The sequence below is a fragment of the Novosphingobium mangrovisedimenti genome (genome assembly GCF_025153475.1).
Lineage (GTDB): Bacteria > Pseudomonadota > Alphaproteobacteria > Sphingomonadales > Sphingomonadaceae > Novosphingobium > Novosphingobium mangrovi_A.
In genome coordinates this window covers 1-55,736 of sequence record NZ_JANZXA010000010.1, presented here as the reverse complement: position 1 = coordinate 55,736, position 55,736 = coordinate 1, and the positions used below count along the sequence as shown (strand labels likewise).

The window sequence follows — 55,736 nt, the reverse complement described above, 5'->3', positions numbered from 1 at the left end:
CGCTTTGCGGCCTGCCCGAGACCGGCATCAAGGCGACCGGCTCGCTCGAGGAGATCGTCGCGCTCGATGCCGATTGCGTGCTCTACATGCAGCAGGGAACCGACTACGAGGCGCTCTGCGCGCTGCTGGCCTCGGGCAAGAACGTGGTCACCACGCGCGGCGATTTCCACTACCCGCCGATGATGGACGCGGCCAACCGCGCGCGGATCGAGGAAGCCTGCGCCAGGGGCGGCAGTTCGATCTATTCAACCGGTTCGAGCCCGGGCTTCGTGACCGAGGCGCTGGCGATACCGCTGCTGTCGCTCCAGCGCGAGCACGGCCTGCTGACGATCGACGAATATGCCGATGTCTCCAGCCGCAACTCGCCCGAGATGCTGTTCCACATCATGGGCTTTGCGGCACCGATGGCCCCCTTCGACCAGCGCCGCGCGGAGCATCTCAAGGGCGACTTCGGCAGTTCGCTGTCGCAGGTGGCGCAGGCCATCGGCCTTGAGACCGACGAGATCGAGGCGATCGGCGAACTTTCGCCGACCCGGCAGGACCTGCAGATCGCCGCGGGCACGGTGCCGGCAGGGACGGTGGGCGCGATGCGCACGACGATCACCTGCAAGCACCAGGGGCGCCCGGTCCTGCGGTTCCGGGCCAACTGGTATGTCACCACCGACATCGAGGACGATTGGGACCTGCGCGAATCCGGCTGGCGGATCGTGACAGAGGGCGACACGCCGGTGAAGGTCGACATTACCTTCCCGGTTTCCGAGGAAGACTACGCCGCCTACACGCCCGGCCTGACGGCGCATCGCCCGATCAATGCGATCCCGGCGGTCTGTGCCGCGCAACCCGGTATCCGCACCACGGTCGATCTGCCGCAGATCATTCCGCTCTATTCCTGAAGGCCGCCATCCCTGCATGGCTGCCGTTCCGGGTGGGGGCGATGCCCCGGGCTTGTCCAGACCTTCCCCACATCCGGATCACCGGCCTGCGAGGCCGCGTTCTGGCCGACGCCCTCCGGCCGACGCCCTCCGGCCGGAACGCGATGCCCATTTCGTCGCCGGATTCAGGCGATAGCATTTCGGAATCCTTGCAGAATCGAACCTGCCAGCGGGCAAGCCTGTCGTCGCGCTTTCCTTCCTGATGCCGCCGTGGAAGCCCGAATCTGGGGTGCTGCAGGCTTAATCTGAGGTCTGTGTGAAAGTGAGCGTAGACAGCGGACGCATAGAGTATTACGATGCTGTCATTGAGTATTACTGAGGTAGGTATCCACGTATTACGAGGGCAGGCGATATGGATGGAGTACGTGTAGGAAAAAGGGTGATAGGTGCTGATTCACCGGTCACCATCGGATGGGAGAACCTGCCCAAGGTGGAAGGTGGTCCCGTCAAGCAGTTCGTCTTCACGTATTTTCAGCCTGCAGTGCTCTTCGCGCTGATCGCCTTCTGGATGTATGCCCCGGATTCCATCGCCAAGGCATCCACGGCCGTCGGTATCGGCGTTGGCTTCAAGGTGCTGCTGCTGGGGCTCGAGTGGGTGAACCCGCGCTATTCGAGCTGGCGCCTTACCTGGAAGGAACTGGTTACCGACCTTTTCTACGTCGGGATCAGCTACACGCTGGTCAAGTATGCCGGAAAGCACATCGGCAGCGATGCCATCGTGGGCGCGGTGCAGCACCTTCTCGATTGGGAAAAGTTCAAGTGGTTCATCGACATGCCGCTGCTTTTCCAGGCTTTCCTGATCTCGTTCATCTTCGATTTCGGTCAGTACTGGATGCATCGTGGAATGCATAACTGGTACCCGCTCTGGCTCACCCATTCGGTTCACCACTTCATTACCCAGCTGAACATCAACAAGGGGGCGGTGGGCAATCCGGTCGAACTTTTCCTGATCGGCCTCGGCCTCGGCGGCTTCTTCGACTTCCTGCCGCGTGCCGCTCTTCTGGCCGGTGCGATCGGTCTGGCGGTCGGGACCTACCAGCACATCAATGTCCGCTTCAACACGCCGCGCTGGTGGCGGTTCCTGTTCAACACGACCGAGCACCACAGCCTGCACCATTCGCAGGACTACGAGGCCTCCCGCAGCAATTATGCGGGCACCTATATTTTCATTGACCGCATCTTCGGCACTTGCGTCGACGGAGAGGCCGAACTGCTCGGGATGGAAGGCGGACGCCGGATGTCGATTCGCGAACAGATGACCTATCCCTTCACCGAAGCGTACAAGACGACGAAGGCCGTGATCCAGCGCCGCCTGCACCCGGTCGCCGTACCCGCAGAATAGCGATCGCCTTGCTTCGATCTGGGCTTCGATCTGGACCTTCCTTCTTCGCCACGACCGTCGTTTGCCACGGCGGCTCGCGGCGGAGGGGACTGTTCCGCCGTGTCCTGAGAATTTTCCGGAGAAATTCTACGTGAATTTGCCTTTCATCGACCGAATCTGGAGTGTCCGCGGCTCTCTGACACTGGATCCTTTCCAGTCTCCGGCCGAAGCATTCGGCAAGCTCGACGGCCTGTTCCGGGCAGAGGGAACGAGCCACAAGGTCGAGGGCGATACACTGACGTTCAGCAAGAAGGATCCCCTTGCCCAGGACAAGATGGCGACTTTCAATGGCGGGATGCTGCGCGTTGTCGAGGGAGGGGAGGGCCCCGAACTCGTCTATGACCTGCGCAGCAGCGCGCTTCTGTTCTGTTTCGTATTGCCATTCTTCTTTTTGGGCATCGCCTGGCTGATCAAGGATTCGCGCACGCCTGCCTACGTCTTTGCCGGCCTCTTCACGGTGCTTTATGTCGTGGGACGAATTCTCGAGCCACGGTTGATCAAGTCCGTGTTCCGCAAGCGGCTGTCGGGCGAAACCCTGCCCGAAGGCGAGGTGCCACTGGCGCAATAGAAACATTGCCGGTCGTGCCCTTGGGGCCGCTCAGTGCGAAATTGGCAGGTTTAATCGCAGCCTTGCCAGCTCTGGCCCTGATTCCAGAAGACCATCCTTCCGGACAGCACGTTGCGGGCAATGGCGCCGGAATCATGTGCGGCCTGGGTGCCGCTTGGTGTGCCGAGAGGCGAACTGAAATGGCGGACAGGGTGGGATTCGAACCCACGGTGAGCTTGCACCCACGGCGGTTTTCAAGACCGCTGCCTTAAACCACTCGGCCACCTGTCCGCTGGTTTTCGCGCATAGCCCAATGCGGCGGCGGCGCAAGGGGGTGTTGCGCGATGGAAGGCATTCTGTGTGCGTCGGCTGTCCACCGCCGCGCTCATGGGGTGGTTTGCAAGCCGCGCGCTTTGTGCGAAATTCGCTGACGATGATTTCTGCTTCGAATTTCAAGAATCTGCGCATCGCGCTCATTGCCGCCTGTCTTGCCTTCGTGCCGACGCCCTCGATGCAGGCGGAGGCCCAGCAGGAAAGCTTTCCCGCCTATCTGCAGCTCGTGGCCGCCCATGCACGCGCAGAGGGCGTGAGCGAAGGCACGATTGCCGGGGTCCTCAGCGGGCTGACGCCCAACCAGCGGGTGATCGATCTCGACACGGCGCAGCCCGGCAGGCAGGCCGGGCCACCGCCGATGGCGCCTTATATCGCGCGGCATGTGGGCAGTTCGATCATCAGCCGGGGCCGCGCGCGTTATGCGGCGCTTTCCTCGATCCTGCCGGACATCGAACGCCGCTACGGCGTGCCGGCCCCGGTTCTCTTCGCGATCTGGGGGCATGAAACCAATTTCGGTGGGTACACCGGAGATTTCGATCTGGCCCGGTCTCTGGCCACGCTCGCGTGGGAAGGGCGCCGGCGCGAGCTGTTCGAGGGTGAACTGATCGCGCTGATGAAGATGGTCGATCGCGGTGTGCCGCGCGACGAGCTCAAGGGAAGCTGGGCCGGCGCTTTCGGGTATCCGCAGTTCCTGCCCAGCGTCTATCTGCGCCTCGCCGTCGACGGGAACAGCGACGGCAAGGTCGACATCTTCACCGCACCGGACGCCATCGCCTCGATCGCGAACTATTTTCGCGATGCCGGGTGGCGGCAGGGCCAGCCGTGGGGGGTGAGGGCCGCCGTGCCGTCCTCCTTCGATGTCGATGCCTATGCGACCAAGCTTTCGGCGCCGAGTTGCGGGCGCGTTCATGCACGCCACTCCCAGTGGAAGACGGTAGCCGAATGGCGCGCTCTTGGCGTTTCGGCGCTGGAACCGATCGGCAGTGACGTGCTCGTATCGCTGTTCCAGCCGGACGGGCCGGGCACGCCAGCCTATCTGTTAACCGGGAATTATCGGGTCATCCTCCAGTACAACTGCTCGAACTACTACGCATTGTCCGTGGGATTGCTTGCCGATGAGATTGCCCGTTAACCGCGTTCTGCCGCTTGCGACGCTGATCCTGCTGGGCACCGCCGGTGCCGCCATCGGCAAGGGCCGTCCCGAAACGCCGGTACAGCCGGTCACAGGTCCTGCCGCCGACTACCCGGTCGTGGTGGGCAAGCCCTTTACCATCGGCGATACGGTGTGGACGCCCACCGACCAGCTCAACTACGACGCGGTGGGGTACGCAGGCGTGGGCGATGCCGGCCTCGCCGGCGTTACCGGTGCGCACAAGACGCTGCCCCTGCCATGCTATGTGGAGGTGACCGCGCTCGATACCGGCAGGACCATTCTGGTGCGCCTTGAACGGCGCGGGCCGATGGTCAACGACGTGCTGGTCGAACTTTCGCCGATGGCGGCAACGCAGCTCGGCCTGGCACCGGGGAGCCATTCTCCGGTGCGGGTGCGGCGGGTCAATCCGCCCGAACAGGAAAGGGCGATGCTGCGCGTCGGTGGCCGCGCGCCGGAACGCATGGAGACGCCGCAAGGCCTGCTGCGAGTCCTGCGGCGCAAGCTCGCCGAACAGTCACCCCTGATGCCGCCGCCCTCGAAGCCCCCGGAAATGCCGACGATGCTTCCGGCTGCGGCAAAACCGGCACCGAAACCCGCCTTTATACCAGCCGAGCCGAAGCCGGCGTTGCCTGCCAGGGCCGCCACGCCCGCTGCACCGGAGACGCCGAAACCTGCACCGGCCGCCAAGCCGGCGCAAAAGGGCTCGCTGGTCGTGCAAGTGGCCGCATTCTCGGTGGAAGCGAATGCGCGCAAGGTGGCAAGGCAGCTTGGCGGCGACGTCAGCCGGGCGGGCAAGTTCTGGCGCGTTCGGCTCGGCCCGTTCACAAACCGTGCACAAGCCGGCCCGGCGCTGGAGAAGGCCCGGCACGCAGGCTATAGCGACGCGCGAATCCAGTCTGCGGACTAGCCGGAAGGACCGGTCCCGCATGCGTAAGGCGCCCATCGCGGCGTGCGGGAGAAGTCGGGTCTTGAAGTTCATAGCAAAGCTTGCCCTGGCGCTTGCGCTTCCGGCGAGCGCCGCCCATGCCGCGCTTCCAGCTCCGCCAGCGGAGCTGGAGACTATTCCCGTTTACATGCTCGTCGATCTGGGCTCGGGACAGGTGTTGGCGCAGCGCCACCCGAACACGCCCTTCCTGCCCGCCTCGGTCACCAAGGTCATGACGGCCTACGTCGCGTTCGAGGAAATCGGGGCCGGCCGGCTGCCGCTCGACCGAGTCTTCGTCGAACGGCCGGAGACCGAGAAGGAATGGTGGGCCAAGGGCAGCAACATGTACCTGACCACGCAGGACCGGCCGACCACGCGCGACCTGCTTCACGGCATCATGACGGCATCGGGCAACGACGCGGCGATCGTGCTGGCGCAGGGCTATGCCGGCAGCGTTCCCCAATGGACCGCGAAGATGAACGACGCGGCACGGCGCCTCGGCATGACGCGCAGCCACTATCACACGCCCAATGGCTGGATGGACGAGGGGCACACCTATGTCACCGCCAGCGATCTGGTCAGGCTCTCGGATGCGATGATTACGCGCTACCCCGATCTCTACCGCGAGTTTTCCGGCCGCAAGCGCTGGTACTGGCAAGGGGCGAAGGGCGAGGTCGCGATGCGCAGCCATGATCCGACCGTGGGCGTCGTGCCCGGCGCGGACGGGATCAAGACCGGTTACACGCGCGAAGCGGGCTACAACTTTCTCGGTAGCGCCGAGCGCGGCGGGCGACGGCTGGTGATGGTGCTGGCAGGTTCGCCCAAGGCCTCGGTACGCGATGCGGCGGCGCAGGCCTTTCTCGAATGGGGCTTTTCCGCGTGGCGGGCACGTCACCTGTTCGACAAGGGGCAGCCCGTCGTGCAGGCGCAGGTGCAGGGCGGTGCCAGTCTCGAAGTGCCGCTCGTGGCCGATCGCGGGGTTTATGCCACGCTTCCCACGGGCAGCCAGCGGGCGATTTCGCTATCCGTCCGGTATCGCGGGCCGCTGGTCGCGCCAGTGCGCAAGGGCGACAAGGTCGGTGAGCTGGAAATCCGGGTGCAGGGCATGAGCCCGGGCCACGTCCCGCTCTATGCCGGACGCGATGTCGGCAAGGCGGGCCTGCTGGACAGGCTGCGGAACGGGCTTATCAACCTGTTCTCATGACGAAGGGACGATTCATCGCGCTCGAAGGCGGGGAAGGGGCGGGCAAGTCGACGCAGGCCCGGCTCCTCGCTGACGTCCTGCGCGCACGCGGGATCGACGTCGTCGTCACGCGCGAGCCGGGCGGGACGCCTGGTGCCGAGGCGATCCGCAAGCTGTTGCTGGAAGGCGCTCCCGGCGATGAGGGAGCCGGATGGAACCCCCGGGCCGAGGCCCTGCTGTTCGCCGCCGCGCGCTCTGATCATGTCGAACAGCTCATCAGGCCCGCCATCGCGCGCGGCGCGTGGGTCGTATGCGACAGGTTCCTCGATTCGAGCCGCGCCTATCAGGGTGGCGGCGGCGGGTTGTCCGATGCGGATATCACCGCGCTTCATGCCATCGGCAGCGAGGGGCTGCTGCCCGACCTGACGCTGCTGATCGAGGTCAGTCCGGAGATTGCGGCTGCCCGCCTGGCATTGCGCGATACCGACGGGACCGATCGCATAGGCGGACGGGATACCGCCTACCATGCACGCGTGGCGCAGGCCTTTTCCGCCTTTGCCGAGCGCGAGCCCGGGCGCTTCGCGCGGATCGACGGGAACGGCACGCCGCAGGAAACGCAGGCGCGCGTACAGGCCGCGCTGGCGCCGTTGCTGGGAACGGCATGAAGACCGGAAAGCCCTTCATCGGTCAGGAAGCCGCCTGGCGGGAATGGCTCGCTGCGATCGAATCCGAGCGGATGCACCACGCCTGGCTTCTGGCCGGCGCCAAGGGGCTGGGCAAGCAGGCTTTCGCCCGCGCCGCGGCCGCTGAACTGGTCCGCGAACCGGGTGCCCGGCTGCCCGACGCGGAAGCGCATCCGGACATCCACATCCTGGAACATCTTCCCGCCAACGACGACGAGGCGAAGAAGAAGGCCGAGGGCAAGCCCTACCAGACCAAGCGCAACATCACGATTGACCAGGTCCGGCAGATGCAGCACCGGCTGACGACGCGCCCGACCATGGGCAACCGCCGTGCGATCATCATCAATCCGGCGGACGATCTGGAAAAGAACGCGGTCAACGCCCTGCTCAAGAGCCTCGAGGAACCGCCCACGGGGACGTACTTCCTGCTGGTTACGCATCAGCCCGGACGGTTGCTGCCGACAATCCGATCTCGCTGCCGTGTGCTGCGCTTCGCCTCGCTGATGCCGGATGAACTCGACGCGGTGATCCGGCGCGACGTGCCGCAGGCCGGCGCCGAAGCGCGGGCGGCGGCGATCGCGGCCTCGGGCGGTTCGCCGGGCGTGGCGCTCAATTTCGTCGAGCAGGATCTTGGCGGCATCCATCAGCTGATGTTGCGCATTCTTCGTGAAGGCGATGCGGACTTTCACTTGCGCGGCGCGCTGGCGGAGGAAATGGGCGCCCGCCCGACGCGCGAACGCCAGCTTGCCGCGCTGGAGTTGGCACGCAGTGTCATGGTGGCCGAACTCGCCAGCGCGGGGCGGGCCCGGCAGCTCCGGATTATCGAGGCTCACGGCACGTTGACGGGCCTCAGCAACCAGGCGCCCACCTACAATTTCGACGCCGGGCTCCTCATAATGGAAATTGGCGGGTTGCTGGCCTCGGCTGCGATGCCTAGAGAAGCCGCTCGCTAGACACACCGGAAGAGAAAGCGCGACGCCGTATGGGCGAGCCCTATTACATTACCACCGCCATCAGCTACCCCAATGGCAGGCCGCACATCGGCCATGCCTACGAGGCCATTGCCGCCGATGTCATCGCCCGCCACCGCAAGGCGGAAGGCTATGACGTGCGGTTCCAGACCGGCACAGACGAGCACGGCCTGAAAATGGCCCAGAAGGCACGCGACCTGGGCATGACGCCGGCCGAGCTTGCCACGGAAATGTCGGGATATTTCCGTGACATGTGCGATGGACTGAACGTCGAGTATGACGTTTTTATCCGCACCACCGAACCGCGCCATCACGCGTCCACGCAGGAGCTGTGGCGCCGGATGGAAGCCAGCGGCGATCTCTACCTCGACCGCTACGAGGGCTGGTATTCGGTGCGCGACGAAGCGTACTACGACGAAAGCGAGCTGGTCGCGGGCGAGGGGGGCGAGAAGCTCTCCCCGCAGGGTACGCCGGTCGAATGGACGGTCGAGGAATCGTGGTTCTTCCGCCTGTCCAAATATCAGGACCGGCTGCTGGAGCTATACAGGTCCACCGATTTCATCCGTCCCGAAAGCCGCCTCAACGAAGTCACGCGCTTCGTCGAAGGGGGGCTGCGCGACCTTTCGGTCTCGCGCACCAGCTTCGACTGGGGCATCAAGGTACCGGGCAGCGAGAACCACGTGATGTACGTGTGGGTCGATGCGCTCACCAACTACATCACGGGTCTGGGTTTCCCGGACGAAACCGGCGATTATGCCAGGTATTGGCCGGCAGACCTGCATCTGATCGGCAAGGACATCGTTCGCTTCCACACGGTCTACTGGCCGGCGTTCCTGATGAGCGCCGGGCTGGACGTGCCCAAGCAGGTATTCGGCCATGGCTTCGTCCTCAACCGGGGCCAGAAGGAATCGAAATCGCTCGGCAACGTGACCGATCCGATCGGTCTCGCCGAAACCTATGGTGTCGACACGATCCGCTACTTCCTGATGCGCGAAGTCGCCTTCGGGCAGGACGGCAGCTGGTCACACGAAGCCATCGTGATGCGCGCCAATGCCGAACTGGCCAACAGCTTCGGCAACCTGGCGCAGCGCACCTTGTCCATGATTTTCAAGAACATGGACGGCGAACTTAACGCGGGACTGGTCGCGAACGAGGCCGATGTCGTGCTTTCGGACGCGGTCGCGCTCGGCATTACCGGCTTGCGCCGCGCCTTCATGGACCTCGATTTTTCCAATGGTCTCGAAGCGTGGATGCGTGCGGTCTTCGCCTGCAACCAGTACGTCGACGAGCAGGCACCGTGGACACTGCGCAAGACCGATCCCGAGCGCATGGAAGCCGTGCTGATGACCTTGCTGCGCTGCGTGCGCAGCCTTGCCATCGCGGTGCGGCCAGTCGTGCCCGCGGCAATCGACAAGCTGCTCGACCAGATGGGCGTCGCGGCCGATGCTCGCGATTACACCGCACTGGGCCAGGCCGACTGGCTCGAGACGCTGGCGGCCTCCGGGTTCAAGCTCGAAAAGCCCGTCGGCGTGTTCCCGCGCCTGGAACTGCCCGCGGACGAGCCGGCCTGATGCTGATCGATTCCCACTGCCATCTCGAATACGAGGGCCTCGTCGAGGACCAGCAGGGCGTGCTGGCCCGCGCCAGAGAGGCGGGAATCGGCGGTTTCCTCAATATTTCGACGCGTCAGCGCGAGTGGGACAAGGTGGTCGGCACCGCCGCGCGCGAAGCCGACGTCTGGGCCTCGGTGGGCATCCATCCGCATGAGGCGGACCAGCATGCCGATCTGGGCGAGGGCGCTCTGCTCGAAGCAGCAGCGCATCCCAAGGTCATCGGGATCGGAGAAACCGGGCTCGACTACTATTACGACAAGTCCGACCGCGCGGTGCAGCAGGCGCTGTTTCGCACGCACATTGCCGTTTCGCGCGAGACGGGGCTGCCGCTCATCGTCCATACGCGCGATGCGGAAGCGGATACGGCGCGGATTCTGGAAGAGGAAATGGAGAAGGGGGCCTTTCCCGCCCTCATCCACTGTTTCACGGCCAGCGCCGAATTCGGGCGCAAGATGCTCGATCTGGGGCTTACGATCTCGCTTTCGGGCATCGTCACGTTCAAGAACGCCAGGGATGTGCAGGCCGTTGCCGCCGCGCTTCCGGCGGATCGGTTACTTGTCGAAACCGACTCGCCGTTTCTCGCGCCCGTGCCTCATCGCGGGCGCAAGTGCGAACCGGCCTACACGGCGGATACCGCGCGCTTCGTGGCGCAGTTGCGTGGTGAAACGCCCGAACAGCTCGCCGAGGCGACGACGCGCAACTTCTTCGCGCTGTTTCGGAAGGCAGCCGCGTGAAGCTGACGATTCTCGGCAGCGGCACGTCGACCGGTGTGCCGCGACTGGGCGGCGAACACGGGTGCGACTGGGGGCTGTGCGATCCCGACGAGCCGAAGAACCGCCGTACCCGCGTCGCGATCCTGCTCGAAAGCACGGCCGGCAGGCGCATTCTCGTGGATACGCCCACGGATCTGCGCGCGCAGTTTCTGGCCAACGACATCCATAGCATCGATGCGATATTCTGGACGCACGATCACGCCGACCATTGCCACGGCATCGATGACCTCAGGCCGCTGCGCTACGGGCGCGCGGGCCCCATTCCGGGTTATGCGGCCTCCGAGACCGTGCGCCGCATGCGCCAGCGCTTCGGCTACGTCTTCGCGGGGCAGCATGGCTATCCCACGCTCGTCTCGCTCGACAATCTCGACACCTTGCGGATTTGCGAGGGCTTCGGCGTCGGTCATGTGCAGATGCCGCATGGCCCGGCGCAGTCGACAGGGTTCAGGTTCGAATGCGACGGCAAGACCGTCTGCTATGCGACCGATTTCAGCGAGATCACGCGCGAGATGATCGACCTCTATTACGGGTGCGACGTGCTCGTCGTCGATTGCCTGCGCCGCGAACCGCATCCCACGCATGCGCATCTTGCCATGTCGCTCGAACTGGCCGAAGCCGTGCGCGCACGCTCGGTCGTGCTGACGCATCTGGACAAGAGCATGGACTACGCAACGTTGAGCGGCGAGATTCCCGAGTACGCGCGGGTCGCTTACGACGGCATGGTGATCGAGCCATGAGCCAGACGGCCATGATCGTCTCGATCATCACGCTGATCGGATGGCTGATACTGGTCACGCGCAATCCGGAAATTCGCAATCTCGGCGCGGCCCGCGCGGCCAGGCTCGCGCTGATCTGGGCGACGATCATCATCGGGCTGGTCGTGTTGATCCAGGTTACCGGATTTCGCATCGAACAATAGCGGCAGAGGCTGTCACGCCCCCCTTTCGAGCCATCTCACATTTAACATAATATATATTATCATTCTATTTCCAGGATCGACAGGGAGGGCCCCTCAAGGCGCCCTCCGTCCGGAAATATCTGAATTTCAGCGCACGCGCTTTACGAACAGCCCGCTCTCGCGCTTCTCGGTCGCGAAGTTCGGCAGGCTCTGCACGAGTTCCGACAAACGCGAAAAGCCATAGCTTCGTGCATCGAAGCTTGAACGGTTGGCTACGCGCTGGCCGATTTCGGACAGGCTGGCGAAGCCGTCGTCGTCGCGCTTGCTCGCGCGCCAGGCATCGCCCAGCAGCTTGACCAGTTCCTCGTCGACGGCGGGCTTCGCCGGAACCTTGCCTTTCGCTTCCTCTTCTTCCTCGGCGGCCATCGCGTCGAGATCGATGAAGCGGGTGCAGGCTTCCCGGAAGGCCTCGGGCGTGCGGCTTGAGCCAAAGCCATAGACGGGCGTGCCGTTCTGGCGGATGCGCATGGTCAGCGGCATGAAGTCGCTGTCGCTCGACATGATCCCGAAGCCGTCGACACGCCCGCCATACAGCAGGTCCATGGCATCGATCGTCATCTTCATGTCGGTGGCGTTCTTGCCCTTGGTGAGATCGAACTGCTGCTGCGGCTCCAGCGCGTGGCGGTGGACCAGCGTCGCCCAGCCCTTGAGCGCGGGCTTGCTCCAGTTGCCGTAGATCCGCCGGACGTTGACCGTTCCCAGATCGCCAAGGATCGTCAGCGCCGCGTCGAGCGTCGCGGGCGACGCATTGTCGGCGTCGATAAGGAGCGCGATATTGCGCGACTGGTGGGATCTGGGGGTGGCCATCGTCACGTCCTTTGTTGTGCGTGCCGTTCGGAACGCGCGTCAGCGGCTGACCTGCTTACGATCAGCGCGAATAGCAATAGCAGCACCAGTGGCGTCACCGGAATCGATGCCTTGAGCGCCAGTGGCCGGGCGAAGACGGGAACGACGAAGGCCAGCAGGAGCCCCAGCTTCTCCCAGTCGCGAAAGCCCGTGCGAAGCCCCTCTCCCGCGAGATAGAGCAACGGAAACGCGATGAGGACGAGGTCGTAATCGAGCACGAACGGCGTCACCAGCGGCGCGCCCGCCAGCACCGTGGCGCCCAGCCCCGCCGACCATGCACCGAGCCGGCACAGGTAGGCGATGGCCAGAACCACCGTGAGCGCGACGGCGACCTGCAGGCCGTATGCCACGGCAGCCGGGGCCCCCAGCAGCCGGGCGGCGGCGAACGTGCTCACCATCTTGCCGAAAGGTACGGCTCCTGCCTCCATCGCCGCCTGGGCGCGGCCGCTTGCCGCCAGCCACTCGGCCCAGATACCGGGCTCGAACGCCAGCGCCGCAAGGCCTGCGAGAGCGAGCGCGGTAATCGCCGCCGAAGCGATCACTTTCCACTCGTGCGTCAGCAACAACGCCAACGGCACCAGCGGACCGAACTGGGGTTTGATCGTGGCGAGGCCGAACAGCACGCCCGCCAGGACCGGTCGGCTCGGTACGAGCCACGCCCCCAGCCCCAGAAGTCCCGCGACGAGGAACGACGTCTGACCGTGCGTCATGACGATCGGCATCGCCGGAAAGGCCAGTACCAGCAACCACAAGGGAACCGCAGGCACGGCCTGACGCCACCATTGCCGCACAGTGAGGACATAGAAGGCGCCGGTGGCAAGGAGCCACGCCGCCAGCGCGGGAAAATAGCCGGTCAGCCCCAGCGGCCAGCACAGCGGCAGAAACGATGGCGGATAGAAGAAGGCTGTGTAGCTGTCGCCCGATGCAAAGAACTCGCGCTGGGCCGCTATGTGCGCGGCAGTGTCGTAGACGGCGCCGCCGTGGTGCAGCATGCGGCCGCTGGTCCAGAAGCTGATGAAATCGCTGCCCAGCAGAAACCCGTTGCGGTCGATGCCTCCCTGCGAGGTCGCCACCAGAAGCACCAGCATGGCCACATTGAGCAAGGCCAGAAGCCGCAGGTACCCGAAGGCCCGCGCCCTGCCCAGCCAGTCCATCGTCTTCAGGAAGTCCCCCATGATCGCATGGTTCTGCAACGCCATGGCGGGGTTGTCCATGGCCCAGCCCGTCCGCGCTCGAACGTCTTGCCTTGCTGCGTCGCACAACATAGGGCTTAATCGTAAAGATCAAAGCGGACAGGATGGATCAATGCAGCGTTTCGAAGGCACCAGCAACTACGTCGCCACCGAGGACCTCAAGGTCGCGGTCAATGCGGCCGTGCTCCTGCGCCGTCCGCTGCTGGTCAAGGGCGAGCCGGGCACCGGCAAGACGGTGCTGGCCGAGGAAATCGCCAAGGCCGTCGGCGCGCCGCTGATCACCTGGAACGTCAAGTCCACCACCAAGGCGCACCAGGGCCTTTACGAATACGACGCTGTGGCCCGTCTGCGCGACGGCCAGCTCGGCGACGAGCGCGTGCATGACATTGCGAACTACATCCGCAAGGGCAAGCTGTGGGAGGCCTTCACCGCGCCCAGGCTGCCGGTGCTGCTGATCGACGAGATCGACAAGGCCGACATCGAGTTTCCCAACGACCTTCTCGCCGAACTCGATCGCATGGCCTTCGACGTCTATGAAACCGGCGAACACATCGCCGCGCTCGAGCGCCCGATCGTCGTCATCACTTCGAACAACGAGAAGGACCTGCCCGACGCGTTCCTGCGCCGCTGCTTCTTCCACTACATCAAGTTCCCCGACCGCGAGACGATGGAAGCGATCATCGACGTGCACTTCCCCGGCATCCAGAAGACGCTGGTGACCCGGGCGATGGAGATCTTCTACGAGCTGCGCGACGTACCGGGGCTCAAGAAGAAGCCTTCCACCAGCGAGCTGCTAGACTGGCTCAAGCTCCTGCTCAACGAGGACATGCCGCTCGAAGTCCTGCAGAACCAGGACCCGAACAAGGCAATCCCGCCGCTGCATGGCGCGCTGCTCAAGAACGAGCAGGACGTCATGCTGTTCGAACGCCTCGCCTTCATGGCACGCCGGGGGAACTGAGATGACTGCTTCTTACAAGGGTTCGTGCAACTGCGGTGCGGTGACCGCCACTTTCGAGGGCGAACCCGCCTGGGCACGCCAGTGCTGGTGCCGTCAGTGCCAGAAGGCCGCGGCAGGCGGCGCGACGAACAACGCCCTGTTTTCCATCGAGGGGATGGTCCTGAACGGCGAAGTGTCGTGGAGCGGCTACACGGCCGATAGCGGTAATACGGTCGAGCAGGGTTTCTGCCCCCAATGCGGCACCCCCATCTTCGGGCGCAATTCGGCCCGCAAAGGTTCGTGGGTGGTCCGTCTCGGTTTTCTCGACGGCGATCACGGGATCAGGCCGACCACGGCGATCTGGCTGGACGAGGCCCCGGAATGGGCCGTAATCGATCCCGAACTGGAGCAGTTCCGGCGGCAGACACCGCCACCGCCCGCGAGCTGAGGGTTGGAGCCTGTCTCCGGCTTGCCGCCGGTTTCCCATACGCGTTTTGTCGCGTTCCGCCGGCGTCTGGAGGCTTTCGAGCCTCGCACGGGCTGGCGGGCATGGCTCTACGAGTTTCTGCTGTTCGGTTTCAAGCAAGGCTGGGCCTGCCTGTTCGGCGCGCTGCTGCTGGGCCTGCTGCTCGGCACGCACTTGTTCTATCCGCAACACGCCGTGCTGGCGCGGTACGATTTCCTGACGCTGAGCGCGCTTGCAATCCAGATCGCCATGCTCGCGCTGCGGCTCGAGACGCTGGAGGAGGCCAAGGTGATCCTTGCCTTCCACGTGGTCGGCACGGTGATGGAGCTGTTCAAGACGGCGCACGGATCCTGGGAATATCCCGAGGCAAGCCTGCTGCGGGTCGGCGGTGTACCTCTGTTTTCCGGGTTCATGTACGCGGCGGTCGGCAGCTATATCGCGCGTATCTGGCGCATTTTCGATTTCCGGTTCAGCCGTTACCCGCGCCCGCTGGCCACCTGGCTGCTGGCTGCCGCGATCTACGTGAACTTCTTCGCCCATCACTGGTTGCCCGACGTGCGGATCGCCCTGTTCGCCGCCATCGCCTTGCTCTTCGCCCGCACCCGCATCTGGTTCCGTGTATGGCGGAAGGACCGCTGGATGCCGCTGCTGCTGGGCTGGTTTCTGGTCGCGCTGTTCATCTGGTTCGCGGAGAACATCTCGACCTTCTCGCACGCGTGGATCTATCCTGACCAGCGCCATGGCTGGGCCCTCGTCCACCCCGGCAAGCTGGGGGCATGGTACCTGCTCATGTTCATCTCGTTCGTGCTCGTCGCGGCAGTGCATCGCCCGCGACAACGGGCCGATACCGGGCTGGCGTTTCCTACAAGGGCATGAATGGGATATGCTTCGTGCGATGACCTGCCCTCCCCCTTCCCTCCTGCGTCTGCCGGCGCGCCGTTCCCGCGCACTGGAAAGTCACACGACAATTCCCGGGGAAGTGCTCCGTCCCGTCTGGTCCGGCTCTGGACACGACACACATTCCGGCGGTTCCGTGTCATCCGGATCGTCACATCTTTCGCTTGAGCAAGGCCTGCGATCATGCTGCTGAACTTCGTCGACGAACTGCGCGCCGCGGGTATTCCGGCCTCGCTCAAGGAGCACCTCGTGCTGCTCGAAGCGCTCGACAAGGATGTGATCGAGCAGACGCCCGAAGCGTTCTACTACCTTTCCCGTGCGACCTTCGTGAAGGATGAAGGGCTGCTCGACCGCTTCGATCAGGTGTTCCAGAAGGTATTCAAGGGCATCCTCACCGACTACGGCCAGCACCCGGTCGAGATTCCCGAGGAGTGGCTGAAAAAGCTCGCTGAACGCTATTTCTCCGAAGAGGAGATGGAGAAGATCAAGTCCCTCGGCTCGTGGGACGAGATCATGGATACGCTCAAGAAGCGGCTCGAAGAGCAGCAGAAGCGTCACCAGGGCGGCAACAAGTGGATCGGCACCAACGGCACCTCGCCCTTCGGCCATTCGGGCTACAATCCCGAAGGCGTCCGCATCGGCGGCGAAGGCAAGCACGGCCGTGCGATCAAGGTCTGGGAAAAGCGCGAGTTCGCCAATCTCGACAATTCCAGGGAACTGGGCACGCGCAACATCAAGGTCGCGCTGCGCCGCCTGCGCCGCTTCGCGCGCGAGGGTGCGGCCGAGGAACTGGACCTTGAGGAAACCATCCGCGGTACCGCCAAGCAGGGCTGGCTCGACGTGGTCATGCGGCCCGAGCGGCACAATGCGGTCAAAGTCCTGCTGTTCCTCGACGTCGGCGGCTCGATGGACCCGTTCATCAAGCTGGTGGAAGACCTGTTCAGCGCGGCCACGGCCGAATTCAAGAACATGGAGTTCTTCTACTTCCACAACTGCCTCTACGAGGGCGTATGGAAGGACAACCGCCGCCGCTGGTCGCAGCGCACGCCAACCTGGGACATCCTCCACAAGTTCGGCCACGACTACAAGGTGATCTTCGTCGGCGACGCCGCGATGAGCCCCTACGAGGTGAGCCACCCGGGCGGCTCGGTCGAGCACATGAACGAAGAGGCCGGCGCGGTCTGGCTCCAGCGCGTGACGCAGACCTATCCGGCCACTGTCTGGCTCAACCCGTCGCCCGAGCGGCAGTGGCAATATTCGGGCTCAACCCGCATGATCCGCGAGCTGATGGGCGGCGCGATGTTCCCGCTGACGCTTGACGGGCTGGACGCGGCGATGAAGGAACTGACCCGCAAGAAGGCATGATCGGGCCGCCCTGAAGCCGGTCCGGCCCGATCGCGCGGGTCAGGTTGCCGGCGGTACGTCGATGTGTTCGTGCACCGTTACCCAGCTTCCGTCGGCCTTTTTCCTGAACACTTCAGTATAGCGCATGTCGGCCTCTTTTTCCTTGCCGGCGCTGCTGGTGAGATGGACCTTGCCCGACGCAATGAACAGGTCGGGGCCTAGGATCTGGATTTTCGGATCGGGCATTTCCACGTGGTCGAACTTCATGTCGACGAAGCGGGCATTGGCGACATGCATCGAGACCTTGCCATCGATGACGTCCGGGCCGAAGGCGTCATAGGCGATGACGTCGTCATCGTACCACTTGTCGATCATGGGCAGATCCATCGACTGCGCCGCCTGGGCAAAGTCGGCCAGAACGCTCTGTGCTTCGGCCTTGGTCACGGGCTCGGCGGTTTCGGTCGCGGTCTTCTGGCTGCAGCCGGCCAGACCGGCACCTCCCAGTGTCAGACCGGCAAGGCACAGGGCAAACGGTACTTTTCGCATGACATCCCCTCTTCGTTGAACGGCGCCTTTGCGGCGCTCGCAGGTCGGGAGGGTAGGCCTGTCAGCCCTGATGGCAAGCGGGTTAACCTTTGTAGATCAACAGGTCGGCAACGGTGTCCCGCCACGCCGCCTCGTCGTGCCGGGCCATGGTATCGAGATCGCCGGGCAGCGCCGCCCGGTCATCAACCCATTCGCGCAAGGCGGGGCCGCCGTTGATGACGTCGATCGCAAGGCGGTCGAGTTCGTATTCGTAGGGGAAATCGCGCCAGATCGGGTAGTCGGGATAAAGGTTGCGGATCGCCTTGAACGCCAGTGCCTGCAGCCGCCAGGGCCGAAACGCGGCGTGATCGTAGAACGGACCCTCGGCGTGGATCATCAGTGCGTTGCACAGCGTCTTCTGTTGCTTGTGAAACGTCGGTTCGAACCAGCATTCGCGCAGGGCGCAGCCGGCGAGCCAGTCCGGCGCGAGGCGCTCCATCTCCGCCAGCACGCGCTTCGCATCGACATCGGGCGCGCCGAAGAGCACTTCGAGTGGTCGCGTCGTGCCGCGTCCTTCCGAAAGCGTGGTACCTTCCAGCATGACCGTGCCGGCATAGGCGCGCGCCATGTTGAGACTGGCCGCATTCGGGCTGGGATTGATCCAAATCCGGCTTTCCGGCCATCCGAAACCCGGCGCGCTGTCCGGTTGCCAGCCTTCCATCGCGATCACCCGGTAGTCCACGTCGAGCCCGTAATGACGCACGAACCAGAGCCCCATCTCGCCGAGCGTCAGCCCGTGGCGCATTGGCATCGGCCCGGCGCCGACGAAACTTTCCTGTCCAGGAAGCAGCGCGGTGCCTTCGACCGGGCGTCCCGCCGGATTGGGACGATCTAGCACCCAGACGCTCTTGCCCTGCCCTGCCGCGGCTTCGAGCAGATAGAGCAGCGTGGTCACGAAGGTGTAGATGCGGCAGCCCAGATCCTGCAGGTCGAACAGGAACACGTCCGCGGTATCCATCATCGCCGCTGTCGGGCGCCGCACTTCCCCGTAGAGACTGAAGACGGGAATTCCGTAGACCGGATCGGTCTCGTCCGCCGTCTCGACCATGTTGTCCTGCTTGTCGCCCTTGAGCCCGTGCTGCGGGCCGAAAGCGGACGTCACGTCGACACCCGCCGCGATCAGCGCGTCGAGCGAGTGGACGAGTTCCTCGGTAACAGAGGCTGGATGCGCGATGAGAGCGACACGCTTGCCTTCAAGAGGCTTGCGCAGGGCGGGGTCCGCCAGGAGGCGGTCGATACCGAATTTCATGGGGCTCCGGGTGCCGCAACCTCTTCCAGGAAGCAAGCCGGATCGTGGAAATCGGGGGCATCGCCGGTGTGGGAAAGCGCCCAATAGCTCTTCACGCCGCCCTCTTCCTCGATCACGGCGGCAATACCGCATTTCCAGGGCGTCTGCGGCAATCCGGCGGCGGGAATGGCGGCATCGAAGATCGCCATGTCGGTGCCGAGACGCATGGTGCATTCCGGCTCGCGTGGCATCGGCCGTTCGTGCATGCCTTCGCGGCGAGCCGAAAAATCGTAGACGTTCCAGCGTTCGGACGGAGAGAGATTGATCTCGGTATAGGCCGGACTGCCGGGTTGGTGCAGGAAGAGTTCGAAGCAGGTCGTCTGCCACAGCCCCTCGGCACGCCCCTTCCCCGCGAAGGACGGTACGACCAGCTTGCCCGAGCCCATGATCTTCCAGCGTGCCCGCAGCCAGTTGGCGTCGAAGCCGATGATCCGGAATTCCATGGTGCGGACGAGTGCGGGCGGATGAGCGGGGTGACTGGTCAGTTCGGCCATGACCTGACGCTATATGCCCGGCGATGGTACCGGCAATGCGGATTCGTCCGGATGCCATGCGCGAAGCGACCAATGGTTGATGGCCGTTGCGTGGCGGACACAGCTCTGGCTTTGTTTCGCGCCCGCAGCGTGCTAGGCGCGCCGCTCCCGACCAAGCCGAAAAAGATCCATGACCTACACTTCATCCCTGCTCCGCCTGCTCGACGAACGCGGCTACATCCACCAGATGACCGATGCCGAGGGCCTCGATGCCCTTGCTGCCAAGCAGATCGTGCCGGGATATGTGGGCTTCGACGCGACTGCGCCTTCGCTGCATGTGGGCAATCTCGTCTCGATCATGCTCCTGCGCCGCCTGCAGCAGGCCGGGCACAAGCCCGTCGTCCTGATGGGCGGCGGCACGACGCGCATCGGCGACCCGACCGGCAAGGACGAGGTCCGCAAGATGCTGACGGACGAAGCGATCGAGTCCAACATTGCCTCGATCCGCACCGCCTTCGAACGCTTCCTGACGTTCGGCGATGGCCCGACCGACGCGGTAATGGTCAACAATCACGACTGGCTGGGCAAGCTCGGCTACATCGAGATGCTGCAGAAGGTCGGCACGCACTTCACGGTCAACCGCATGCTGAGCTTCGACTCGGTCAAGCTGCGGCTCGAGCGCGAGCAGCCGATGACCTTCCTCGAATTCAACTACATGATCCTGCAGGGCTACGATTTCCGCCACTTGTGCGACACGCGCGGCGTGCGCCTGCAGATGGGCGGCTCGGACCAGTGGGGCAACATCGTCAACGGCGTCGAACTGACCCGGCGCATGGATGCCACCGAGGTCTTCGGGCTGACCACGCCGCTGATCACCAAGGCGGATGGCACCAAGATGGGCAAGTCGGTCTCAGGCGCGGTCTGGCTCAACGAGACATCGCTGCCCTCGTATGACTACTGGCAGTTCTGGCGCAATTGCGACGACCGCGACGTAGGCCGTTTCATGCGCCTGTTCACCGACCTGCCGCTCGACGAGATCGCCCGGCTCGAGGCCCTCGAAGGCGGTGAGATCAACGACGCCAAGGTCATTCTGGCCAACGAAGCGACCAGCCTGTGCCGGGGGGCGGAGGCGGCTGCGGCTGCCGAAGCGACCGCGCGGGAAACCTTTGCCGGCGGCGGGCTTGGCGAGGACCTTCCTACCGTCGAGGTCGGCAGCGAAGGCATTCGCCTTGGCGCGGCGTGTACGGCACTCGGCTTCACGGGGTCCAACGGCGAGGCCAAGCGCAAGATCGCGGAAGGCGCGGTAAAGCTGGACGATCAGACGATGGATGATCCCGGACTGCTGATCGCGATTCCGGCCGGGGACTCGCGCAAATTGAGCCTCGGCAAGAAAAAGCACGGCATCCTCAAGGGCATTTGACCGGCAAAAAGGCACCGTTGGTCCGGCACGAAACTGCCGGATTTACTGAATGTTTGCGATTTCAGCGCATTGTCCCCTCTCTAAGGTCACCAACAGAGGCAATGACAATGAGTGCAGGGGCGCAGCTTTCTGTGACTGACAAACGTCGGGCGGCCCGCCATCCGGTGGACTATTCGGTTATCGCCGAGCATCGTCAGCTGGGCGACGTGACGCTGCAGATTGTCAACATCTCCGCGCAGGGATTCATGGTCAAGGGCGATCTCGGCCTCGACCGTGGCGAGCGGCTTGTCATGCGCCTTCCCGTCGTGGGGCGGATCGAAGCGCACATGATCTGGTCGCACGACGACCGTTCCGGCTTCCAGTTCGAGCGCATTATCCGCGTCGACGACTTCCTGAGGCTGGTCGACACCCTTCAGCCCAATCCGCGTCTTCGTCCCCGCCGCTGATCCGGAAGCCGGCTTCCCTGGCACCGACAGTGTCCCGCCGCAGGGACACCTTTTGCCGGCTATTTCAGCAGGCTGTGCTTTTGTATGCAGACCGTTTCAAATCTGTGTTGATATAATATATCATTACTTCTAGGACGGCGGCATGCAAATACGCTCCCCCCGAATCGCCGTGCTGGCCTGTGCCAGTGTGATCTCCATCTGTGCCGCTTCAGCGATCCCGCAAAGCGCTTTCGCCGAGACTTCTGCGGACGCCGACAACGGCCCGCACCAGCCAGCGCATGCGCCGGCCGATGAAGGTGGCGGTGACATCGTTGTCGTCGGTCATCCGCCCACGGACTACGGCTTGCTGGCCGCAACGGCGAATATTTCCGGCGATACGCTTGTCAGCCAGGCGAGATCGCAGATCGGCGAAATCCTCAACTCGTTGCCCGGGGTTTCCTCCACCAGCTTTTCACCCGGCGCCTCGCGCCCTGTCTTGCGCGGTTTCAGCGGAGACCGGGTGAGTGTCCTTACCGACGGTATCGGTTCGCTCGACGCCTCCAACGTGTCGGTGGACCATGCCGTGGTGTTCGATGCCCTCACCGTGGATCACATCGACGTGTTCCACGGCCCATCGGTCCTGCTCTTTGGCGGCAACGCAATCGGCGGCGCCGTGAACGCGATAGACAAGCGCATTCCGCGGCAGGTTCCGGACCGGATCACCGCAACCGGCATCGGCAGCTACGGCTCGGCCGCCGATGAACGTGCTCTCAGCGGCGCGGTCGACGTTCCCCTTGGCGAGCGGTTCGTCGCCCATGTCGACGGGTCCTGGCGCAAGAGTGACGATCTTCGCGTTGGCGGGCACGTCTATTCCAAGGACCTGCGGGCCGACATGCTTCATGCCGCCGAGCACCTGGCGGAAGACGGCGAGAACGAAGAAGCTGCGGAACTGGTCGACGAAGCCGGACGCACCGGCCGCGTGCCCAATTCCGCTGCCCGCACGTCGACAATCGGCGCCGGCCTGGCTTTTATCGATGCGGGCGGCAGCCTCGGGATCTCTTACCAGCACTACAACACCCGCTACGGCGTGCCGGACCGGCCCGCCACCGATCACGGCCATGAAGCCGATCCGGCCGAAGAAGGCCATGATCACGGGGCGGAACCTGTCACCATCGGCCTGGTTCAGGATCGCTTCGATCTTCGCGGCGAATTGGCTCTGGGCGGGTTCTTCGATCGCTTCCAGGTTCGTGGTGCCTACGCCGACTATCGCCACACCGAATACGAAGGCGATGAGGTCGGAACCGTCTTCGAAGGTCAGGGCATCGAAATGCGTACCGATCTCGTCCAGGCAGACCGGAATGGCTGGCGCGGACGCAGCGGCGTGCAGTATCTCTGGCGCACTCTCACGGTGACAGGCCCCGAGGCCATCGTTCCCGATTACGAGATCGAGCGCATCGGGCTCTTCACGTTGCAGTCGGTCGACCTGGGCGGCGGTTTCACGCTCGATGGATCGGGGCGCTACGACACTTCGAAGCTGTCCTCTCGGGGCACTGCGTTCTCCAAGACGTTCGACCTGTGGTCCGGCGCGGCGGGCGCTTCCTGGAAGTCGGGCGACGGTCTCGGCCTCGGCGTGAATTTCGTGCACGGCGAGCGAGCGCCGTCCCCCGAGGAACTGTTGAGCGACGGCATTCACGTTGCCACGCAGTCCTACGAGATAGGCGACCGCACGCTGGGCGTCGAAAAGAGCAACAGCTTCGAGGCCTACGCTCGCTATCAGACCCCCGATTTCAATCTCTCGGTGACCGGCTATCTCACCAAGTTCAACAACTACATCGCGCCGCTCGCCACCGGCGCCCAAATGGACGGGCAACCGGTCTATCAGTACACCGGCGTCGACGCGACGTTCAAAGGCTTCGAGGCTTCGGGCAACGTTGATGCCTACTCCTGGTCCGGCGGAAAGGTGCAACTCGATGCCTCGGCGGACTTCACCCATGCCCAGTTGAAGGCGCTCGGCCCGGTGCCGCGTATTCCCCCGCTGCGGATTCGCGGTGGTGGAGACGTTGTCATGGGCGATGTTCGCCTGCGCGCGGAAGCCGAATGGAACGCCAAGCAGGACCGTGTCGGCGACTACGAATATCCGACCGGCAGCTTCACTGTCGTCAACCTGAGCGCGGACTGGCACCCGATGGGCGTGGACGGTCCGGTCACCTTGCTGCTGTCGGCCAACAACCTTTTCGACGTCGTCGGCCGCCGTTCGGCGTCCTTCACCCGGGACTTCGTCCCCATCTCGGGGCGCGATCTCAGGATCACCGCAAAGTTCACCTACTGACGATAAAATACTGGATCACTTGGCAAGAGCGGGAGGTGCTGCCATCGAGCGTTGCGTGAATGCTCCCACCTCCCCCTTGCAGATCGCCAACTACCGCAAGTTCTGGCTGGCGCGCTTCAGCGCCACGCTGGCGTCGACGGGCATGGTCGTCATCATCGGCTACCAGCTCTACGACGTGGCCCGGGCCGAATACGGCATGTCGATCACCCAGGCCTCCTTCCAGCTGGGCCTGCTCGGCTTCGCCCAGTTCCTGCCGGTGTTTCTGCTCACACCGATAGCGGGCGTAGTCGCCGATCGCATGGATCGGCGCAAAGTCGCCGGTCTCGCCGCCCTGCTCGATGTCTGCGTGGCCCTGGGGCTTGGCCTGACGACACATCTGCAAGTGCGCAGCCTTCCGGTGCTGTTCAGCTTTGCCGTGCTTCATGGCGTGGTGCGCGTGTTCATCGGTCCGGCCATGAGCGCGATCGCGCCCAACGTGGTGCCATCCAGTCTGATTCCACGCGCCATCGCCTTCAATTCGATCGCGATGCAGGCCGGCATGATCATCGGTCCGGCTGCCTACGGCTTTCTTTTCGCTGCCGATCGCGCCCTGCCCTACTGGACGACCGGGGTGATACAGGTCATTGCGGCGCTGTCGATCCTGGCCATCTCTAACCTGCCGACACTGCACCGCGATGCACGCAAGGCCCATCCCGTGCGGCAAATCATCGACGGCTTTCGTTTCATCTGGCGCGAACGCTTCCTGCTCGGCTGCATCTCGCTGGACCTGTTCGCGGTGCTGCTGGGTGGCGCGACCGCGCTGATGCCGGTCTTCGCGCGAGACATTCTCCACGTGGGCCCCGAAGGCCTCGGCCAGATGCGCGCCGCAGCCGCAGCCGGTGCCGCAGGGGTTGCGCTGTGGCTCTCGTTCCGGCCGCTGGCCAGCAACGTCGGCGTGAAGATGCTTCTGGCCGTGGGCGCGTTTGGCGTGATGACCGTGGGTTTCGGTCTGTCGCGCCTGTTCCCGCTGTCGTTGGGGTTCCTGGCGCTGCTGGGCGCAGCCGACATGATTTCCGTCTTCATCCGCAACTCGCTTGTACAGTTGCGGACGCCTGATGAAGTTCGCGGCAGGGTTTCGGCCATTTCGGGCCTTGCCGTTTCCGCATCCAACGAACTGGGCGAAATGCAGTCCGGCGTCGCAGCGGCTTTACTGGGGGCAACCGGAGCGGTTGTTTTCGGCGGTAGCGGTGCCATAGTCGTTACATTGATCTGGGCCTGGCTGTTCCCCGAAATACGCCGCGCCCGCAAATTCGAAGCATCCTGGGAGCAAGAGCGATGAAGGCAGACAGCATTCTCGATACCATCGGTGGTACTCCGCATATCCGTCTCGCACGTCTGTTTCCCGACCACGAAGTCTGGGTGAAGGCGGAGCGCGCCAATCCGGGCGGTTCGATCAAGGACAGAATCGGGCTTGCCATGATCGAGGCGGCGGAAGCCGACGGCAGCCTGAAACCGGGTGGTACGATCATCGAGCCGACTTCGGGCAACACCGGTATCGGCCTTGCCATGGCCGCCGCGGTCAAGGGCTACAAGCTGATCCTCGTCATGCCCGAATCGATGTCGATCGAACGGCGCAGACTGATGCTCGCCTATGGCGCCGCATTCGATCTCACACCGCGTGAAAAGGGCATGAAAGGCGCTATCGACCGGGCCAAGGAACTGATCGAAGCGACGCCCAATTCATGGATGCCGCAACAGTTCGACAACCCTGCCAACGTGGCCATTCACATGAACACCACCGCGCAGGAGATCCTGACCGATTTTGCGGAGTCTCCCGTCGACGTACTGATTTCAGGCGTTGGCACCGGCGGGCACCTCACCGGCTGTGCCGAAGCGCTCAAGAAGAGCTGGCCGGACATGAAGGCCTATGCGGTGGAACCCACGCTTTCTCCGGTGATTTCCGGGGGGCAGCCCGGCCCGCACCCGATCCAGGGCATCGGCGCCGGCTTCATTCCCACCAACCTTCACACGCAGTCGATCGACGGCGCGATCCAGGTCGACCCTGCCGATGCCAAGGAAATGGCGCGTCAGTGCGCGACCAGGGAAGGCATGCTGGTGGGCATCAGCTCGGGCGCGACGCTGGCAGCGATCGCCCAGAAGCTCAAGGAACTGCCCGCAGGCACCCGTGTACTGGGTTTCAATTACGATACCGGGGAGCGGTATCTTTCCGTGCCCGATTTCCTGCCGGAATGACGGCGCTCGAACCCGTCGCATACACCCACGCGGACCGGGACCTGACGGGGTGGCTGGCCCACCCCTCGGGAACCCCGCGCGCGGCGGTGATCGTGTTTCCAACGATCGTGAACGTCAATGCGCCGGTTGAAAGGCGTGCGCGGATGCTGGCGGAACAGGGCTACCTCGCCATGATCGCCGATTTCTACGGCGAGCCGGTGGAGACATTCGAAGCCTCGCTGCCGCTCGCGGAAGCACTGCGCGCGGATGTTTCGCATTACCGAGCCCGGCTTGCATCCGCGATGGCGGCGTTGCGGTCTGTGCCCGGGGCGGAAAAACTGCCGATGCTGGCCATCGGCTATTGCATGGGCGGACAAGCCGCACTCGAAGCCGCGCGTGACGGGCAGGACCTGCTGGCTGCCGTCAGTTTCCACGGCATCCTGTCGACGGACGGCCCGGCTCAGTCCGACGTAATCAAGAGCCGGCTACTCGTCTGTCACGGCGATGCCGATCCGCTCGTACCGCGCAAGCAGGTCATGGCCTTCTGGGAGGAAATGGACCGCGCGGGTGCCGATTGGCATTTCCATTCCTACAGCAAGGTGCGCCACGGCTTTACCGACCCGGGCAGCGATGCGCGCGGGGTGGATGCCGTCAAGTACGATGCCAGCGCCGATCGCCAGTCCTGGACGGCGATGCTCAGCCTGTTCGACGAGGTGCTTGGCTGATCGCCGGCCTCTGGCCGGCTGTTTCATCAGATCGCGCAGGCCTGCCGACGGACACCGGAAATGGACCGGCCGCGCGACAACCAGGTGCGCGACCGGTCCGAAAGTTCGCATTCACAGAGCTCTCAGCAACCGCCGGATCCATTTCCCTTGTTGCCCCAGCCAAAGTGATTGCCGCGCGTCCAGCCATAGTGCTCGCCCCGGTCCGGCTTGTCGGTACCGTATCCGTGGCCGTTGCCGTGTTCCGACCGGCCCGGCGGCTCGTCATAGCTGCCATGCGCGGCCCGCCCGAGGTCGGATGCCGAAAAATGCCCCATGGAAGAGCCGGCCTTTGTTCCGGCCTGGGCGGCAGCGGGTGTCAGCGCAATTGCGGCGCCCGCGCTCGCGCAAAGCATTATTCGCTTGATCATAAGCTTTCTCCTTGACGTAGGTGCGACTAATCGTGGCCCGTCAGGACCTTCTCCCGGCAAGTCGTTCGGCCTGTCGGCCGTCTCTTGTTGTTTGGTTTTAGGGGCACACGCCGCCGTGACGTCCGAAAGACGCTCAAAAAAGGCAGGCAGATTACATTTTGATCTAAATAGGAGATCTCAATGTAATAATCGTAACCCACAAATATAATTGTTATGTAACGCGTATCAACGCTCTGGCGCTTGATTTCTTGGGCAGTTGGCGGAAGCTGCCCTCGAAATCATGCTGCAAACAATTACAGATTCGCGATCGCCTTTCTATACAAAATCGATAGGCGGCGTGATTTTGTGGGTTAACCTGAAATAAAGTATAATTTGGTCGCTGAAAAGCGGCGTTTTGTAGTATTAACTGCGCGTAAACCTTTTTCGGCGCCGTCGTTACGGCGCGATTTTCACCAGCGAATCGCCGTCAAGGCTGCGGTAGAAGCAACTGCGAGCCCCGGTGTGGCAGGCGGGCCCTTCCGGCCTCACCATCAACTGCAAAGCATCCTGATCGCAATCGACCAGGATTTGCTCGACCCGCAGAAAATGCCCGGAGGTTTCCCCCTTCAGCCAGAGCTTGCCGCGCGAGCGGGAGTGGAAGTGTGCAAGGCCCGTCTCGCGGGTCTTCTGCAAGGCCTCGGCATCCATGAAGGCAACCATCAGGATGTCTTTCGTGACCGAATCGACCGCGATCGCGATGAGCAGACCCTGGGCATCGAAGCGCGGCATGAAGGTGGTTCCAAGTTCACGCTCGGCGGTGGACGCATCAGTCATTCCAGAGATTTCCTCAATTAGGATTTCAAAATTTTAATGTTGCACGATAACCACAGCTGAGGAGCAAAATCCACGCATTGGCGTGATTTCCCTTTTCAACAACCCGGTTTCGGTGGAACGTGTCCTTGCAGCTGGGGGGCTGCTTCTGACCTACAGGTCGCTGACATACAAGCGCCATGGTTCGGGGATTTTCGGTCGGTGTCGGTTTTGCCACCCGATCGAGCAGATGAGGGATCGGGCCAGACGACAGCCAGGGGGTCGTCGAACTGCTTGCAGGGTCCAGGAGTTTCGTCACGAGGACGCCCGGAACCGAAATGGTTCCGGGCGTTTTCGTTTCAGGGACCATCCAATGCCTCGTCCAGAACGCGCGCGAAGCAAGCAACGATCACTTTTCCGGCACCGGCCCGTTTCAGGGCCGACACGCAGGCGTTGCTGGTAGCGCCGCTCGTCAATACGTCGTCGACGAGGATGACGGATGCGCCCCTCAGCATGGCCGCACGGCCCGGTCGGACCTTGATCGCGCCGGAAAGCATGCGTTTGCGCGCCTTCTTGCCCAGTCCTCCAAGCGATGGCGTGGCCTTGCCGCGTGCGAGCGCATCGACAGCGAGGCGCGCGCCCGTACGACGTGCGATATGGCGGCCCAGCTCGGCGGCCTGATTGAACCCGCGCTTCCATATCCGCCAGCGGTGGAGCGGCACCGGCACGATCAGCCAGTCCGCGTCGACGAATGCCAGCTTGGGCGTCATCAATCCCGCCATCATCGGCGCAAGCGAAATGCGATTGCCATGCTTGAGCGCGAGCACCAGCTTGCGGGACGCGTCGTTGTAGAGCGTGGCTGCCGCTATGCCGTTATGTCGGGGCGGCTCTCCGAGACAAGGCGCGCAAGTCGCACCTTCGGGAATGCCTTCGGCAAAGGGACGGCCGCATTTCACGCAAGCCGGTTCGCCGGGAATGACGAGGTCGCTCCAGCAGGCCGGGCACAAGCCGGTTTGCGCGCCGATGCCCTCACCGCAGAGCGGGCAACGCGGCGGAAAGACAAGGTCGACAAGCGGTGCCAGAGCCTTGGCGAGGGACATGCGGGCAATGCTATCGCAACCGCGGAGTGCGACAAGCGGTTGCAAGGATTTCATCGACGCGGCAGGGCGTCCCCATGGCTACCAAAGCACCCCCCCGTATTTTCTCCTCGCACCGTCGCCTTGCGGTCCGTCGCCGCATGCTGGCACTGCAGGCTTTGCCGGATGCCCCCCGCTACCTGATCGACGACATGGTCGAGGACGTGCAGGAGCGCCTAGCCTTCCTGCGCTTCGAGCCGAAGACCGCGCTTGTGATCGGAGACTACAGCCATGCGCTTGCCCGGGCCCTGACAGCACAAGGCGTGGCCGTGACGGAAGTGGAACCGGCCGACGGCTTTGCCGAGGAACAGCCCTACCCGTTCGAAGGTTTCGATCTCATTGTCAGCCTTGGCTGCCTCGACACCGTCAACGACGTGCCGGGCGCTCTCGTCCATATCCGCAAGGCATTGGCGGCGGGCGGAATGATGATCGCGAGTTTCCCGTCGTCAGGCAGTCTGCCCGTGCTGCGCGACGTCATGCTGGCCGTCGACGGCGATCGCCCTTCCCCGCGTTTGCATCCTGCCATCGACGTGCGGGCGGGCGGGCAGTTGCTGCAACGCACGCTGTTCGCCGATCCGGTGATCGACCAGCGGCCACTGCAGGTCGCGTTCCGCAAGCTGGACCGCCTTGTCGGCGATTTGCGCGCGCAGGGCCTGAGCAATGTCCTTGCCGACCCTGGCCCGCATCTGGGCAAGGATGCTATCGCGCGGGCGCGCGATGCCTTTGCTGCCGCCGGTGAGGACGGCCGCACGGTTGAACGTTTCGAGATCCTCACGCTGTCGGGCTGGAAGCGCTGACTTCCAGCCCAGCAGGCGTTAGCCCAGCGCAGCCTGTGCCGCGGCCAGCCTGGCGATCGGCACGCGGTAGGGCGAGGCGCTGACGTAATCGAGGCCCACCTTCTCGCAGAAGGCGATCGAGGCTGGATCGCCGCCGTGTTCACCGCAGATACCGAGCTTGAGATCGGCATAAGTGGCCCGGCCGCGCTCGGCGCCCAGTTCCACGAGCTGGCCGACACCCTCGACATCGAGGCTGACGAACGGGTCGCGCGGATAGATGCCCTTTTCGACATAGGGGCTGAGGAAGCGCGCGGCATCGTCGCGGCTGACGCCCAGCGTCGTCTGCGTCAGGTCGTTGGTGCCGAACGAGAAGAACTTGGCTTCCTCGGCGATCTCGCCCGCCATCAGTGCGGCACGCGGCAGCTCGATCATGGTTCCGACCATGTATTCGAGCGTACGGCCCTTCTCGGCGAAGACCTTGGCTGCGGTATCGTCGACGACCTTCTTGAGGATCTGCAGTTCGCGCTTCGTGGCGACGAGCGGGATCATCACTTCGGGCACCGGCGCCTCGCCGCTGGCATCGGCCACATCGCACGCGGCCTCGAAAATGGCCCGCGCCTGCATCTCGTAGATCTCGGGGAACGTGATCCCGAGACGGCAACCGCGATGTCCGAGCATCGGGTTGAACTCATGCAGTTCACCGGCACGGCGCTTGAGCGTTTCCACGCCGATGCCGATGCTCTCGGAGAGTTCCGCGAATTCCTCGTCCGCATGGGGCAGGAACTCGTGCAGTGGCGGATCGAGCAGGCGGATGGTCACCGGCAGGCCCGCCATGACCTCGAAGATCGCCTGGAAATCGGCGCGCTGTTCGGGCAGCAGCTTTTCGAGCGCGGCACGACGGCCGGCCTCGTCCTCGGCGAGGATCATCTGGCGCACGGCCGAGATGCGGCCGGCCTCGAAGAACATGTGCTCGGTCCGGCACAGGCCGATGCCCTCTGCACCGAACTGGCGGGCCATCTTGCAGTCGGCGGGCGTTTCGGCGTTGGTGCGCACTTTCATGCGGCGGTGCTTGTCCGCCCAGGTCATGAGCGTGCCGAAGTCGCCGGCGAGTTCGGGCTCGATGGTCGGCACTTCGCCGGCCATGATGTCGCCGCTGGCGCCGTCGAGCGTGATGACATCGCCTTCCTTCAGCGAGCGGTTGCCCATCTTGAGCGTGCGGGTCTTCATGTCGATCGACAGGCTGGATGCGCCCGAGACGCAGGGACGGCCCATGCCGCGCGCCACCACGGCGGCGTGGCTGGTCATGCCGCCGCGTGCGGTGAGGATGCCCTTGGCCGCGTGCATGCCATGGATGTCTTCCGGCGACGTTTCGACGCGCACGAGGATCACCGCCTCGCCCATTTCCGCGCGCTTTTCGGCGGTGTCGGCATCGAGCACGATCGCACCCGAGGCCGCGCCCGGCGATGCCGGCAGGCCGCGGCCGAGAATGTCGCGCGGGGCCTTGGGATCAAGCGTGGGGTGCAGGAGCTGGTCGAGCGCCATGGGATCGACGCGCCGGATCGCGGCCTGTTCGTCGATCAGCCCTTCGCCGACCATGTCCACGGCCATCTTGAGCGCGGCCTTGGCGGTGCGCTTGCCCGAGCGGGTCTGCAGCATCCACAGCTTGCCCTGCTGCACCGTGAACTCGATGTCCTGCATGTCGCGGTAGTGCTTTTCGAGCAGTTCGAAGACCGCAGCCAGCTCGCCATAGGCATTGGGCATCGATTCTTCCATCGACAGCGCCGTCGCCCCGGCCTTTTCGCGCGCGGCCTTGGTCAGGTACTGCGGCGTGCGGATGCCGGCGACGACGTCCTCGCCCTGCGCATTGACCAGCCACTCGCCGTAATAGGCCTTTTCGCCGGTCGCCGGGTCGCGGGTGAAGGCAACGCCGGTGGCCGAAGTGTCGCCCATGTTGCCGAAGACCATGGCCTGCACGTTGACGGCCGTGCCCCAGTCGCCGGGAATGTCGTTGAGACGGCGGTAGACCTTGGCGCGGTCCGAATCCCAGGAATCGAACACAGCGCGGATCGCGCCCCAGAGCTGTTCGTTGACGTCCTGCGGGAACGGACGGCCCAGTTCGGTTTCGACGATGCCCTTGTACTGGGCCACGATCTTGCGCCAGTCGTCGGCCGAAAGCTCGACGTCGTTCATGTAGCCGTTGTCTTCCTTGGCGATCTCGAGCGCTTCCTCGAAGAGGTGGTGCTCAAGGCCGAGAACGACGTCGGAATACATCTGGACGAAGCGGCGGTAGCTGTCCCAGGCAAAGCGGTCGTCGCCCGAGACACTGGCCAGGCCCTCGACCGTCTCGTCGTTGAGGCCGAGATTGAGGACGGTGTCCATCATGCCCGGCATCGAGACGCGCGCGCCCGAGCGGACCGAGACCAGCAGCGGGTCCGCCGCGTTACCGAAGGTCTTGCCCACGGTCTTTTCGATGTGCGTCAGCGCTTCGGCGACATCGGCCCGGAGCGCATCGGAGAAGTCGCCGCCTTCGGCGAGGTACTTCACGCACTCTTCGGTCGTGATCGTGAAACCGGGAGGAACCGGCAGGCCGATCCCGGCCATCTCGGCAAGGTTCGAGCCCTTGCCGCCAGTGATCACCTTGTCCTTCGCGCGCGGATCGTCGTGTTGGACGCCACCACCGAACGTATAGACCTGCCTGATCATATTCCCCCTGGCTTTCCTGGTTTCTTCTGGAGATTGTCTCGTGGAACGTGAGGCGCTCACTAGCCCCCAATCCGCGAGAAGTCAGCAACATTGTGCACTGCAACACGAAAAGTATCAAGCAATGCGAAACGGGTATCGCGCTTGACCGGATCGGGGTCGTTTACCGTAACTTCGGCGAAGAAGGCATCTATCGGATTGCGCAGGGTGGCGAGTGCAGCCATTGCACCTGCGAAGTCTTCCTTCGCGACCGCGTCGGCGGCCTGCGGCGCGGCGCTGTCGAGCGCATCGATCAGGGCCTTTTCCGCCGCTTCGGGCGTGTAGGAAAGCGTTTTCTGCGCCTCGATCTCGGCCGCGTAGACATCGCGCATATCGGGATCGTCGACGTTTTCGAGCGGGTCCTCGTCGCCGGTACGCTCGATCACCGTGCCGGTGCTGGCCGGCACGCCCTTCCAATCCTCCTTCTTGAGGATATTGGCGGCGCGCTTGTAGCCGGCGAGAAGGTTGGTGCCGTCCTCGGTCTCGACGAAGGCCTGCAGCGCATGGACGCGGGCGAGCAGGCGGACCAGATCGTCCTCCCCGCCGAGCGCGAAGACCGCGTCGATCAGGTCGTGGCGAACGCCGGCTTCCTTCTGCTGGACCTTGAGGCGGTCGGCGAAGAAGGACGCAAGATTCAGCTCTACCTTGCCGAAAAAGATCTTTTCAAACTTGACCAGATCATCGCCACAAGAGGCAAGTAACACTCGTTCAAGACGAAACCGCAAACCATTCTGAAGGATGATCGAGATTACCGCCAGCGCAGCACGCCGGAGCGCAAAGGGATCTTTGGAACCAGTCGGTGGCATGTCCTCGGCAAAGAAATTCGCCAAAGTATCTAGTTTATCCGCCAGCGATACCGCTACCGTCACCGGCGCGGTCGGCACCTCATCGCCCTGCCCCACCGGCTTGTAATGATCGCGGATGGCATCAGCCACAGCATCAGGCAGGCCCTCGGCGCGGGCGTAGTAGCCGCCCATCAGGCCCTGCAGTTCGGGGAACTCGCCGACCATCTCGGTGACGAGATCGGCCTTGCACAAATGCGCGGCGAGTTCAGCCTGATCGGCCAATTCTTCCGTCGTCCCAGCGAAGGCTGGGACCGTTGGCGAGGTAGCGCGGTCGTTGCCAGCGCCCCCAGCCTTCGCTGGGGTGACGATCCCGGTTTCCACCAGCCACCTTGCCAACTTGGCCACGCGCTCGACCTTGTCGGCGACAGTGCCCAGCTTCTCGTGGAAGGTGATGCGACCCAGCTTTTCGGCGTGGACCGAAAGCGGCGTCTTCTTGTCCTGCTCCCAGAAGAAGCGCGCGTCGGACAGGCGGGCGGCGAGCACCTTGCGGTTGCCCGCGACAATCGCCTCGCCGCCATCGCTGGCGTCGATATTGGCGGTGCAGACGAAGGCATTGGCCAACTTGCCGTCCTGCTCGCACACGAAGTACTTCTGGTTCACGCGCGCGGTGAGCTGGATCACTTCGGGCGGCACTTCGAGGAAGGCCTCGTCGAAGCGGCCGAGCAGCGGCACCGGCCATTCGGTCAGGCCGGCGTTCTCGATCACCAGACCTTCGTCCTCGACCAGCGTCAGGCCGGCGGCGGCGGCAGCTTCGCGCGCCTTTTCGCGCACGATGTCCTGCCGTTCCTCGTGGTTCACCAGAACGTGGCAGGCGCGCAGCTTGTCGGCATAGTCGTGCGCGCTGCCGATGGTGATTTCATCGGGGTGGTGGAAGCGGTGGCCCTTCGTGGCGAAGCCCGAGGCAATGTCGCCCACTTCGCATTCGACGAGGTCTTCGCCCAGAATGGCGACAATGCCCGAAAGCGGGCGCACCCAGCGCAGCGACTCGGTGCTGATCGATGCCTTGCCCCAGCGCTGGGACTTGGGCCAGGGGAACGCGCGCACGATCGCCGGGATCGCCTCGGCCAGAACGTCCTTCACCGCCCGGCCCGGCTTTTCGACGACAGCGAAGTACGTGTCCTTGCCCTTGAGCTCGCGCACTTCGAGCTGGTCCCTGGTCAGGCCCGTCTTGCGCAGGAAGCCTTCAAGCGCCTGTTTGGGCGCGCTGGTGGCAGGGCCCTTGGTCTCCTCGCGGACCGCTTCGGTGCTATCCGGCAGGTCCTTGGCGATCAGGGCCAGACGACGCGGGGTGGACCACACGGTGACCGCGCCCAGCGCGACGCCGGCAGCGGCCATTTCCTTGCGGAACAGCTTTTCCAGATCGGCACGCGCGCCCGCCTGCATGCGGGCGGGAATTTCCTCGGAGCGCAGTTCGAGAAGAAAGTCGGTCATGTCAGTTGGCCCGTTCGCGGGTTGATAGGGAGGCGCCATCGTCCTTCGACAGGCTCTGGACGAGCGGAGTGAGGGTGAGAACGACTTCTCCTTCCCGCTCAGGCTGAGCTTGTTGAAGTCCCTTCGTGCCAAGCCTCATACGGTCCACCCGGGGAATTTGGCTTCCCACTGATCCTTGTTCTTTTCGATCCAGGCCTCGCACGAACCCTTGGCGAGATCGCGCACGCGGCCGATGTAGCTGGCGCGCTCCTGCACAGAGATGACGCCGCGCGCCTGCAGCAGGTTGAAGAGGTGCGAAGCCTCGATGGCCTGATCGTAAGCCGCCAGCGGGATCTTGGCATCGATGCAGCGCATGCATTCGGCCTCTGCCGCCTTGAAGCCGGCGAACAGCGAATCCGTGTCGGCAATCTCGAAGTTGTACTTCGACTGCTGCTGTTCGTTGGCGAGGAAGACATCGCCGTAGCTCACGCCTTCGTTGTTGAAGCGCAGGTCATAGACCCAGTCTACGCCCTGGATGTACATCGCGAGGCGTTCGAGGCCGTAGGTCAGCTCGCCCGCGACCGGCTTGCAGTCGAACCCGCCGACCTGCTGGAAGTACGTGAACTGCGTCACTTCCATGCCGTCGCACCAGACTTCCCAGCCCAGCCCCCAGGCGCCCAGCGTCGGGCTTTCCCAGTCGTCCTCGACGAAGCGGATGTCGTGCGCGAGCGGATCGATGCCGATCTCTGCCAGGCTGGCGAGGTAGAGTTCCTGCAGGTTCTCCGGGTTCGGCTTCAGGATCACCTGATACTGGTAATAGTGCTGGAGCCTGTTCGGGTTCTCGCCATAGCGACCGTCGGTCGGGCGGCGCGAGGGCTGCACGTAGGCGGCTTTCCAGGGCTCGGGGCCGAGCGCGCGCAGCGTCGTTGCCGGGTGGAAGGTACCCGCGCCCATGCGCATGTCGTAGGGCTGAAGGATCAGGCACCCTTGCGCGCTCCAGAAATTATGGAGCGTCAGGATCATGTCCTGGAAGCTGAGCGGCTCTTTGGCAGCGGTAGGCATGAAATTTCCATCAATTTCGCGGTTGCGCGGCCTTTGGCGGATCGGACGGGTCAAATCAACAGGCCATGCTGCCAGCAAGCGATCGAAAGCAGGATGCGGGCTTGCATTAAGGCGCTGTTTGGCCTTTGTCCCGCAAGGCAATGTCCATGACCCTACTCAAGACCTGGCTTCGCCCTGCCACTTGCGCGCTCGCGCTCGTCGGCGCCGTTCCCGCCCTCGCTGACGAGGCCGCTCCCGTCGCGACAGAGGCCCGCGCCCCGCAGCCTGCACGTCCCGCGCTCTGGAAGGTCGCGGATGACGACACGACGATCTGGCTGTTCGGCACGATCCACATCCTGCCCGAAGATGTCGCCTGGTACTCCGGTCCGGTTGCCGCTGCTTTCGATGCCTCCAGGGAACTCGTCACCGAAATTCCGATCGACAAGACGCAGGAGTCGCAGGGCATGATCGCGCAGAAGAGCCTGCGCGAGGATGGAAAGACCCTGCGCGAAACGCTTACCGACAAGGAACGCGCCGCATACGAGGCTGGCATGGGTTCCATCGGACTGCCGCCCCAGATGTTCGACAAGAACGATGCCTGGTTCGCGGCGCTGATGCTGACGCTGATCCCGCTCAAGGTCGCCGGCTACAATCTGGAAAGCGGCGTCGATACGCAGGTCAGCGCAAGGGCCAAGGCCCGGCACATGGAAAACGAGGCGCTGGAAACCGCCGAATACCAGATCTCGCTGTTCGACGGCCTGTCCGGGAAGACCCAGCGCCGGTATCTCGACCAGGTGGTCGAGGCCATGCCGACGGTGCAGTCCGATATTGGCAAGATGGTCGCCGCGTGGAAGGCGGGCAAGGCCGACGAGCTTGCCGATCTGCTCAACGAGGAAGAGGACGATCCGAAACTGCGCAAGGTCCTGCTCACCAACCGCAACAAGGCCTGGGCGAAGTGGCTCAGGAAGCGGCTCGATACTCCGGGCACCGTCTTCGTCGCGGTCGGCGCGGGACATCTGGCCGGCAAGGACAGCGTGCAGGATCAGCTCGAGCGGCGCGGCGTGAAATCGGTGCGCGTGCAGTAACTGCCGATGCGTTGCTGGGCCGCCCTGCTCTCGGCGCTTGCTCTGTTCGCATGTTCGCCGTCGCCGCAGCATGCGGACCCGGCACTCTGGAAGGTCGAGAGCCCGCAGGGGCAGGTCGGGTGGCTGTTCGGCACGATCCACAGTTCGCCCCGCCCGCTTGAATGGGAAACGCCCGCCGTGCACGATGCATTGCGCAGCGCGAACATGATCATGGTCGAAGTCGGTAATCTGGCGGATGAGGCCGAAGTCGGCGCCACTTTCGCGCGACTGGCGAAGAGCAGCGGGCAGCCCCCGCTATCGCAGCGCATTTCGTCCGAGGAGCGCCCTGCCCTGGCCGCGTTGCTCAAGCGAAGCGGATATGCTGACGGCGATTTCGCAGCAATGGACACCTGGGCTGCGGCCCTGACGCTGGCGCGTAACGGGGCCGGCAAGGAAGATGCCCGAAACGGCGTCGACCGTGCGGTGATCGCCAACGCCGACGGTCGGCCGGTGACCGAACTGGAAGGCGCGGTGCAGCAGCTCGGCCTGTTCGATTCCCTGCCCGAGCGCGAGCAGCGCGATCTGCTGGGCGCGGTGGTCAGGGAGGCGTCGGAGCCCGATCACGACCTCTCCGACAAATGGCGCACGGGCGACATGGCGGCGATCGAGGCGGAGACGCGCACCGGGCTGCTTGCGGATCCGGAGTTGCGCGAGGTACTCTTCACCGGGCGCAACCGGCGCTGGACGGCCAGCATCGCGGAAGCCATAGAGGCCCGGCGCAAGCCCTTCGTGGCCGTGGGCGCGGCCCATATGGCCGGTCCGGACGGCCTGCCGGCCATGCTTGCGCGGCAGGGCTTCACGGTGACCCGCGTCGAGTAGCCGGAAAGGGCTTTCGGCACTTGCTTTTCCGCAGCTTTGGCCTTAAGGGCGCGCCCTTCCCGTCATGGTCATCCCTGGAGGCGTGGCGGGCGGTGCGGGCCGATAGGCGGTCCGTTGCCGAAATCAATCCAGTTTTCGAAAGGCAATATCCATGAGCGATACGCTTACTCTGCCGGCCGAGACGCGCGAACGGGCTGGCAAGGGAGCCTCCCGTGCCCTGCGTCGCGATGGTCGTGTCCCCGCCGTTGTCTATGGTGCGAACGAAGAACCCGTCGCCATCCACGTCGAGGAAAAGGAACTCATCCGCCAGCTCGGCACCGGTCACTTCTTCAACTCGCTGGTCGAGATCGAAGTGGGCGGCAAGAAGTTCCGCACGCTCCCCAAGGACGTTGCCTTCCACCCTGTCTCCGACCGTCCGCTTCACGCTGACTTCCTGCGTCTCGCCAAGGGCGCGACCGTCCACGTGAACGTACCCGTCTCCTTCGCCAACGAAGAAGCTTCGCCAGGCCTCAAGCGCGGTGGCGTGCTCAACGTCGTGCGCCACGAGCTGGAACTGGTCTGCGTCGCGGACAAGATCCCCGACGAGATCGTGATCGACGTCACCGGCTTCGACGTGGGCGAATCGATCCACGCCAGCCACGTGAACCTGCCCGAAGGTTCGGAGCAGGCGATCACCGATCGTGACTTCACCATCGCGACGATCGTTGCGCCCTCGGCTCTGAAGAGCAACGAAGGCGACACGACCAAGAGCGAAGAAGGCGAAGCCTCGGCCGAATAAGCTTTTCAGGCTTGAAACGGCCCTTCCCGCCCCGGCATACCGGCGCGCGGGAAGGGCCTTTTCTTTTTTGAACCAGACAAGACAGGTTTGCCATGCAGCTTTGGGTCGGCCTCGGAAACCCCGGACCGCAATATGCGATGCACCGCCACAACGTCGGCTTCATGGCGGTGGACACCATTGCCGAAGTGCATGGCTTCGGGCCGGTCCAGAAGAAGTTTCAGGGCTGGCTGCAGGAAGGCCGTATCGGCGGCGAAAAGATCCTGCTGCTGAAACCGGCGACGTTCATGAACGAAAGCGGGCGCTCGGTGGGCGAGGCCCTGCGCTTCTACAAGCTGGACCTGTCCGCCCTCACCGTCTTTCACGACGAGCTGGATCTGGCGCCCTTCAAGGTCAAGGTAAAGCACGGTGGCGGACACGCCGGCCACAATGGCCTGCGCTCGATCGGCCAGCATCTGGGCAGTGAATATCGCCGCATCAGGCTGGGCATTGGCCATCCCGGGCACAAGGACCGGGTAACCGGTTATGTCTTGGGCAATTTCGCCAAGACGGAAATGGACCCGCTGGCCGACATGCTGGGCGCCATTGCCGCCGAGGCGGACCGCCTGGCCGCTGGTGACGATGCTCGTTTCATGAGTGACGTTGCCTTGCGTCAGCAGGGCTGATCCCTAGCGTCGGAGCGCTCCGGCGCCAGCGCATTGCCTGCCTGTGATTACAACGCGTTAATCGTGTTGGCTATAACAATGTGTCGAGTTAGCTTACAGACTTATGTGACCGGACGGGCGTTAACTATCGAAAACTCTGAATTTCCGCAGTTGGCACGGGGCTTGCGAAGATCTCGTCAAGCAACTCGTCTAACCAGGGGTAAATTCGATATGATCCGTAAGTCTCTTCTCGCCATGACGCTCGTCGCTGGTTCCTCACTTGCTGTCAGCACGCCCGCCATGGCGGGGGGATCGTGGGGTGGACACAAGCACTATTGCAACTGCGGTGACTCCACAGGCTCGTCCTATTGCGGTTCCACCACCTCCGGCGGCACGACCACCTCGGGCGGTACCACCACCACTTCGGGTGGCACGACGACTTCGGGCGGCACCACCACTTCGGGTGGCACGACTTCGTCCTCGTCGGGCGGCACCGACGTTCCCGAGCCGGGCATGCTTGGCATGATGGGCATGGGCCTGCTTGGCCTGGCCTACGCCCGCCGCCGCAAGACCCGCGTCTGATCAAGCTTTCCCTGTCGTTCCCAAGCGCCCATCGCGGGAACGGATACACGGGGACCTGTCCGGTTCAGCGCTCCCGAACCGGATCGAGATAGAAGCCGCTGCCGGCACTCAACCGGCGGCGGCTTTTGCTTTCCGGAGTGCGCGCGCGATCACCGTGTTGCGCGGGTCTGCCGCGGCAGCGGCTTCCAGCAGGCGGCGCGCGCCCGCAAGATCCTGCCCGCTATCGAGGCGTACCTGGCCTGCCAGGTAGAGATAGTCCGGATTGCCGGGAGATACGGCAAGCGTACGGTCGGCGTAGGCGATTGCCTCGGATGCGCGACCGAGTTTGCTGGTTGCCAGCGCCAGCCGCTTGAGGACCTCGGGGTCCTCTCCATGCGGGAGGAGCTTTCCATAGACGTCCAGCACGGTGTCCCAGTCCTGGTGCATCACCGCCATGTCACCTTGCCTGACAAGTGTCATCGTTGGCTTGAGCCTTGTGGGATCGAGGCGCGCCTTGAGGGCGACAGCCTCCGGCGCACCGACGGCGCGGGCGGCCTTCTCGGCGCTCTCCAGCACTTCAGGGCGTGCAAGCGTGCTGGTCGCCAGCGGCCTGAGGGTCTCCCACGCACTTTGCGCGTCTCCCGTCGCCAGTTGCGCTTCGCCCAGCATCATGCGCGAATAGGGATTGCCGGGAAGTGCCAGCATCGCGCGGTTGAACAGAATGCGCGCCTGTTCGGCATGGCCAAGACGCAGGAGCGCCTCGGCATATGTCATCTGCAGGCCCGAGCCGGGCTCCAGTTGCGCTTCGCGTCCCTGCAAGCCGATACGGATCTTCTCCCATTCGCCTTTCTCGGACAGGAGCTGATACTTGAGGGCCTCGATCTGCGGATTGTTCGGCGACAGCTTTCCCGCCTTCTCGACCATCTCGCCGGCTTCATCGAGCTTGCCCTTGGCGTCGTACTGGTTGGCCAGAGCCAGCATCGGCGCGACCCGGTCCGGGTAGGCGTCGACAACCTTGCGATAGCTGGCAATGGCATTGTCCGTCTGCCCCCGGGCCGCGGCGAGATCGCCCGCCATGACGAGAGTCTCGTAGGAATCCGGTGCGATCTTCTTCATCTGCCGATAGACCGAATCCGCGCCGGAGAAATCGTTCGAAACGAGCCGGTAGCGGGCATAGGCTTCGGCGATCGCGATATTGCCGCCCGCCTTCATGCCCTGCTCGAATGCCTCGACGGCCTGCGTATCATGGTTCAGTGCCAGTTGTGCTTCCGCGCGGATACGCCACCCTTCCACCGAGCTGTCGTCACCGACCAGCGCCAGGGCATCGTCGGGCTTCTGGCGCAGCAGCGCGATTTGGGCCTTGATCCGCGGCACTTCCGCGCTCCTGAAGCCCGCGCGTTCAAGCCGCGTCAGTATGCCCTCGGCGCCATCGGGATCGTGCAGGCGCAACTGGGTGCGGGCCATCAGCAACAGAATCTCGTGATTCTCGGGCTCGTCGCGCAGCGCGGACGCCAGTTGCAGACGCGCCTTCTGATAGTCCTCGGCCGCGAAACTGTCGTTGGCCTTGCCCAGAAGCGTTTCGGGGCTGTCGCCGCAGCCGGTTAGGGCGCCCAGCACGGCAAGCGGCACTGCAAGTCGGATGATCCTGTTCATGGCCGCGACCCTTAGGGCCAAGGACTGAAATTTCCGTCAACCTGCGACGCGAGGGATTCGGCGAACTGGCCAAGATCGATTGCGGCGGCTATGGGCGGCCAAATTTGCATTTTCCGGAGTTACACATGGGTTTCCGTTGCGGGATCGTGGGCCTGCCCAATGTCGGCAAGTCTACCTTGTTCAATGCACTGACCGAAACGCAGGCGGCGCAGGCGGCGAACTATCCGTTCTGCACGATCGAGCCCAACGTCGGCCAGGTCGGCGTGCCCGACCCGCGCCTCGACAAGCTGGCCGAAGCGGCAGGATCGCAGAAGATCATTCCGACCCAGCTTTCTTTCGTCGACATCGCCGGCCTCGTGCGCGGCGCCTCGAAGGGTGAAGGCCTGGGCAACCAGTTCCTCGGCAACATCCGCGAGGTCGACGCGATCATTCACGTGCTGCGCTGCTTCGAGAATGACGACATCCAGCACGTCGACAACAAGGTCGATCCCATCGCCGACGCCGAAACGGTCGAGACCGAACTGCTGCTCTCGGACCTTGAAAGCCTCGAAAAGCGCGTACCCGCCGCCCAGAAGCGGGCAACCGGCGGTGACAAGGAATCCAAGATCGCCGCATCCGTGCTCGGCCAGGCGCTCGAACTGCTTCGCGAGGGCAAGCCTGCGCGCCTGACCGAACCGAAGGATGAAGAGGAAGCGCGCGTTTTCCGCCAGGCCCAGCTTCTCACCGCCAAGCCGGTGCTCTACGTCTGCAACGTCGAGGAAGAGTGCGCCGCCGAGGGCAACGAATTCTCGAAGCGCGTGTTCGAGAAGGCCGCCGCCGAGAACGCCACCGCGGTCATCGTTTCGGCGGCGATCGAAGCCGAACTGGTCGGCATGGACCCCGAGGAGCGGATGATCTTCCTCGAGGAAATGGGACTGCATGAAACCGGTCTCGCCCGCATCATCCGGGCCGGATACGAATTGCTCGACCTCCTGACCTTCTTCACGGTCGGCCCCAAGGAAGCCCGGGCCTGGACCGTACACAAGGGAGCCAAGGCCCCCGAAGCGGCGGGCGAGATCCACTCCGACATGCAACGCGGCTTCATCCGCGCCGAGACCATCGCCTACGACGATTTCGTGACGCTTGGCGGCGAAAGCGGCGCCAAGGAAGCGGGCAAGCTGCGCCAGGAAGGCAAGGACTACGTCGTCAAGGACGGTGACGTGATGCACTTCAAGTTCAACGTCTGAACTCGGTTCATCGCGTTTGCGGGCACCAAAGGCGCGGTCTCGCGTTGGCTTGCGGGAGAGGAAACCCGAAGTCAGCCACTGGACCGCGCCCATGGATCCCAACAAGCATGCCGTCCTCTATCGCATGGTGATGGCGAAACACGTCTGCCCCTTCGGACTGAAATCGAAGCACCTGCTCGAACGCAGGGGCTACCGCATCGAGGACAACTGGCTGGCTTCGCGCGAGGAGGCCGAAGCGTTCAAGGCCGCGCATGACGTTGCGACCACGCCGCAGGCTTTCATCGCTGGCCAGCGTATCGGCGGCTACACGGACCTGCGCCGGTTCTTCGGCATCGAGACGGCTGGCGACAGCGAAGGCGGATACATCCCGGTCCTGTGTGTGTTCGGCAGCGCCGCAGCCATTGCGCTGGCGGCAAGCTGGTCGGTATTCGGCACAATATGGACAGTATCGGCAGCGGAGTGGTTCGTCTCGATCACCATGTTGCTGCTGGCCATGTCGAAGATGCAGGACATCGAGCAGTTCTCGACCAGGTTCCTGAGCTACGACCTGCTGGCGCGCCGCTGGGTGCCCTATGCCCACGTCTATCCCTTCCTCGAATGGATGGCCGGCGCGCTGATGATCGCGCACGTTCTGCCTTGGCTGTCAGCGCCGATTGCCCTGTTCATCGGCATTGTTGGCGCGGTTTCGGTGCTCCATGCGGTCTATGTGCAGAAGTGCGCGCTCGAGTGCGCCTGCGTCGGCGGCGCAGGCAGGCTTCCGCTGGGCTTCGTCTCGTTGACCGAGAACCTGTTCGTGATCGGCATGGGGCTGTGGACGCTTGCCGGCGCTCTTTCGTCGACGCTGTAATCGCGGCGAGCGTCCTCCCGGTTCATTTCCGGCCGAAGAGCTTCTCGATGTCCTGATGCGCCAGCTTGACCCAGGTGGGACGGCCATGGTTGCACTGGCCAGATCGCGGTGTGCGCTCCATCTCGCGCAGCAGGGCATTCATCTCCGCAACGCTCAGCGAGCGACCCGCCCGGACCGAGCCGTGACAGGCCATGGTCGCCAGCACCAGATCGAGCTTTTCGCCCAGCAGCAAGGCGTCGCCGTTCTTGGCCAGGTCGTCGGCTATGTCGCGGACCAGGGCATGGACATCGCTCTTGCCCAGCACGGAGGGAACCGCGCGTACGAGCATCGCGCCCGGCCCGAAGCGTTCGAGGGCAAGCCCGACGCGGGCGAGGTCTTCCACTTTTTCCTCCAGTGCGTCGCAGGCGGTTTCTTCCAGTTCGACGACCTCGGGCAACAGAAGCGCCTGCGAACGGGACATGGCATCCTCCGCCCCTGCCGCCTTGAGGCGTTCGAGCACGAGCCGTTCGTGCGCGGCGTGCTGGTCCACGATGACCAGACCGTCCTCGGCCTCGGCCACGATGTAGGTGCCGGCCACTTGCCCGCGAGCGACGCCCAGCGGGTATTGCAGCGCTTCGCCATCCATATCCGTCACGGGTTCGGCGCGTGCGGCAGGTTCGGCCATGACGCCGGCCTCGTACGATCGCCATGCCGCCCCGGCTTCCGAGACGCGCGCATCTGCAAAACGCGTTTTCGGCGCGGAATATTCGCGCGCAAAGAGCGAGCCGAGCGAAGGTGCTGGCGGAGCGGCCGCAGGCGCGGCGGGTTCCACCTGCCAGTTGCCCATGGCGCTGGCCGAAGGCGGCTGCGCACTTTTCTGCCCTGCCCCTTCCAGCGCATGGCGCAAGGCTCCTACCAGGAAGCCGCGTACGAATGCCGGGTCCCGAAAGCGTACTTCGGTCTTGGCCGGATGCACGTTGACGTCGACTTCCTCGGGCGGAATTTCGAGGAACAGCGCCAGCACGGCATGCCTGTCGCGCGCGAGCATGTCCGAATAGGCACCGCGTACCGCGCCTACCAGCAGGCGGTCCTTGACCGGACGCCCGTTGACGAAGAGGTACTGGTGGTCCGCCACGCCACGATTGAAGGTGGGCAGGCCGGCAACGCCGGTGAGCCTCGCGGCGCCGCGCTCGGCCTCGATCAGGACGCCGTCCTCCGCCAGTTCGCGGGCCACGAGGCGGGCGACACGGGCCGCGAGTTCCTCACGCGGCTGCACGGCAAGCACGCGCCGTCCGTCATGCTCCAGAACGAACCCCACGTCCGGGCGTGCCATGGCAAGACGGCGCACGACATCCTGGCAAGCAGCATATTCCGAGCGCGGTGAACGCAGGAACTTGCGGCGCGCGGGAACCTTGCCGAAAAGATTCTCCACACGGATACGTGTGCCAGGCGGCAGGGCGGCGGGCCCGTCCGCCGTGACCTCGCCATGATCGATCACGCGCTTCCAGCCTTCCTGCGCGCCATGCGGCCGGCTCTCGATCGCCAGGCGTGCGACCGATCCGATCGAGGGCAGCGCCTCGCCGCGGAAGCCGAGCGTCGCGACCTGTTCGATGTGCTCATCGGGCAGCTTGGATGTCGCATGGCGTTCCAGCGCCAGGGCGATCTCGTCCGGCCGCATGCCGCAGCCATCGTCGGTCACTTCGATCATGTCGAGCCCGCCCGAGGCAATGCGCACGGTCACCTGCGTGGCCCCCGCGTCGATCGCGTTCTCGACCAGTTCCTTGAGCGCCGAGGCCGGCCGCTCGACCACCTCGCCTGCGGCGATGCGATTGACGAGATGCTCCGGGAGGCGGCGAATTGTCGGCATTGAATTCCTTGTGTGTTTCCCCGGGGAACGCGGTGCGGCGAGAGCCCTTCCCTTCCCGCAGCGCGTTCTTGCGATGGGCTGGCTGCGCACCCGGGGGGCGGTGTCGTTCAAAGTCATGGCGCAGTTCATGACAACGATTACGACAACAACAGAGCGAGCATAACGATGAACCGCATCGAATTCGAGACGGGCTCCCCAGGAAACCCACCGGAAATCGTCACAAAATTTTGGCGAATCGCGAATCGATGGGCTAAGGGGACCCCTTCCATGCCAACATGCCTGCCGCCTGATCTGGTGACTCATTATCAAGCGGCTGGAAAGACAACGGATTTTAAATGGCCGGCCCCTTATCGCGATTCTTCAAACTCGGCTCCCAGAACATGGCGATCGACCTTGGGACGGCCAATACACTTGTCTACGTCCAGGATCGCGGAATCGTGCTGAACGAACCTTCGGTCGTCGCCATCGAGACCCTGAATGGGATCAAGAAGGTCAAGGCCGTCGGTGACGACGCCAAGATGATGATGGGCAAGACCCCCGACAACATCGAGGCGATCCGCCCGCTGCGCGACGGCGTTATCGCCGACATCGAAATCGCGGAAGAAATGATCAAGCATTTCATCCGCAAGGTGCACGGTAAGAAGAACCTGTTCCGCTATCCGGAAATCGTGATCTGCGTGCCGTCGGGCTCGACCTCGGTCGAACGCCGCGCGATCCGCGACGCGGCCAGCAATGCCGGTGCAAGCCAAGTCTATCTCATCCTCGAGCCGATGGCCGCCGCGATCGGCGCCGACATGCCGGTGACCGAACCGGTCGGCTCGATGGTCGTCGACATCGGCGGCGGCACCACTGAAGTCGCGGTGCTCTCGCTGCGCGGTCTCGCCTACACCACCTCGGTGCGCGTGGGCGGTGACAAGATGGACGAATCGATCGTTTCCTACGTGCGTCGCCACCACAACCTGCTGATCGGAGACGCGACTGCCGAGCGCATCAAGAAGGACTACGGCATTGCCGTAATTCCTGAGGACGGCGTGGGCGAGACGATCCACATCAAGGGTCGCGACCTCGTCAACGGCGTGCCCAAGGAAATCACGATCAATCAGGCGAATGTCGCCGAAGCGCTGGCCGAGCCGATCGGCGCGATCATCGAAGGCGTGCGCATCGCGCTCGAGAACACGGCGCCCGAACTGGCCGCCGACATCGTCGACCAGGGCATCGTCCTGACCGGCGGTGGTGCCCTGATCCAGGGCCTCGACGATTACCTTCGCGAGGAAACCGGCCTGCCCGTGAGCGTTGCCGAAGATCCGCTGTCCTGCGTTGCGCTTGGCACTGGCCGTGCGATGGAAGATCCGGTCTACCGCGGTGTACTGATGTCCGCCTGAGGCGCCGCTAAAGGGGCGGCGCCAGCCCCACGGGGACCGCCGCCAGAAATACGGGAGTGCATGGCGCATGGCTCCGCCTGCAAATAGGCGCTCCGGCTTTTCCCGCAGGGCGCAGTATTCGACGTTCTTCAGCTACGCCGCAGGCGTGATCGGTGCCGTGGTCGGCGCCGGCCTGATCGTGGTTTCGATTGTCTCGCCCGAGGCCTTTTCGGGTCTGCGAAGCGCCGCGACCGATGTGACTGAACCTGCCGGGCAAATCACCGCAACCGGCCGCTCCTACGGCAAGGAAACGGTAGCAGAGCTTGCCGGGTTCTTCACTTCGGGCAAGGAGCACGCGCGGCTCGAGCGAGAGCTTGCCGAAGCCAAGACTCAGCTTGTCGAGGCCAAGGCGACCAAGGCCGAAAACCAGCGCCTGAAGCGGCTGCTGGCGCTCAAGCAGGACGAACCCGATGCAGTCGCGTTCGCCCATCTCACGCGTTCATCTAGCGCCAGCACGCGCCGGTTTGCCACGATCGACGCGGGACGCAGCGCCGGTCTGGCCAAGGGCATGCCGGTGCGTTCGGCAACCGGCCTCGTCGGGCGCGTCCTCAAGGTCGGCGAATTCAGCGCGCTGGTCCTGCTGATCACGGATACCGAAAGCCTCGTGCCCGTGCGCCGCGCCCGCGATGGCGTGCCTGCCTTCGCGCAGGGCAATGGCGATGGCACCATCCGCGTGCGTCTGATCAATCTGGGCATCAACCCGCTCAAAAAGGGCGACGTGATGGTGTCTTCGGGTTCCGGCGGGCTCTACCGGCCCGGCACGCCTATGGCGATCGTCACCGAGATCCTGCGCGACGGCGCGATCGCGCGCGTCCTGAGCAATCCGTCGGACACCGACTTCGTCATGGTGGAGAAGGTCTGGGCGCCCGAGGCCCCTCCTCCGCCGGACGGCCCGGAAGCCGGGAGCGACTGAGCGTGTCCCGTCTCTCCAGTGACGACGGGCCTGCCCGCACGAGAATCAACCGGGCTCCGTCCCGTCTGCTCGCCGTGACGCTGCCCTGGCTCAGCATTCTGCTCGGTTCGCTGTTGCCGGGCTGGCTGCTGATCGCTTCGGCGCCGGTACTGCCGCCGATCGGTTTCCTCCTTTTCGTGGCATGGCGACAGCTCCGTCCGGGGCTGCTTCCGATCTGGTCGGGGCTTCCGCTGGGGCTGTTCGACGATCTCTATTCCGGTCAACCCTTCGGGGCCGCCGTGCTCTTGTGGTCGATCGCGGCGATCGTTCTCGAACTGATCGAGGCGCGCGTGCCCTGGCGAAACTTTCTTACCGATTGGCTGGTGGCGATAGGGCTCATGATCGCCTATATTGTGCTCGGTCTGGCGCTCGCTAATCTTGCGGGCGCGAGTGCATCCTTGCGAATTGTTGTGCCGCAGATTGTGATTTCCGTGTTCTCCTATCCGCTCGTCGGACGCCTCGTCGCCCTTATGGACCGCTTCCGGCTGACGCCCTTCGTGGTTCAACGATGAAGATCAACTTTCGACGCCTGATTCCCCAGGCGCACACGACATCGGGCACGCTGCGCAACAGCTTCGACCGCCGCAGCCTCGTGGTGGGCTCGGTGCAGGGCGGCATTGGCGTCCTGCTCGCCGCGCGCATGGGCTACCTCGCCGTTTTCGAAAACGAGAAGTACAAGCTCAAGGCCGAGAGCAACCGCGTCAATCTCTCGCTGATTCCGCCGCGCCGGGGCTGGATTCTCGACCGGCATGGAACTCCCCTAGCCTCCAATCGCGCCGACTTTCGCGTCGACATCATCCCGGAACGGATGGTGCAAGGCGATAACACCATAGCCAGGCTCGGGCAGCTTCTGTCGCTTTCCCCGATCGACATGCAGGACCTGCACGACAAGCTCGACAAGGCGCACGGTTTCGCGCCTGTCGAAGTCGCCTCGGGCCTGGACTGGGAGCGTTTCGCGGCAGTCAGCGTGCGTTTGCCGGACCTGCCCGGTGTCGTCACGCAACGCGGCTTTTCGCGCCACTACCCGACCGGCCCCGCAGTCGGGCACCTGCTCGGCTACGTCGGGACTGCCTCGGCGGAGGACTACGAGAAGGACCGCGACCCGCTCCTCATCACGCCCGGCTACAAGGTGGGCAAGGATGGTCTCGAAAAGGTATTCGAGAAGCAGCTACGCGGAAAGCCCGGTGCACGCCGCGTCGAAGTGACCGCCTCGGGCCGCATCGTGCGCGATCTCGACACCCGCGAGGACGTGCAGGGCAAGACCATCAAGCTGACGATCGATGCCGGACTGCAGGACTACGCCGCCCGTCGCATCGGGCCGGAATCGGGCGCGGTCGTGGTCATGGATTGCCACAATGGCGATATACTGGCGATGGCTTCGATGCCCAGCTTCGATCCGAACAGCTTCTCGGACGGGATCGGCCGTCTGGAATGGAAGATGCTGTCCGACGACGATCATGTGCCGCTGCGCAACAAGGTACTGCGCGGGCTCTACCCACCCGGTTCGACGGTCAAGCCGATGGTGGCCCTGTCATTTCTGGAGGCCGGCCTCGACCCCGAGGAATCGACCATATGCAACGGCGGCCTGAGGGTCGGAAACCGCGTGTTCCACTGCTGGAACCGTCGCGGACACGGCCGCGTGAACATGGCCAAGGGCATTTACCAGAGCTGCGACGTCTACTTCTACTATTTCGCCCAGAAGATGGGCATGGACATCATTGCCGCCATGGCGCGCAGGCTCGGGCTGGGGCAGGAATTCGACCTGCCCGTGGTCGGCCAGTCCTATGGCACGGTTCCCGATCCGGCCTGGAAGCTGAAGAAGTACGGGCGTGAGTGGCAGACCTTCGATACCGTCAATGCCACCATCGGTCAGGGCTACTTTCTGGTGAACCCGCTGCAGCAGGCCGTCATGGCCTCCCGGATTGCCAGCGGCCGGCAGTTGATGCCCCGCCTGCTCTATTCGGACAAGCCTTCGATGGCGCCGTCGCTGGGGTTCCCGCAAGAGCATCTCGACTATGTGCACAAGGCTATGTCGGATGTGGTGAACGGTCCGGGCACCGCGCATCGTGCGGCGCTGCCTATTCCCGACGTCCTGCTCGCGGGAAAGACCGGTACGGCGCAGGTGGTCGGTCTCAATGTCAGCAGCGGCAAGGGCGGATTGTGGAAATACCGCGACCACGGCCATTTCATCTGCTTCGCACCATTCGACAAGCCTCGCTATGCCTGTGCCGTACTCATCGAACATGGCGGCGGGTCCGGCGCGGCCTATCCGATCGCGCGCGACGTCATGACCTATCTGTGGGACAAGCAGAAGGCGATGGACACGCTGCTCGAGTTCGAAAAGCAGTGGGGCGGCACGGCACAGCAGCGCCTCGATGCCCGCTACCGGACCTACTCGGCGCAGTACGGCGTCAACGCGCCCGCAGTTTCGCCTGAGGAAGAAAAGGCCAAGGTGCGCCAGGCGGAGGATACGCAGGATGAGCCGCAACCCATCGTCAGCGATGCGCAGTCGCCCGCGCCCGAGCCGGTAGCACCCGCGACCCCTGCCCCCACGCCATCGCCTGATGGCGCCGACAATGCCGGAGGGACAGCGCAATGACCCCGTCAGTCGTGCCGGAAGCTGTCTCCCGCCAGCCATGGATGATGCTGGTTCCCCTGTTCGGCCTCGTCGTGCTGGGGGCCGCGGTGCTCTATTCGGCGGCGGGCGGGCATCTGCAGCCTTATGCCTTCAGCCATGTGCTGCGGTTTCTGATCTTTCTGGTCATGGCGATCGTCATCTCGCGCCTGAGCCGGAATTTCTTCCGCATGGCTGCCTATCCCGTCTACGGCGGCATCGTCGCGCTGTTGGTTCTCGTAGAGTTGATCGGTGCGGTGGGTGGCGGCAGCCAGCGCTGGCTCAACCTGGGGTTCATGACCCTGCAGCCCTCCGAACTGATGAAGCCGGCCATCGTTCTGGTTCTGGCCAGGTTCTACGAAACCCTGCCACCGCCGATGACCGCAAGCCTGCGCGGGCTGGTGCCTGCCGGTGTCCTGATTGCGATTCCCGCGGTCCTCGTCATCCTGCAGCCGGATCTGGGGACCGCGCTTGCCATCTGCTTCGGCGGGGCGGTGACGATGTTCCTGGCCGGATTGCCGCTCTGGTGGTTCGTCAGCGCGGGTACGGCGGCGCTGATCGCGGCGCCGATCGCCTTTTTCACGCTGCTGCATGACTATCAGCGCAACCGCGTCATGACCTTCCTCGATCCCGAAAGCGATCCGCTCGGGACGGGCTACCACATCACCCAGTCGAAGATCGCGATCGGTTCGGGCGGAATTTTCGGAAAGGGCTTCGGCAACGGCACGCAGAGCCATCTGCAGTACCTGCCCGAAGCCCATACCGACTTCGTCTTCGCGACCATGGCCGAGGAGTGGGGATTCTTGGGCGGACTGTTCGTGCTGTTCGTCTTCGCCGTCATATTGACCTGGGGCATGAACGTCGCGCGGCAAGCCCCCGATCGGTTTTCCAGCCTGCTTGCCGCGGGGATGGCGGCCACGATCTTCTTCTATGTCGCGATCAATCTGATGATGGTCATGGGCCTTGCGCCGGTGGTGGGCATTCCCCTGCCCTTCATGAGTCACGGGGGCACTTCCATGCTCACCAACATGATCTGCGTGGGTATCATGATGGCGGTGAATCGCTGGAATCAGAGGCCGAGTTCTTTCTCCTGATTTTTGCGGGAATTTTCCCCTTCCAATGCGGGAAACATACGTTATAGGAGCCCCTCCGCCGCCGAATCGGCAAGGGCTCGCAAGGCCCTCTCGGCAAGGCCGCGTGGACGCATAGCTCAGTTGGTAGAGCAGCTGACTCTTAATCAGCGGGTCCTAGGTTCGAGCCCTAGTGCGTCCACCAAGCCTTCCACCCGCGGACATTCGTGGGGACGCATAGCTCAGTTGGTAGAGCAGCTGACTCTTAATCAGCGGGTCCTAGGTTCGAGCCCTAGTGCGTCCACCATTTTTTCACTATATATCAAGCTTTTAAGTTACTTCCAGAAGTGGGCTTTTCGTTCGCTTCCAGGGCTAGGTAGCTTTCTAGGTAGCAGGCAAGATTTCCGCATATCCTAAAGCGGCGCTCGTTTGGCCGATGTCTATCGAACGCGGTGGTATGTGGACTTTTGTGGAAGCGTGCGGATGGTAGCGGAGGAGGAGTATTTTTTAGACATTTATCATACTGATATATAATGCTTTCCGTGAGGGTCGCGCCCCAAATACCCCCACTGATACCCCCAGAATTTCGATGCGGCGAAGCGCATATTTTATGCGGCGATTTGCCGAGTCTTCAGCGCCAGTCACCGCACCTTCCGCCTCGACAATCACCCACCAGCGCATTCGGCTTCCAGGTAGCGCCGGACACGTATGATGTCCGCCAGCTCGCCGTTCAGCATGAGATGAAGTGCGCTCACGCCATCAAAAGCGGCATTGTCCATTCGTATCCACGAATAGGCTCGCTCCGGCTTCCGGAAGATTGTCATGAGCGCCTCCTGGATGCCCATCAAATTCGACAATCGAGCATGGCACTCTGAAGAGCACTTCGCTAAGCTCTTCTCCTTCCATTGCCGATAGGTCCGCAACGGCAAATCCAGCAGCATGGCCGCCTGCTCCTCCGTCACGCCCCATTTCTCGAAAAGGTTCAGGCTCGTACGAAAGAACGCGGCAGCTTCCTGCTGGGCATCGATGGCATAAACTTCGCCGAGCATTTGCTCCAAATCCTCGCAAAATCGAAATCTGCTCGGAGACTTCATAACATGAGGGCATGGTGTGATCCACACGGCGGCGGCCACCCGCCATTCCCATAAACTGTAGCCATTGACTACATATAAGCCATGAGCTACACTGCAGGAAATGAAACCAGTCACCTACACGCGGGCTGCGTTGAAGGCCCTTCGCAAGATGCCCGTGGACATAGCCGAACGGATCATAAGGAAGATCGAGCAATATGCCGCCGACCCAACCTCGCAGGCCAACAATGTCACGGCTCTTAAGGGGCGGGAAGGTATCCGTTTAAGAGTGGGTGATCGGCGCGTGATCATGAATGATGAAGGCGTTGTTCTGACGGTTCTCGATATAGGACCACGTGGCAGCATCTACGGTTGATGGAGGCAGATATGGGTGAAATGATTTCGATCCCGCTTGAGGAATACCGTAGCTTGCAGGCCGCCGCCGAACAGCTGGCCGATCTGCAAGCCTATGACCGTGCTCTGGCGCAGTTGGCAAACGGCGATGAGGAAATGCTCCCTACCGAGTTCGTGAAGCGCATGCTCTCCGGCGAAAGTCCTCTGCGCGCCTGGCGCGAGTTTCGTGGCCTCACCCAGACCGCCCTCGCCGAAGCTTCGAGCGTCAACCGCGTGCAGATCGCGGATATCGAATCCGGACGGAAGAGCGGTTCAATCGAGACCGTCAAGAAGCTGGCCGAAGCCTTGGGCATTACTCTCGATGAACTGATTTAAAGGCACCGCAGGAAACGCTAACTTTGCGGACGTTCCACCGTTCAAGATGGCTCCCTGAAACCTGCCCTTCATTCATCAAGCTGACGTGCGGTAGCGAGCGACCTGACTTGGGACAAGTACGAACCCGCTGGCGCGGGAGTGGCGTTTGTTTTGAGGCCTGGTCAGTGATCGGCGGTCTGGGTCTAAGTTGAGGTCTGGGCCAGGTAGGCAGACGATTGCGGCTCCTTTCAACCAAGGAGTCGTATCATGACCAATGTTCTATCTGATGCCCCCGTCACTTCGCTGCGTCAGCGCATGATCGAAGACATGAATATGCGCCGGTTTACGCGGAAGACCCAGTTCGACTACGTGCGGCATGTCGCGAGGTTCGCTACATATCTTGGGCGCCCTCCCGATACTGCGACTGTTGAAGAGCTCCGGCAATTCCAGGTCGAACAGCGCGAAGCGGGTATAGGGATCCCGACCATGAACAGCATCGTTTCTGCGCTGCGTTTCTTTTTCACTCACACCATTGATCGCCCGGATCTGTCCCGCAAGCTCTACACGGTCAAGAATCCGCGCTCCTTGCCCATTGTCCTCAGCCGCGAAGAGGTCGTGCTTCTCCTCGGCGCGACCAACTGCCTGAAGCACAAGGCTGCACTGTCCGTTGCGTATGGCGCTGGTTTGCGCGCCGCCGAAGTGACGATGCTGAAGGTCCGCGATGTAGACAGCAAGCGCATGCTCCTGCGAGTGGAGCGCGGTAAAGGCGGGCGCTATCGCAATGCGCTCCTGCCCGCTGACCTTCTTGCTCTTTTGCGTGAGTGGTGGACGGTGGGCCGCAAGCAAGGCGTCATGCACGCCGATGGCTGGCTGTTCCCGGGAATGCACTATCTCAAGCCGCTGAGTACCCGACAGCTCCATCGCATTGTTGTCGATGCTGCAGAGGCCGCAGGTATCAAGAAGCGGGTCGGCCCTCACACCCTGCGGCACAGCTTCGCCACGCATCTGTTGGAAGACGGCGTCGATATTCGGATCATCCAGGCGCTGCTGGGGCATGCGAACCTTGAGACCACCGCCTTCTACACTACGGTCGCAACTCGAACCGTGCGTGCGGTCATCAGTCCGCTGGACAAGTTGACGACGCTGCTCGAGGCGCAGGTAGCGCCGCCCGGCTGAGCCGTTGCGCGCCTCGCTCGAGGTCGCCGATATCTTTCGTAGCGCCGGGCCCGCCTATCGCGCGGCCCATGCCGGGCATCTCAACCTCGGCCAGCTCAAGGTCATGACGGCCATCGAGAATTGCCGCACCGCCGCGCTGGGCGGTCACGTCGAGGCCTGCGACGACTGCGGGCACTGGCGGATCGCTTACACGGCATTGCCCTAAATGCCAGGGCGCTGCGGCGCGCACGTGGCTGGCCGCGCGCGAGGCCGACCTGCTGCCGGTGGGCTACTTCCACGTCGTGTTCACCGTGCCTGCCGAGATCGCGGATATTGCATGGCAGAACAAGGCGGTGGTCTATGACCTGCTGTTCCGCGCCGCCGCAGACACGATGCTGACCATCGCTGCCGATCCCAAGCACCTTGGCGCGCGCGTCGGCATCACCGCCGTGCTGCACACATGGGGATCAGCGCTGACCCACCATCCGCATGTGCACATGATCGTGCCTGGTGGTGGCATCGCGCTCGACGGCACGCGATGGATCTCATCGCGCCCCGCGTTCCTGCTGCCGGTGCGTGTGCTGGGCGCCTTGTTCCGCCGACTGTTCCTCATCCGCCTGCTGGCGCTGTTCGACGCCGGCAAGCTGGGCTTCTTCGGCACCATGGCTGACCTCACGACACGCAAGGCCTTCCTGCGGTATCTGTCGCCAATCCGGAGGAAGCGCTGGATGGTCTATGCCAAGCCGCCCTTTGCCGGACCACAGGCCGTACTGGCCTAACTCTCGCGCTACACGCACCGCGTTGCCATCTCGAACCGGCGCCTCATTGCCTTCGACGAGTGAGGTGGTCCCGCCTTCTTGGACAGTTTGGCGGCTGAGTTACGCTAGTCCCGGTTGTCGTTATGCCGCCTGTTTGATCATCAGATCATGGTGGGCATGCCCCCCATGATCTGATTGCCCGATCTGCCGATAGGCCTCGAGCGGGGTTCGCCCGGCTAGCCCCGAGTGCGGGCGTTGGGTGTTGTAATAGGTGATCCACCGGGCAAGGCCAGCCCGCAACTCTGAACCGGTCTCGAAGCCGTGGAGATAGACGCATTCGTACTTCAGGCTGCGCCAGAGCCGCTCGATGAAGACATTGTCCATCCACCGGCCCCGGCCGTCCATGCTGATGCGGACCTCGGCCTCGCGCAGCACCGTGGTGAAGGCCTGCGACGTGAACTGACTGCCTTGGTCGGTGTTGAAGATCTCGGGCTTGCCATAGCGGGCCAGCGCCTCCTCCAGTGCCGCAACGCAGAAGCCGGCGTCCATGGTGTTTGACAGGCGCCAGGCCAACACCTTGCGGGTGGCCCAGTCCATGATAGCCACCAGATACAGGAAACCCCGGCACATCGGAAGTGGAGTAGGAAGCGCATGAGCGCTTCCCCTCCCCGAACCGTACGTGCACCTTTCAGCGCATACGGCTCTCTATTCAACCGTGGCCCAAGGCCATGGCGACATCATGATAGCGAGAAGTGACGG

At 63.7% G+C, this 55,736-nt stretch carries 52 protein-coding genes, 3 tRNA genes and 2 pseudogenes (1 of these 57 running past the window's edge); 41 read left to right on the top strand and 16 right to left on the bottom strand.

Translation table 11 applies throughout. The features are described 5' to 3' along the window. From NZK81_RS14665 to NZK81_RS14655, 3 genes are all read left to right on the top strand, one after another. A protein-coding gene (locus NZK81_RS14665; protein ID WP_260046886.1) for an NAD(P)H-dependent amine dehydrogenase family protein crosses the window boundary here: on the top strand, positions 1-893 show its 3' portion. It extends 148 nt beyond the left edge of the window; the window shows 893 of its 1,041 coding nt (coding positions 149-1,041); the start codon falls outside the window, past its left edge; the stop codon is at positions 891-893. A 391-nt stretch (positions 894-1,284) separates the two neighbouring features. Next, positions 1,285-2,274 (top strand): sterol desaturase family protein, encoded by a 990-nt coding sequence (locus tag NZK81_RS14660; protein WP_260046885.1) that lies wholly within the window; start codon positions 1,285-1,287, stop codon positions 2,272-2,274. A 61-nt stretch (positions 2,275-2,335) separates the two neighbouring features. Further along, positions 2,336-2,881 (top strand): hypothetical protein, encoded by a 546-nt coding sequence (locus tag NZK81_RS14655; RefSeq protein ID WP_311202097.1) that lies wholly within the window; start codon positions 2,336-2,338, stop codon positions 2,879-2,881. Positions 2,882-3,061: 180 nt separating this feature from the next. Here the strand turns inward: NZK81_RS14655 and NZK81_RS14650 are convergent. Continuing rightward, a tRNA-Ser gene (locus NZK81_RS14650) sits at positions 3,062-3,151 on the bottom strand. A 220-nt stretch (positions 3,152-3,371) separates the two neighbouring features. On the opposite strand from NZK81_RS14650, the gene NZK81_RS14645 reads away from it, so the two are divergent. From NZK81_RS14645 to NZK81_RS14605, 9 genes are read left to right on the top strand one after another with little or no spacing between them, the layout of a single operon-like run. After that, positions 3,372-4,325: a lytic murein transglycosylase gene (locus NZK81_RS14645; protein ID WP_260046957.1), complete on the top strand. Its 954-nt coding sequence runs from the start codon at positions 3,372-3,374 to the stop codon at positions 4,323-4,325. After that, positions 4,309-5,253 (top strand): SPOR domain-containing protein, encoded by a 945-nt coding sequence (locus tag NZK81_RS14640; RefSeq protein ID WP_260046884.1) that lies wholly within the window; start codon positions 4,309-4,311, stop codon positions 5,251-5,253. The genes NZK81_RS14645 and NZK81_RS14640 overlap by 17 nt, the downstream gene beginning before the upstream one ends. Positions 5,254-5,272: 19 nt before the next feature. Next, positions 5,273-6,475, top strand: a complete 1,203-nt coding sequence (locus NZK81_RS14635; RefSeq protein WP_260046883.1) for a D-alanyl-D-alanine carboxypeptidase family protein — start codon at positions 5,273-5,275, stop codon at positions 6,473-6,475. Beyond that, positions 6,472-7,119, top strand: a complete 648-nt coding sequence (gene tmk, locus NZK81_RS14630; protein ID WP_260046882.1) for a dTMP kinase — start codon at positions 6,472-6,474, stop codon at positions 7,117-7,119. The genes NZK81_RS14635 and tmk overlap by 4 nt, the downstream gene beginning before the upstream one ends. Continuing rightward, positions 7,116-8,090 (top strand): DNA polymerase III subunit delta', encoded by a 975-nt coding sequence (locus NZK81_RS14625; protein ID WP_260046881.1) that lies wholly within the window; start codon positions 7,116-7,118, stop codon positions 8,088-8,090. The genes tmk and NZK81_RS14625 overlap by 4 nt, the downstream gene beginning before the upstream one ends. 29 nt (positions 8,091-8,119) lie before the next feature. Continuing rightward, a complete protein-coding gene (gene metG, locus NZK81_RS14620; protein WP_260046880.1) occupies positions 8,120-9,679 on the top strand; it encodes a methionine--tRNA ligase in 1,560 nt (519 codons plus the stop codon). After that, entirely contained in the window at positions 9,679-10,455 is a 777-nt protein-coding gene (locus NZK81_RS14615; protein ID WP_260046879.1) for a TatD family hydrolase, read from the top strand. Before metG ends, NZK81_RS14615 begins: the two co-directional genes overlap by 1 nt. Next, positions 10,452-11,231 (top strand): MBL fold metallo-hydrolase, encoded by a 780-nt coding sequence (locus NZK81_RS14610; RefSeq protein ID WP_260046878.1) that lies wholly within the window; start codon positions 10,452-10,454, stop codon positions 11,229-11,231. Before NZK81_RS14615 ends, NZK81_RS14610 begins: the two co-directional genes overlap by 4 nt. Continuing rightward, positions 11,228-11,413, top strand: coding sequence for a hypothetical protein (locus NZK81_RS14605; protein ID WP_260046877.1), 186 nt, complete (start codon positions 11,228-11,230; stop codon positions 11,411-11,413). The genes NZK81_RS14610 and NZK81_RS14605 overlap by 4 nt, the downstream gene beginning before the upstream one ends. Before the next feature lie 126 nt (positions 11,414-11,539). Here NZK81_RS14605 and NZK81_RS14600 read toward each other — a convergent pair whose 3' ends face one another. Together NZK81_RS14600 and NZK81_RS14595 are read right to left on the bottom strand one after the other, a co-directional pair. Continuing rightward, positions 11,540-12,259, bottom strand: coding sequence for an NYN domain-containing protein (locus NZK81_RS14600; RefSeq protein ID WP_260046876.1), 720 nt, complete (start codon positions 12,257-12,259; stop codon positions 11,540-11,542). Positions 12,260-12,261: 2 nt separating this feature from the next. Then, positions 12,262-13,512, bottom strand: coding sequence for a glycosyltransferase family 87 protein (locus NZK81_RS14595; protein WP_260046875.1), 1,251 nt, complete (start codon positions 13,510-13,512; stop codon positions 12,262-12,264). 91 nt (positions 13,513-13,603) lie between these two features. Between NZK81_RS14595 and NZK81_RS14590 the strand changes: the two genes are divergently transcribed. From NZK81_RS14590 to NZK81_RS14575, 4 genes are all read left to right on the top strand, one after another. Continuing rightward, entirely contained in the window at positions 13,604-14,449 is an 846-nt protein-coding gene (locus tag NZK81_RS14590; RefSeq protein WP_260046874.1) for an AAA family ATPase, read from the top strand. 1 nt (position 14,450) lies between these two features. Next, a complete protein-coding gene (locus NZK81_RS14585; protein ID WP_260046873.1) occupies positions 14,451-14,876 on the top strand; it encodes a GFA family protein in 426 nt (141 codons plus the stop codon). Between the two features lie 21 nt (positions 14,877-14,897). Beyond that, complete coding sequence (locus NZK81_RS14580; RefSeq protein WP_419181690.1) at positions 14,898-15,770, top strand: DUF817 domain-containing protein; 873 nt, start codon at positions 14,898-14,900, stop codon at positions 15,768-15,770. 204 nt (positions 15,771-15,974) lie between these two features. After that, positions 15,975-17,156 carry a vWA domain-containing protein gene (locus NZK81_RS14575; RefSeq protein ID WP_260046872.1) on the top strand — a complete coding sequence of 394 codons (1,182 nt, stop codon included), beginning with the start codon at positions 15,975-15,977 and terminating at the stop codon, positions 17,154-17,156. Between the two features lie 39 nt (positions 17,157-17,195). On the opposite strand, the gene NZK81_RS14570 is transcribed toward NZK81_RS14575, so the two are convergent. The 3 genes from NZK81_RS14570 to NZK81_RS14560 all read right to left on the bottom strand — a co-directional run bounded on the left by NZK81_RS14570 (position 17,196) and on the right by NZK81_RS14560 (position 19,502). Continuing rightward, entirely contained in the window at positions 17,196-17,681 is a 486-nt protein-coding gene (locus NZK81_RS14570; RefSeq protein ID WP_260046871.1) for a YybH family protein, read from the bottom strand. Between the two features lie 82 nt (positions 17,682-17,763). Then, positions 17,764-18,969 carry an exo-beta-N-acetylmuramidase NamZ family protein gene (locus tag NZK81_RS14565; RefSeq protein WP_260046870.1) on the bottom strand — a complete coding sequence of 402 codons (1,206 nt, stop codon included), beginning with the start codon at positions 18,967-18,969 and terminating at the stop codon, positions 17,764-17,766. Further along, positions 18,966-19,502, bottom strand: a complete 537-nt coding sequence (locus NZK81_RS14560) for a DOMON-like domain-containing protein (RefSeq protein ID WP_260046869.1) — start codon at positions 19,500-19,502, stop codon at positions 18,966-18,968. The genes NZK81_RS14565 and NZK81_RS14560 overlap by 4 nt, the downstream gene beginning before the upstream one ends. Before the next feature lie 169 nt (positions 19,503-19,671). Here NZK81_RS14560 and tyrS point away from each other — a divergent pair, with 169 nt between their 5' ends. The 6 genes from tyrS (at position 19,672) to NZK81_RS14530 (ending at position 26,591) form a co-directional block, all read left to right on the top strand. Next, the gene (gene tyrS, locus NZK81_RS14555) at positions 19,672-20,901 is read left to right on the top strand and encodes a tyrosine--tRNA ligase (protein ID WP_260046868.1); all 1,230 of its coding nucleotides are present in this window, start codon (positions 19,672-19,674) and stop codon (positions 20,899-20,901) included. 107 nt (positions 20,902-21,008) lie between these two features. Next, positions 21,009-21,347, top strand: coding sequence for a PilZ domain-containing protein (locus NZK81_RS14550; RefSeq protein ID WP_260046867.1), 339 nt, complete (start codon positions 21,009-21,011; stop codon positions 21,345-21,347). A 142-nt stretch (positions 21,348-21,489) separates the two neighbouring features. Beyond that, positions 21,490-23,655, top strand: a complete 2,166-nt coding sequence (locus tag NZK81_RS14545) for a TonB-dependent receptor (protein ID WP_260046866.1) — start codon at positions 21,490-21,492, stop codon at positions 23,653-23,655. A 55-nt stretch (positions 23,656-23,710) separates the two neighbouring features. Next, positions 23,711-24,973, top strand: a complete 1,263-nt coding sequence (locus tag NZK81_RS14540; RefSeq protein WP_260046865.1) for an MFS transporter — start codon at positions 23,711-23,713, stop codon at positions 24,971-24,973. Next, on the top strand, positions 24,970-25,887 hold the full coding sequence (gene cysK, locus NZK81_RS14535; RefSeq protein ID WP_260046864.1) for a cysteine synthase A: 918 nt from the start codon (positions 24,970-24,972) through the stop codon (positions 25,885-25,887). Before NZK81_RS14540 ends, cysK begins: the two co-directional genes overlap by 4 nt. Next, a complete protein-coding gene (locus NZK81_RS14530; RefSeq protein ID WP_260046863.1) occupies positions 25,884-26,591 on the top strand; it encodes a dienelactone hydrolase family protein in 708 nt (235 codons plus the stop codon). The genes cysK and NZK81_RS14530 overlap by 4 nt, the downstream gene beginning before the upstream one ends. Positions 26,592-26,713: 122 nt before the next feature. On the opposite strand, the gene NZK81_RS14525 is transcribed toward NZK81_RS14530, so the two are convergent. The 3 genes from NZK81_RS14525 to NZK81_RS14515 form a co-directional block, all read right to left on the bottom strand. Continuing rightward, positions 26,714-26,998, bottom strand: coding sequence for a hypothetical protein (locus NZK81_RS14525; protein ID WP_260046862.1), 285 nt, complete (start codon positions 26,996-26,998; stop codon positions 26,714-26,716). Positions 26,999-27,433: 435 nt separating this feature from the next. Beyond that, positions 27,434-27,811, bottom strand: coding sequence for a phosphoribosyl-AMP cyclohydrolase (gene hisI / locus NZK81_RS14520; RefSeq protein WP_260046861.1), 378 nt, complete (start codon positions 27,809-27,811; stop codon positions 27,434-27,436). A 335-nt stretch (positions 27,812-28,146) separates the two neighbouring features. Beyond that, positions 28,147-28,887: a ComF family protein gene (locus tag NZK81_RS14515; protein ID WP_260046860.1), complete on the bottom strand. Its 741-nt coding sequence runs from the start codon at positions 28,885-28,887 to the stop codon at positions 28,147-28,149. A gap of 74 nt (positions 28,888-28,961) precedes the next feature. On the opposite strand from NZK81_RS14515, the gene NZK81_RS14510 reads away from it, so the two are divergent. Next, positions 28,962-29,720 (top strand): methyltransferase domain-containing protein, encoded by a 759-nt coding sequence (locus tag NZK81_RS14510; RefSeq protein WP_260046859.1) that lies wholly within the window; start codon positions 28,962-28,964, stop codon positions 29,718-29,720. An 18-nt stretch (positions 29,721-29,738) separates the two neighbouring features. Here the strand turns inward: NZK81_RS14510 and ppdK are convergent, their stop codons facing one another. The 3 genes from ppdK to NZK81_RS14495 form a co-directional block, all read right to left on the bottom strand. Further along, positions 29,739-32,402, bottom strand: coding sequence for a pyruvate, phosphate dikinase (gene ppdK, locus NZK81_RS14505; RefSeq protein WP_260046858.1), 2,664 nt, complete (start codon positions 32,400-32,402; stop codon positions 29,739-29,741). Between the two features lie 59 nt (positions 32,403-32,461). Further along, complete coding sequence (gene glyS / locus NZK81_RS14500; RefSeq protein WP_260046857.1) at positions 32,462-34,714, bottom strand: glycine--tRNA ligase subunit beta; 2,253 nt, start codon at positions 34,712-34,714, stop codon at positions 32,462-32,464. A 135-nt stretch (positions 34,715-34,849) separates the two neighbouring features. Next, positions 34,850-35,755, bottom strand: coding sequence for a glycine--tRNA ligase subunit alpha (locus NZK81_RS14495; RefSeq protein WP_260046856.1), 906 nt, complete (start codon positions 35,753-35,755; stop codon positions 34,850-34,852). Between the two features lie 146 nt (positions 35,756-35,901). Here NZK81_RS14495 and NZK81_RS14490 point away from each other — a divergent pair, with 146 nt between their 5' ends. The 5 genes from NZK81_RS14490 (at position 35,902) to NZK81_RS14470 (ending at position 39,678) form a co-directional block, all read left to right on the top strand. After that, positions 35,902-36,819 (top strand): TraB/GumN family protein, encoded by a 918-nt coding sequence (locus NZK81_RS14490; RefSeq protein WP_260046855.1) that lies wholly within the window; start codon positions 35,902-35,904, stop codon positions 36,817-36,819. 6 nt (positions 36,820-36,825) lie between these two features. Then, the gene (locus tag NZK81_RS14485) at positions 36,826-37,677 is read left to right on the top strand and encodes a TraB/GumN family protein (RefSeq protein ID WP_260046854.1); all 852 of its coding nucleotides are present in this window, start codon (positions 36,826-36,828) and stop codon (positions 37,675-37,677) included. Positions 37,678-37,828: 151 nt separating this feature from the next. Continuing rightward, positions 37,829-38,455, top strand: a complete 627-nt coding sequence (locus tag NZK81_RS14480) for a 50S ribosomal protein L25/general stress protein Ctc (RefSeq protein WP_260046853.1) — start codon at positions 37,829-37,831, stop codon at positions 38,453-38,455. A gap of 92 nt (positions 38,456-38,547) precedes the next feature. Then, positions 38,548-39,117 carry an aminoacyl-tRNA hydrolase gene (pth, locus tag NZK81_RS14475; RefSeq protein WP_260046852.1) on the top strand — a complete coding sequence of 190 codons (570 nt, stop codon included), beginning with the start codon at positions 38,548-38,550 and terminating at the stop codon, positions 39,115-39,117. 210 nt (positions 39,118-39,327) lie between these two features. After that, a complete protein-coding gene (locus NZK81_RS14470) occupies positions 39,328-39,678 on the top strand; it encodes a PEP-CTERM sorting domain-containing protein (RefSeq protein ID WP_260046851.1) in 351 nt (116 codons plus the stop codon). Positions 39,679-39,786: 108 nt separating this feature from the next. Here NZK81_RS14470 and NZK81_RS14465 read toward each other — a convergent pair whose 3' ends face one another. Next, complete coding sequence (locus NZK81_RS14465) at positions 39,787-41,310, bottom strand: tetratricopeptide repeat protein (RefSeq protein ID WP_260046850.1); 1,524 nt, start codon at positions 41,308-41,310, stop codon at positions 39,787-39,789. Positions 41,311-41,435: 125 nt separating this feature from the next. Here NZK81_RS14465 and ychF point away from each other — a divergent pair, with 125 nt between their 5' ends. Together ychF and NZK81_RS14455 are read left to right on the top strand one after the other, a co-directional pair. After that, positions 41,436-42,536: a redox-regulated ATPase YchF gene (gene ychF, locus NZK81_RS14460; RefSeq protein WP_260046849.1), complete on the top strand. Its 1,101-nt coding sequence runs from the start codon at positions 41,436-41,438 to the stop codon at positions 42,534-42,536. A 91-nt stretch (positions 42,537-42,627) separates the two neighbouring features. Continuing rightward, positions 42,628-43,383: a MauE/DoxX family redox-associated membrane protein gene (locus NZK81_RS14455; protein WP_260046848.1), complete on the top strand. Its 756-nt coding sequence runs from the start codon at positions 42,628-42,630 to the stop codon at positions 43,381-43,383. Between the two features lie 22 nt (positions 43,384-43,405). Here NZK81_RS14455 and mutL read toward each other — a convergent pair whose 3' ends face one another. Continuing rightward, positions 43,406-45,229 (bottom strand): DNA mismatch repair endonuclease MutL, encoded by a 1,824-nt coding sequence (gene mutL / locus NZK81_RS14450; protein ID WP_260046847.1) that lies wholly within the window; start codon positions 45,227-45,229, stop codon positions 43,406-43,408. 335 nt (positions 45,230-45,564) lie between these two features. Here mutL and NZK81_RS14445 point away from each other — a divergent pair, with 335 nt between their 5' ends. From NZK81_RS14445 to NZK81_RS14415, 7 genes are all read left to right on the top strand, one after another. Then, entirely contained in the window at positions 45,565-46,611 is a 1,047-nt protein-coding gene (locus NZK81_RS14445) for a rod shape-determining protein (protein ID WP_260046846.1), read from the top strand. A 67-nt stretch (positions 46,612-46,678) separates the two neighbouring features. Next, entirely contained in the window at positions 46,679-47,563 is an 885-nt protein-coding gene (locus NZK81_RS14440; RefSeq protein ID WP_260046845.1) for a rod shape-determining protein MreC, read from the top strand. Continuing rightward, complete coding sequence (locus tag NZK81_RS14435; RefSeq protein ID WP_419181692.1) at positions 47,560-48,114, top strand: rod shape-determining protein MreD; 555 nt, start codon at positions 47,560-47,562, stop codon at positions 48,112-48,114. Before NZK81_RS14440 ends, NZK81_RS14435 begins: the two co-directional genes overlap by 4 nt. Then, the gene (gene mrdA, locus NZK81_RS14430) at positions 48,111-50,201 is read left to right on the top strand and encodes a penicillin-binding protein 2 (protein WP_260046843.1); all 2,091 of its coding nucleotides are present in this window, start codon (positions 48,111-48,113) and stop codon (positions 50,199-50,201) included. Before NZK81_RS14435 ends, mrdA begins: the two co-directional genes overlap by 4 nt. Beyond that, positions 50,198-51,310: a rod shape-determining protein RodA gene (rodA, locus tag NZK81_RS14425; RefSeq protein WP_260046842.1), complete on the top strand. Its 1,113-nt coding sequence runs from the start codon at positions 50,198-50,200 to the stop codon at positions 51,308-51,310. Before mrdA ends, rodA begins: the two co-directional genes overlap by 4 nt. Before the next feature lie 105 nt (positions 51,311-51,415). After that, a tRNA-Lys gene (locus tag NZK81_RS14420) sits at positions 51,416-51,491 on the top strand. 26 nt (positions 51,492-51,517) lie between these two features. Further along, a tRNA-Lys gene (locus NZK81_RS14415) sits at positions 51,518-51,593 on the top strand. Positions 51,594-51,951: 358 nt separating this feature from the next. On the opposite strand, the gene NZK81_RS14410 is transcribed toward NZK81_RS14415, so the two are convergent. Next, complete coding sequence (locus tag NZK81_RS14410; RefSeq protein ID WP_066521569.1) at positions 51,952-52,335, bottom strand: MbcA/ParS/Xre antitoxin family protein; 384 nt, start codon at positions 52,333-52,335, stop codon at positions 51,952-51,954. Positions 52,336-52,480: 145 nt separating this feature from the next. On the opposite strand from NZK81_RS14410, the gene NZK81_RS14405 reads away from it, so the two are divergent. The 4 genes and pseudogenes from NZK81_RS14405 to NZK81_RS14390 form a co-directional block, all read left to right on the top strand. Next, positions 52,481-52,732 carry a type II toxin-antitoxin system RelE family toxin gene (locus tag NZK81_RS14405; protein WP_099185760.1) on the top strand — a complete coding sequence of 84 codons (252 nt, stop codon included), beginning with the start codon at positions 52,481-52,483 and terminating at the stop codon, positions 52,730-52,732. A gap of 11 nt (positions 52,733-52,743) precedes the next feature. Further along, positions 52,744-53,085, top strand: coding sequence for a helix-turn-helix domain-containing protein (locus tag NZK81_RS14400; RefSeq protein WP_066521556.1), 342 nt, complete (start codon positions 52,744-52,746; stop codon positions 53,083-53,085). 246 nt (positions 53,086-53,331) lie between these two features. Beyond that, positions 53,332-54,240, top strand: coding sequence for a tyrosine-type recombinase/integrase (locus tag NZK81_RS14395; RefSeq protein WP_066521558.1), 909 nt, complete (start codon positions 53,332-53,334; stop codon positions 54,238-54,240). A gap of 4 nt (positions 54,241-54,244) precedes the next feature. Next, positions 54,245-55,058: pseudogene (locus NZK81_RS14390) on the top strand (IS91 family transposase); the annotation flags it as partial. A 60-nt stretch (positions 55,059-55,118) separates the two neighbouring features. Here NZK81_RS14390 and NZK81_RS14385 read toward each other — a convergent pair. Then, positions 55,119-55,619, bottom strand: a pseudogene (locus NZK81_RS14385) (IS3 family transposase); the annotation flags it as partial. Between the last annotated feature and the right edge of the window lie 117 nt (positions 55,620-55,736).

What these genes read in the sequence shown, in the direction of transcription:
- NZK81_RS14640 (WP_260046884.1), top strand. Translation starts at nt 4,309, where the DNA reads ATGAGATTGCCCGTTAACCGCGTTCTGCCGCTTGCGACGCTGATCCTG.
- NZK81_RS14395 (WP_066521558.1), top strand. Translation starts at nt 53,332, where the DNA reads ATGACCAATGTTCTATCTGATGCCCCCGTCACTTCGCTGCGTCAGCGC.
- tyrS (WP_260046868.1), top strand. Translation starts at nt 19,672, where the DNA reads ATGACCTACACTTCATCCCTGCTCCGCCTGCTCGACGAACGCGGCTAC.
- NZK81_RS14560 (WP_260046869.1), bottom strand. Translation starts at nt 19,502, where the DNA reads ATGGCCGAACTGACCAGTCACCCCGCTCATCCGCCCGCACTCGTCCGC.
- tmk (WP_260046882.1), top strand. Translation starts at nt 6,472, where the DNA reads ATGACGAAGGGACGATTCATCGCGCTCGAAGGCGGGGAAGGGGCGGGC.
- NZK81_RS14635 (WP_260046883.1), top strand. Translation starts at nt 5,273, where the DNA reads ATGCGTAAGGCGCCCATCGCGGCGTGCGGGAGAAGTCGGGTCTTGAAG.
- cysK (WP_260046864.1), top strand. Translation starts at nt 24,970, where the DNA reads ATGAAGGCAGACAGCATTCTCGATACCATCGGTGGTACTCCGCATATC.
- NZK81_RS14490 (WP_260046855.1), top strand. Translation starts at nt 35,902, where the DNA reads ATGACCCTACTCAAGACCTGGCTTCGCCCTGCCACTTGCGCGCTCGCG.
- NZK81_RS14405 (WP_099185760.1), top strand. Translation starts at nt 52,481, where the DNA reads ATGAAACCAGTCACCTACACGCGGGCTGCGTTGAAGGCCCTTCGCAAG.
- NZK81_RS14575 (WP_260046872.1), top strand. Translation starts at nt 15,975, where the DNA reads ATGCTGCTGAACTTCGTCGACGAACTGCGCGCCGCGGGTATTCCGGCC.
- NZK81_RS14605 (WP_260046877.1), top strand. Translation starts at nt 11,228, where the DNA reads ATGAGCCAGACGGCCATGATCGTCTCGATCATCACGCTGATCGGATGG.
- hisI (WP_260046861.1), bottom strand. Translation starts at nt 27,811, where the DNA reads ATGACTGATGCGTCCACCGCCGAGCGTGAACTTGGAACCACCTTCATG.
- NZK81_RS14585 (WP_260046873.1), top strand. Translation starts at nt 14,451, where the DNA reads ATGACTGCTTCTTACAAGGGTTCGTGCAACTGCGGTGCGGTGACCGCC.
- mutL (WP_260046847.1), bottom strand. Translation starts at nt 45,229, where the DNA reads ATGCCGACAATTCGCCGCCTCCCGGAGCATCTCGTCAATCGCATCGCC.
- NZK81_RS14445 (WP_260046846.1), top strand. Translation starts at nt 45,565, where the DNA reads ATGGCCGGCCCCTTATCGCGATTCTTCAAACTCGGCTCCCAGAACATG.
- NZK81_RS14510 (WP_260046859.1), top strand. Translation starts at nt 28,962, where the DNA reads ATGGCTACCAAAGCACCCCCCCGTATTTTCTCCTCGCACCGTCGCCTT.
- NZK81_RS14660 (WP_260046885.1), top strand. Translation starts at nt 1,285, where the DNA reads ATGGATGGAGTACGTGTAGGAAAAAGGGTGATAGGTGCTGATTCACCG.
- NZK81_RS14480 (WP_260046853.1), top strand. Translation starts at nt 37,829, where the DNA reads ATGAGCGATACGCTTACTCTGCCGGCCGAGACGCGCGAACGGGCTGGC.
- NZK81_RS14645 (WP_260046957.1), top strand. Translation starts at nt 3,372, where the DNA reads ATGCAGGCGGAGGCCCAGCAGGAAAGCTTTCCCGCCTATCTGCAGCTC.
- pth (WP_260046852.1), top strand. Translation starts at nt 38,548, where the DNA reads ATGCAGCTTTGGGTCGGCCTCGGAAACCCCGGACCGCAATATGCGATG.
- NZK81_RS14440 (WP_260046845.1), top strand. Translation starts at nt 46,679, where the DNA reads ATGGCTCCGCCTGCAAATAGGCGCTCCGGCTTTTCCCGCAGGGCGCAG.
- NZK81_RS14565 (WP_260046870.1), bottom strand. Translation starts at nt 18,969, where the DNA reads ATGAAATTCGGTATCGACCGCCTCCTGGCGGACCCCGCCCTGCGCAAG.
- NZK81_RS14600 (WP_260046876.1), bottom strand. Translation starts at nt 12,259, where the DNA reads ATGGCCACCCCCAGATCCCACCAGTCGCGCAATATCGCGCTCCTTATC.
- NZK81_RS14530 (WP_260046863.1), top strand. Translation starts at nt 25,884, where the DNA reads ATGACGGCGCTCGAACCCGTCGCATACACCCACGCGGACCGGGACCTG.
- metG (WP_260046880.1), top strand. Translation starts at nt 8,120, where the DNA reads ATGGGCGAGCCCTATTACATTACCACCGCCATCAGCTACCCCAATGGC.
- ppdK (WP_260046858.1), bottom strand. Translation starts at nt 32,402, where the DNA reads ATGATCAGGCAGGTCTATACGTTCGGTGGTGGCGTCCAACACGACGAT.
- ychF (WP_260046849.1), top strand. Translation starts at nt 41,436, where the DNA reads ATGGGTTTCCGTTGCGGGATCGTGGGCCTGCCCAATGTCGGCAAGTCT.
- NZK81_RS14595 (WP_260046875.1), bottom strand. Translation starts at nt 13,512, where the DNA reads ATGGACAACCCCGCCATGGCGTTGCAGAACCATGCGATCATGGGGGAC.
- NZK81_RS14625 (WP_260046881.1), top strand. Translation starts at nt 7,116, where the DNA reads ATGAAGACCGGAAAGCCCTTCATCGGTCAGGAAGCCGCCTGGCGGGAA.
- NZK81_RS14455 (WP_260046848.1), top strand. Translation starts at nt 42,628, where the DNA reads ATGGATCCCAACAAGCATGCCGTCCTCTATCGCATGGTGATGGCGAAA.
- NZK81_RS14550 (WP_260046867.1), top strand. Translation starts at nt 21,009, where the DNA reads ATGAGTGCAGGGGCGCAGCTTTCTGTGACTGACAAACGTCGGGCGGCC.
- NZK81_RS14570 (WP_260046871.1), bottom strand. Translation starts at nt 17,681, where the DNA reads ATGCGAAAAGTACCGTTTGCCCTGTGCCTTGCCGGTCTGACACTGGGA.
- NZK81_RS14400 (WP_066521556.1), top strand. Translation starts at nt 52,744, where the DNA reads ATGGGTGAAATGATTTCGATCCCGCTTGAGGAATACCGTAGCTTGCAG.
- NZK81_RS14465 (WP_260046850.1), bottom strand. Translation starts at nt 41,310, where the DNA reads ATGAACAGGATCATCCGACTTGCAGTGCCGCTTGCCGTGCTGGGCGCC.
- NZK81_RS14525 (WP_260046862.1), bottom strand. Translation starts at nt 26,998, where the DNA reads ATGATCAAGCGAATAATGCTTTGCGCGAGCGCGGGCGCCGCAATTGCG.
- NZK81_RS14495 (WP_260046856.1), bottom strand. Translation starts at nt 35,755, where the DNA reads ATGCCTACCGCTGCCAAAGAGCCGCTCAGCTTCCAGGACATGATCCTG.
- NZK81_RS14410 (WP_066521569.1), bottom strand. Translation starts at nt 52,335, where the DNA reads ATGCTCGGCGAAGTTTATGCCATCGATGCCCAGCAGGAAGCTGCCGCG.
- rodA (WP_260046842.1), top strand. Translation starts at nt 50,198, where the DNA reads ATGACCCCGTCAGTCGTGCCGGAAGCTGTCTCCCGCCAGCCATGGATG.
- NZK81_RS14590 (WP_260046874.1), top strand. Translation starts at nt 13,604, where the DNA reads ATGCAGCGTTTCGAAGGCACCAGCAACTACGTCGCCACCGAGGACCTC.
- NZK81_RS14470 (WP_260046851.1), top strand. Translation starts at nt 39,328, where the DNA reads ATGATCCGTAAGTCTCTTCTCGCCATGACGCTCGTCGCTGGTTCCTCA.
- NZK81_RS14545 (WP_260046866.1), top strand. Translation starts at nt 21,490, where the DNA reads ATGCAAATACGCTCCCCCCGAATCGCCGTGCTGGCCTGTGCCAGTGTG.
- mrdA (WP_260046843.1), top strand. Translation starts at nt 48,111, where the DNA reads ATGAAGATCAACTTTCGACGCCTGATTCCCCAGGCGCACACGACATCG.
- NZK81_RS14615 (WP_260046879.1), top strand. Translation starts at nt 9,679, where the DNA reads ATGCTGATCGATTCCCACTGCCATCTCGAATACGAGGGCCTCGTCGAG.
- glyS (WP_260046857.1), bottom strand. Translation starts at nt 34,714, where the DNA reads ATGACCGACTTTCTTCTCGAACTGCGCTCCGAGGAAATTCCCGCCCGC.
- NZK81_RS14515 (WP_260046860.1), bottom strand. Translation starts at nt 28,887, where the DNA reads ATGTCCCTCGCCAAGGCTCTGGCACCGCTTGTCGACCTTGTCTTTCCG.
- NZK81_RS14485 (WP_260046854.1), top strand. Translation starts at nt 36,826, where the DNA reads ATGCGTTGCTGGGCCGCCCTGCTCTCGGCGCTTGCTCTGTTCGCATGT.